The organism is Pantoea sp. X-Soil-ISGK-421, from assembly GCF_059730785.1.
The window spans coordinates 1,778,787-1,835,820 of record NZ_AP035979.1 but is presented as its reverse complement, the minus strand read 5'-3'; the positions used below and the strand labels follow the sequence as shown (position 1 = coordinate 1,835,820).

Annotated in this window: 55 protein-coding genes, 3 tRNA genes and 1 other RNA gene (2 of these 59 only partly in view); 35 read left to right on the top strand and 24 right to left on the bottom strand. The window is 53.7% G+C overall.

Translation table 11 applies throughout. The features are described from left to right. The 8 genes in view from rsxA to AC6I8K_RS08565 are tightly spaced (at most 2 nt apart) and all read left to right on the top strand, a layout consistent with a single transcriptional unit that may run on beyond the window. Positions 1-38: the end of an electron transport complex subunit RsxA gene (gene rsxA / locus AC6I8K_RS08600; RefSeq protein ID WP_007893776.1), read on the top strand. 544 nt of this gene lie to the left of the window's left edge; 38 of the gene's 582 nt are visible here — the last part of the coding sequence; its start codon lies beyond the left edge, outside the window; its stop codon occupies positions 36-38. Next, on the top strand, positions 38-616 hold the full coding sequence (gene rsxB, locus AC6I8K_RS08595; RefSeq protein WP_064741075.1) for an electron transport complex subunit RsxB: 579 nt from the start codon (positions 38-40) through the stop codon (positions 614-616). Before rsxA ends, rsxB begins: the two co-directional genes overlap by 1 nt. Next, the gene (gene rsxC, locus AC6I8K_RS08590) at positions 609-2,942 is read left to right on the top strand and encodes an electron transport complex subunit RsxC (protein WP_497826524.1); all 2,334 of its coding nucleotides are present in this window, start codon (positions 609-611) and stop codon (positions 2,940-2,942) included. Before rsxB ends, rsxC begins: the two co-directional genes overlap by 8 nt. Then, positions 2,943-4,001: an electron transport complex subunit RsxD gene (rsxD, locus tag AC6I8K_RS08585; RefSeq protein ID WP_497826523.1), complete on the top strand. Its 1,059-nt coding sequence runs from the start codon at positions 2,943-2,945 to the stop codon at positions 3,999-4,001. Between the two features lie 2 nt (positions 4,002-4,003). After that, a complete protein-coding gene (gene rsxG, locus AC6I8K_RS08580; RefSeq protein ID WP_064741073.1) occupies positions 4,004-4,639 on the top strand; it encodes an electron transport complex subunit RsxG in 636 nt (211 codons plus the stop codon). Further along, a complete protein-coding gene (locus tag AC6I8K_RS08575; protein WP_064741072.1) occupies positions 4,632-5,333 on the top strand; it encodes an electron transport complex subunit E in 702 nt (233 codons plus the stop codon). The genes rsxG and AC6I8K_RS08575 overlap by 8 nt, the downstream gene beginning before the upstream one ends. Continuing rightward, entirely contained in the window at positions 5,330-5,965 is a 636-nt protein-coding gene (nth, locus tag AC6I8K_RS08570; RefSeq protein ID WP_483817281.1) for an endonuclease III, read from the top strand. Before AC6I8K_RS08575 ends, nth begins: the two co-directional genes overlap by 4 nt. After that, positions 5,937-6,920 carry a zinc-dependent alcohol dehydrogenase family protein gene (locus tag AC6I8K_RS08565; RefSeq protein ID WP_497826522.1) on the top strand — a complete coding sequence of 328 codons (984 nt, stop codon included), beginning with the start codon at positions 5,937-5,939 and terminating at the stop codon, positions 6,918-6,920. The genes nth and AC6I8K_RS08565 overlap by 29 nt, the downstream gene beginning before the upstream one ends. Positions 6,921-7,393: 473 nt before the next feature. Here AC6I8K_RS08565 and AC6I8K_RS08560 read toward each other — a convergent pair whose 3' ends face one another. Then, positions 7,394-8,086 (bottom strand): CTP synthase C-terminal region-related (seleno)protein, encoded by a 693-nt coding sequence (locus AC6I8K_RS08560; protein WP_064741070.1) that lies wholly within the window; start codon positions 8,084-8,086, stop codon positions 7,394-7,396. 652 nt (positions 8,087-8,738) lie between these two features. Between AC6I8K_RS08560 and dtpA the strand changes: the two genes are divergently transcribed. The 3 genes from dtpA (at position 8,739) to gstA (ending at position 11,978) form a co-directional block, all read left to right on the top strand. Next, the gene (gene dtpA / locus AC6I8K_RS08555; protein WP_483817279.1) at positions 8,739-10,244 is read left to right on the top strand and encodes a dipeptide/tripeptide permease DtpA; all 1,506 of its coding nucleotides are present in this window, start codon (positions 8,739-8,741) and stop codon (positions 10,242-10,244) included. Positions 10,245-10,391: 147 nt separating this feature from the next. After that, on the top strand, positions 10,392-11,273 hold the full coding sequence (locus AC6I8K_RS08550) for a LysR family transcriptional regulator (protein ID WP_497826521.1): 882 nt from the start codon (positions 10,392-10,394) through the stop codon (positions 11,271-11,273). 99 nt (positions 11,274-11,372) lie between these two features. Next, entirely contained in the window at positions 11,373-11,978 is a 606-nt protein-coding gene (gene gstA, locus AC6I8K_RS08545) for a glutathione transferase GstA (RefSeq protein WP_497827232.1), read from the top strand. Between the two features lie 39 nt (positions 11,979-12,017). On the opposite strand, the gene pdxY is transcribed toward gstA, so the two are convergent. From pdxY to anmK, 5 genes are all read right to left on the bottom strand, one after another. After that, entirely contained in the window at positions 12,018-12,878 is an 861-nt protein-coding gene (pdxY, locus tag AC6I8K_RS08540) for a pyridoxal kinase PdxY (protein WP_497826520.1), read from the bottom strand. Positions 12,879-12,934: 56 nt separating this feature from the next. Beyond that, the gene (gene tyrS, locus AC6I8K_RS08535; RefSeq protein ID WP_064741064.1) at positions 12,935-14,209 is read right to left on the bottom strand and encodes a tyrosine--tRNA ligase; all 1,275 of its coding nucleotides are present in this window, start codon (positions 14,207-14,209) and stop codon (positions 12,935-12,937) included. Between the two features lie 139 nt (positions 14,210-14,348). After that, positions 14,349-15,005 carry a pyridoxamine 5'-phosphate oxidase gene (pdxH, locus tag AC6I8K_RS08530; protein WP_064741063.1) on the bottom strand — a complete coding sequence of 219 codons (657 nt, stop codon included), beginning with the start codon at positions 15,003-15,005 and terminating at the stop codon, positions 14,349-14,351. A 22-nt stretch (positions 15,006-15,027) separates the two neighbouring features. Next, on the bottom strand, positions 15,028-15,357 hold the full coding sequence (locus AC6I8K_RS08525) for an MliC family protein (protein WP_483817277.1): 330 nt from the start codon (positions 15,355-15,357) through the stop codon (positions 15,028-15,030). 9 nt (positions 15,358-15,366) lie between these two features. Continuing rightward, positions 15,367-16,488 (bottom strand): anhydro-N-acetylmuramic acid kinase, encoded by a 1,122-nt coding sequence (anmK, locus tag AC6I8K_RS08520; protein ID WP_497826519.1) that lies wholly within the window; start codon positions 16,486-16,488, stop codon positions 15,367-15,369. 275 nt (positions 16,489-16,763) lie between these two features. On the opposite strand from anmK, the gene slyB reads away from it, so the two are divergent. Beyond that, positions 16,764-17,231, top strand: coding sequence for an outer membrane lipoprotein SlyB (slyB, locus tag AC6I8K_RS08515; protein WP_007892784.1), 468 nt, complete (start codon positions 16,764-16,766; stop codon positions 17,229-17,231). A gap of 40 nt (positions 17,232-17,271) precedes the next feature. Here the strand turns inward: slyB and slyA are convergent, their stop codons facing one another. Further along, on the bottom strand, positions 17,272-17,709 hold the full coding sequence (gene slyA / locus AC6I8K_RS08510) for a transcriptional regulator SlyA (protein WP_007892783.1): 438 nt from the start codon (positions 17,707-17,709) through the stop codon (positions 17,272-17,274). A 150-nt stretch (positions 17,710-17,859) separates the two neighbouring features. Here slyA and AC6I8K_RS08505 point away from each other — a divergent pair, with 150 nt between their 5' ends. Genes AC6I8K_RS08505 through AC6I8K_RS08495 form a run of 3 tightly spaced genes read left to right on the top strand, consistent with a single transcriptional unit; the run spans position 17,860 to position 20,968 of the window. Next, positions 17,860-18,096, top strand: a complete 237-nt coding sequence (locus AC6I8K_RS08505; RefSeq protein WP_064741060.1) for a DUF1656 domain-containing protein — start codon at positions 17,860-17,862, stop codon at positions 18,094-18,096. 6 nt (positions 18,097-18,102) lie between these two features. Next, a complete protein-coding gene (locus AC6I8K_RS08500) occupies positions 18,103-18,960 on the top strand; it encodes an efflux RND transporter periplasmic adaptor subunit (protein ID WP_064741059.1) in 858 nt (285 codons plus the stop codon). Between the two features lie 7 nt (positions 18,961-18,967). Beyond that, positions 18,968-20,968 carry an FUSC family protein gene (locus AC6I8K_RS08495; protein ID WP_064741058.1) on the top strand — a complete coding sequence of 667 codons (2,001 nt, stop codon included), beginning with the start codon at positions 18,968-18,970 and terminating at the stop codon, positions 20,966-20,968. Here AC6I8K_RS08495 and AC6I8K_RS08490 read toward each other — a convergent pair whose 3' ends face one another. From AC6I8K_RS08490 to AC6I8K_RS08475, 4 genes are all read right to left on the bottom strand, one after another. After that, positions 20,969-21,436: a hypothetical protein gene (locus AC6I8K_RS08490; RefSeq protein ID WP_483817274.1), complete on the bottom strand. Its 468-nt coding sequence runs from the start codon at positions 21,434-21,436 to the stop codon at positions 20,969-20,971. 129 nt (positions 21,437-21,565) lie between these two features. Continuing rightward, positions 21,566-22,084: a superoxide dismutase [Cu-Zn] SodC gene (gene sodC, locus AC6I8K_RS08485; RefSeq protein ID WP_483817273.1), complete on the bottom strand. Its 519-nt coding sequence runs from the start codon at positions 22,082-22,084 to the stop codon at positions 21,566-21,568. Between the two features lie 80 nt (positions 22,085-22,164). After that, complete coding sequence (locus AC6I8K_RS08480) at positions 22,165-23,061, bottom strand: aldo/keto reductase (protein WP_497826518.1); 897 nt, start codon at positions 23,059-23,061, stop codon at positions 22,165-22,167. A 72-nt stretch (positions 23,062-23,133) separates the two neighbouring features. Further along, entirely contained in the window at positions 23,134-23,373 is a 240-nt protein-coding gene (locus AC6I8K_RS08475) for a DUF1289 domain-containing protein (RefSeq protein ID WP_008110296.1), read from the bottom strand. Between the two features lie 228 nt (positions 23,374-23,601). Here AC6I8K_RS08475 and eptA point away from each other — a divergent pair, with 228 nt between their 5' ends. The 5 genes from eptA (at position 23,602) to rnt (ending at position 28,308) form a co-directional block, all read left to right on the top strand. After that, positions 23,602-25,239 (top strand): phosphoethanolamine transferase EptA, encoded by a 1,638-nt coding sequence (gene eptA, locus AC6I8K_RS08470; protein WP_497826517.1) that lies wholly within the window; start codon positions 23,602-23,604, stop codon positions 25,237-25,239. Positions 25,240-25,278: 39 nt separating this feature from the next. Next, positions 25,279-25,875 carry a TetR/AcrR family transcriptional regulator gene (locus AC6I8K_RS08465; RefSeq protein WP_483817270.1) on the top strand — a complete coding sequence of 199 codons (597 nt, stop codon included), beginning with the start codon at positions 25,279-25,281 and terminating at the stop codon, positions 25,873-25,875. 50 nt (positions 25,876-25,925) lie between these two features. Continuing rightward, on the top strand, positions 25,926-27,023 hold the full coding sequence (locus AC6I8K_RS08460; RefSeq protein ID WP_497826516.1) for an alkene reductase: 1,098 nt from the start codon (positions 25,926-25,928) through the stop codon (positions 27,021-27,023). A gap of 101 nt (positions 27,024-27,124) precedes the next feature. After that, the gene (gene gloA / locus AC6I8K_RS08455; protein WP_007892766.1) at positions 27,125-27,532 is read left to right on the top strand and encodes a lactoylglutathione lyase; all 408 of its coding nucleotides are present in this window, start codon (positions 27,125-27,127) and stop codon (positions 27,530-27,532) included. 107 nt (positions 27,533-27,639) lie between these two features. Then, entirely contained in the window at positions 27,640-28,308 is a 669-nt protein-coding gene (gene rnt, locus AC6I8K_RS08450) for a ribonuclease T (RefSeq protein ID WP_008110303.1), read from the top strand. A 35-nt stretch (positions 28,309-28,343) separates the two neighbouring features. Here the strand turns inward: rnt and AC6I8K_RS08445 are convergent, their stop codons facing one another. Further along, a complete protein-coding gene (locus AC6I8K_RS08445) occupies positions 28,344-28,679 on the bottom strand; it encodes a Grx4 family monothiol glutaredoxin (protein ID WP_175501675.1) in 336 nt (111 codons plus the stop codon). 364 nt (positions 28,680-29,043) lie between these two features. Between AC6I8K_RS08445 and AC6I8K_RS08440 the strand changes: the two genes are divergently transcribed. Then, a complete protein-coding gene (locus AC6I8K_RS08440; RefSeq protein ID WP_064741050.1) occupies positions 29,044-29,835 on the top strand; it encodes a C40 family peptidase in 792 nt (263 codons plus the stop codon). 56 nt (positions 29,836-29,891) lie between these two features. Here the strand turns inward: AC6I8K_RS08440 and cydH are convergent, their stop codons facing one another. Then, positions 29,892-29,981: a cytochrome bd-I oxidase subunit CydH gene (gene cydH / locus AC6I8K_RS08435; protein WP_007892756.1), complete on the bottom strand. Its 90-nt coding sequence runs from the start codon at positions 29,979-29,981 to the stop codon at positions 29,892-29,894. Positions 29,982-30,254: 273 nt separating this feature from the next. Between cydH and purR the strand changes: the two genes are divergently transcribed. Beyond that, positions 30,255-31,280 (top strand): HTH-type transcriptional repressor PurR, encoded by a 1,026-nt coding sequence (gene purR / locus AC6I8K_RS08430; RefSeq protein WP_064741049.1) that lies wholly within the window; start codon positions 30,255-30,257, stop codon positions 31,278-31,280. On the opposite strand, the gene punR is transcribed toward purR, so the two are convergent. Beyond that, positions 31,277-32,188 carry a DNA-binding transcriptional activator PunR gene (gene punR, locus AC6I8K_RS08425; protein ID WP_064741048.1) on the bottom strand — a complete coding sequence of 304 codons (912 nt, stop codon included), beginning with the start codon at positions 32,186-32,188 and terminating at the stop codon, positions 31,277-31,279. The genes purR and punR overlap by 4 nt on opposite strands. A 110-nt stretch (positions 32,189-32,298) precedes the next feature. Between punR and punC the strand changes: the two genes are divergently transcribed. Continuing rightward, positions 32,299-33,501, top strand: a complete 1,203-nt coding sequence (gene punC, locus AC6I8K_RS08420) for a purine nucleoside transporter PunC (protein ID WP_497826515.1) — start codon at positions 32,299-32,301, stop codon at positions 33,499-33,501. 302 nt (positions 33,502-33,803) lie between these two features. Next, positions 33,804-34,952, top strand: coding sequence for a cyclopropane fatty acyl phospholipid synthase (gene cfa, locus AC6I8K_RS08415; RefSeq protein WP_497827231.1), 1,149 nt, complete (start codon positions 33,804-33,806; stop codon positions 34,950-34,952). Positions 34,953-35,003: 51 nt separating this feature from the next. Here cfa and AC6I8K_RS08410 read toward each other — a convergent pair whose 3' ends face one another. Continuing rightward, positions 35,004-35,648, bottom strand: a complete 645-nt coding sequence (locus tag AC6I8K_RS08410; protein WP_483817268.1) for a riboflavin synthase subunit alpha — start codon at positions 35,646-35,648, stop codon at positions 35,004-35,006. Between the two features lie 198 nt (positions 35,649-35,846). Here AC6I8K_RS08410 and AC6I8K_RS08405 point away from each other — a divergent pair, with 198 nt between their 5' ends. The 6 genes from AC6I8K_RS08405 (at position 35,847) to AC6I8K_RS08380 (ending at position 39,922) form a co-directional block, all read left to right on the top strand. Next, positions 35,847-37,220, top strand: a complete 1,374-nt coding sequence (locus AC6I8K_RS08405) for an MATE family efflux transporter (protein ID WP_064741044.1) — start codon at positions 35,847-35,849, stop codon at positions 37,218-37,220. 153 nt (positions 37,221-37,373) lie between these two features. Further along, a tRNA-Val gene (locus AC6I8K_RS08400) sits at positions 37,374-37,450 on the top strand. A 3-nt stretch (positions 37,451-37,453) separates the two neighbouring features. Beyond that, a tRNA-Val gene (locus tag AC6I8K_RS08395) sits at positions 37,454-37,530 on the top strand. A 19-nt stretch (positions 37,531-37,549) separates the two neighbouring features. After that, positions 37,550-37,626 (top strand) — tRNA-Val (locus AC6I8K_RS08390). A 342-nt stretch (positions 37,627-37,968) separates the two neighbouring features. Beyond that, entirely contained in the window at positions 37,969-39,381 is a 1,413-nt protein-coding gene (gene pykF / locus AC6I8K_RS08385; protein ID WP_061716691.1) for a pyruvate kinase PykF, read from the top strand. A 304-nt stretch (positions 39,382-39,685) separates the two neighbouring features. After that, positions 39,686-39,922, top strand: coding sequence for a major outer membrane lipoprotein (locus AC6I8K_RS08380; RefSeq protein WP_064741043.1), 237 nt, complete (start codon positions 39,686-39,688; stop codon positions 39,920-39,922). Between the two features lie 75 nt (positions 39,923-39,997). On the opposite strand, the gene AC6I8K_RS08375 is transcribed toward AC6I8K_RS08380, so the two are convergent. The 7 genes from AC6I8K_RS08375 to sufA form a co-directional block, all read right to left on the bottom strand. Beyond that, positions 39,998-40,996, bottom strand: a complete 999-nt coding sequence (locus tag AC6I8K_RS08375) for a L,D-transpeptidase family protein (RefSeq protein WP_497826514.1) — start codon at positions 40,994-40,996, stop codon at positions 39,998-40,000. A 61-nt stretch (positions 40,997-41,057) separates the two neighbouring features. Further along, positions 41,058-41,474, bottom strand: coding sequence for a cysteine desulfuration protein SufE (gene sufE / locus AC6I8K_RS08370; RefSeq protein ID WP_007892732.1), 417 nt, complete (start codon positions 41,472-41,474; stop codon positions 41,058-41,060). Between the two features lie 20 nt (positions 41,475-41,494). Further along, positions 41,495-42,718 carry a cysteine desulfurase SufS gene (sufS, locus tag AC6I8K_RS08365; RefSeq protein WP_497826513.1) on the bottom strand — a complete coding sequence of 408 codons (1,224 nt, stop codon included), beginning with the start codon at positions 42,716-42,718 and terminating at the stop codon, positions 41,495-41,497. After that, a complete protein-coding gene (gene sufD, locus AC6I8K_RS08360) occupies positions 42,715-43,992 on the bottom strand; it encodes a Fe-S cluster assembly protein SufD (protein WP_497826512.1) in 1,278 nt (425 codons plus the stop codon). Before sufD ends, sufS begins: the two co-directional genes overlap by 4 nt. Beyond that, a complete protein-coding gene (sufC, locus tag AC6I8K_RS08355; RefSeq protein ID WP_008102973.1) occupies positions 43,967-44,713 on the bottom strand; it encodes a Fe-S cluster assembly ATPase SufC in 747 nt (248 codons plus the stop codon). The genes sufD and sufC overlap by 26 nt, the downstream gene beginning before the upstream one ends. 34 nt (positions 44,714-44,747) lie before the next feature. Next, positions 44,748-46,241, bottom strand: a complete 1,494-nt coding sequence (gene sufB / locus AC6I8K_RS08350; protein WP_064741039.1) for a Fe-S cluster assembly protein SufB — start codon at positions 46,239-46,241, stop codon at positions 44,748-44,750. A 7-nt stretch (positions 46,242-46,248) separates the two neighbouring features. Next, positions 46,249-46,623 (bottom strand): Fe-S cluster assembly scaffold SufA, encoded by a 375-nt coding sequence (gene sufA, locus AC6I8K_RS08345; RefSeq protein WP_064741038.1) that lies wholly within the window; start codon positions 46,621-46,623, stop codon positions 46,249-46,251. A 389-nt stretch (positions 46,624-47,012) separates the two neighbouring features. On the opposite strand from sufA, the gene AC6I8K_RS08340 reads away from it, so the two are divergent. Beyond that, positions 47,013-47,417 carry a hypothetical protein gene (locus AC6I8K_RS08340; protein ID WP_007892715.1) on the top strand — a complete coding sequence of 135 codons (405 nt, stop codon included), beginning with the start codon at positions 47,013-47,015 and terminating at the stop codon, positions 47,415-47,417. 30 nt (positions 47,418-47,447) lie between these two features. On the opposite strand, the gene ydiJ is transcribed toward AC6I8K_RS08340, so the two are convergent. Beyond that, positions 47,448-50,501: a D-2-hydroxyglutarate dehydrogenase YdiJ gene (ydiJ, locus tag AC6I8K_RS08335; RefSeq protein WP_064741037.1), complete on the bottom strand. Its 3,054-nt coding sequence runs from the start codon at positions 50,499-50,501 to the stop codon at positions 47,448-47,450. A gap of 205 nt (positions 50,502-50,706) precedes the next feature. Between ydiJ and ydiK the strand changes: the two genes are divergently transcribed. Both ydiK and rprA read left to right on the top strand, forming a co-directional pair. After that, positions 50,707-51,819, top strand: a complete 1,113-nt coding sequence (gene ydiK / locus AC6I8K_RS08330) for an AI-2E family transporter YdiK (protein WP_483817263.1) — start codon at positions 50,707-50,709, stop codon at positions 51,817-51,819. A gap of 329 nt (positions 51,820-52,148) precedes the next feature. Next, an RNA gene (gene rprA, locus AC6I8K_RS08325) (antisense sRNA RprA) lies at positions 52,149-52,256 on the top strand. Between the two features lie 98 nt (positions 52,257-52,354). On the opposite strand, the gene ppsA is transcribed toward rprA, so the two are convergent. Continuing rightward, positions 52,355-54,742 carry a phosphoenolpyruvate synthase gene (gene ppsA, locus AC6I8K_RS08320; protein ID WP_497826511.1) on the bottom strand — a complete coding sequence of 796 codons (2,388 nt, stop codon included), beginning with the start codon at positions 54,740-54,742 and terminating at the stop codon, positions 52,355-52,357. A 450-nt stretch (positions 54,743-55,192) separates the two neighbouring features. Between ppsA and ppsR the strand changes: the two genes are divergently transcribed. Both ppsR and AC6I8K_RS08310 read left to right on the top strand, forming a co-directional pair. Next, positions 55,193-56,020: a posphoenolpyruvate synthetase regulatory kinase/phosphorylase PpsR gene (gene ppsR, locus AC6I8K_RS08315; RefSeq protein ID WP_064741034.1), complete on the top strand. Its 828-nt coding sequence runs from the start codon at positions 55,193-55,195 to the stop codon at positions 56,018-56,020. 228 nt (positions 56,021-56,248) lie between these two features. Further along, a protein-coding gene (locus AC6I8K_RS08310) for a 3-deoxy-7-phosphoheptulonate synthase (RefSeq protein ID WP_064741033.1) crosses the window boundary here: on the top strand, positions 56,249-57,034 show its 5' portion. Its footprint extends 261 nt past the window's final position; only the first 786 of its 1,047 coding nucleotides appear in the window; the start codon lies at positions 56,249-56,251; its stop codon lies off the right edge, out of view.

The following is a 57,034-nucleotide window of genomic DNA, read 5'->3' as shown; positions in this document are numbered from 1 at the left end:
TGGCCTTTATGGGCTTCACCGGGCTGGTGAAATTCTAATGACCGCGATTTGGATTGCTATTGCAGTACTGGCTGCGCTAAGCCTGGTGTTCGGCGCCCTGCTCGGTTACGCCTCGCGTCGCTTCGAGGTGGAAGAAGATCCGATTGTTGAACAAATCGATGAGATTTTGCCGCAGAGCCAATGTGGCCAGTGCGGCTATCCTGGCTGCCGCCCGTATGCCGATGCGGTGGGCAACAACGGTGAAGCCATCAATAAGTGCGCGCCCGGCGGCGAGCAGACCATGCTCAAGTTGGCCGCGCTGCTCAACGTGGAACCGCAGCCGCTCGACGGCGGCGAAGAAGTGTTGGAACCGATACGCACCGTGGCGTGGATTGATGAAGCGAACTGCATTGGCTGCACCAAGTGTATTCAAGCTTGCCCGGTTGACGCCATCGTCGGCGCCACCCGCGCCATGCATACCGTGCTCAGCGATGTCTGCACCGGTTGCGATCTCTGTGTCGCGCCTTGCCCGACTGACTGCATTGAGATGCGCCCAGTTGCCACGACTACGGCCAACTGGAAATGGAATCTCGACACCATTCCTGTACGGGTAATCCCGGTAGAAACCCATGCTTAATCTGTTTAACCTGTTCCGCAAAGAGAAGCTGTGGGATTTTCAGGGCGGCATTCATCCGCCGGAAATGAAAACACAGTCCAACGGTACGCCGCTAAGCCAGTTACCGCTGCCTGAGCGCTTTATCATCCCGTTAAAACAGCACATCGGCCACGAAGGCGAGATTTGCGTGTCGCCTGGCGACAAAGTGCTGCGCGGTCAACCGCTGACCTTTGGCGGCGGACGCATGTTGCCGGTACACGCGCCGACTTCCGGCACCATCGAAGAGATTGCACCGCACATGACGGCGCACCCGTCGGGCTTATCGGAGCTGTGCATTTTCCTGCGCGCCGACGGCGAAGATCGCTGGACCACACTCCATCCGCAGCCCGATTACCGCGCGCTTACGCGAGAAGAAACAGTAAAACGTATTCACGATGCGGGCATCGCCGGTTTGGGTGGCGCGGGTTTCCCTACCGCGACCAAACTGCGCGGCGGCCTGCGCGGCGTGAAAACGCTGATTATCAACGCCGCCGAGTGCGAACCTTACATCACCGCCGATGACCGCTTAATGCAGGATTGTGCCGCCGAAGTGCTGGAAGGCTGCCGCATTCTCGCGTGGGTGTTGCAGGCTGAACGCGTGCTGATTGGTGTTGAAGATAACAAACCCGAAGCAATTGCCGCGTTGAAGCAGGCATTGGGTGGCGATCGTGAACTGCAGATTCGCGTCATCCCTACCAAGTATCCTTCTGGCGGCGCGAAACAGCTGACTCAGATTCTCACCGGCCTCGAAGTGCCACACGGCGGACGTTCCACCGATATTGGTGTGCTGATGCAGAACGTCGGAACCGCGTGGGCGGTGAAACGCGCCATCGTTGACGGCGAACCGATCACCGAACGCGTGGTGACCTTAACCGGCGAAGCGCTGGCACGCCCGCGCAACGTTTGGGGACGTCTCGGCACACCCGTGAGCCATCTGCTGCAGCACGCCGGTTTTACCCCAGGATCGCGCCAGATGGTGATTATGGGCGGTCCGTTGATGGGCTTTACCCTGCCGTCACTTAACGTGCCGCTGGTTAAAATCTCCAACTGCATTCTGGCCCCTTCCGCGAGCGAAATGGGCAACGATCAGGAAGAACAATCCTGCATCCGCTGCAGCGCCTGCGCCGATGCCTGCCCGGCTAAACTGCTGCCGCAGCAGCTGTTCTGGTATAGCCAGGGCGGCGATCACGAAAAAGCACGCGCGCATAATATTGATGACTGCATTGAGTGTGGTGCCTGCGCCTACGTGTGCCCGAGTAACATTCCGCTGGTGCAATATTATCGCCAGGAGAAGGCGGAACTGCGCGCCATCGATCTCGAAGCGAAACGCACCGCCGAAGCGAAAGCGCGATTTGAAGCACGCCTGGCGCGGCTGGAACGCGAAAAACAGGCGCGTGAAATGCGTCATGAACAGGCTAAACAACGCGCAGCGCGCAGCGATCAGGGTGAACTTGACGCCGCCGTAGCTCGCGTGAAAGCGCGTCAGGAAAAGACTCCGGAGCAAGATGCGGCCGAGCGCGAAGCACGTCATGCGCAAGCCTTAGCGCAGCAGGCTGAGAAGCAAGCCGAAACCCAGGCGCTCAGTCGACAGTACGGCGATCCGCGTAAAGCGGCGGTGGAAGCAGCAATTGCCCGTGCTAAAGCCAGGAAAGCGGGCGCACCGGCCGCTGAAATAGCGCCTGCGGAACCAGAAGTGGACGCGCCAACTGCTGAAGTCGATCCGCGTAAAGCCGCCGTTGAAGCCGCCATTGCCCGTGCCAAAGCGAAAAAAGCCGCCGCTGCCGCGCAAGCCGTTGAACCGGCACCTGCCGAGCCGGAAGCCGTCGCGCCAGCGGCAGACGTCGATCCGCGTAAAGCCGCCGTTGAAGCCGCCATTGCCCGCGCCAAAGCGAAAAAAGCCGCCGCTGCCGCGCAAGCCGTTGAACCGGCACCTGCCGAGCCGGCAGCCGTCGCGCCTGCGGCAGCCGTTGATCCGCGTAAAGCCGCGGTTGAAGCCGCCATTGCCCGCGCCAAAGCGAAAAAAGCCAACGCTGCCGCGCAAGCCGTTGAACCGGCACCTGCCGAGCCGGAAGCCGTCGCGCCTGCGGCAGCCGTCGATCCGCGTAAAGCCGCGGTTGAAGCCGCCATTGCCCGCGCCAAAGCGAAAAAAGCCGCCGCTGCCGCGCAGCAGACTGAAGCAACATCTCCTGAAGTGGAGGCTGCTGCCTCTCCTGACTCCGCCGACCCACGCAAAGCGGCCATTGCCGCTGCGGTCGCCCGTGCCAAAGCGCGTAAAGCGCAGCAGCAGCCTTCGAATACTGAGGATTAAATGGCTTTTCGTCTCGCAAGTTCGCCCTATACCCACAACCGCCGTAGCACCGGCAATATTATGCTGCTGGTGGTGCTGGCCGCGCTGCCTGGCATGGCCGCGCAGTGGTATTTCTTTGGCGTTGGTTTTTTAATTCAGGTTTTGCTGGCGACCGCCACCGCATGGGCCACTGAAGGGGCGATTCTGCGTCTGCGCAAAACGCCGGTGGTGCCGACACTCTCTGACAACTCGGCCCTGCTCACCGCGTTGCTGCTTGGCATCAGCCTGCCGCCGCTTGCACCGTGGTGGTTGGTGGTGCTGGGAACGATTTTCGCCATCGTGATTGCCAAACAGCTGTACGGCGGTTTGGGGCAAAACCCGTTTAACCCGGCGATGGTGGGTTACGTGGTACTGCTGATCTCCTTCCCGGTACAAATGACCAGTTGGCTGCCACCCGACAGCTTACAGGCGATCAAACCGGGCTTGCTGGATTCGCTTAGCATGATCTTCACCCACCACACGCTGGCCGGTGAAACCATGCAGCAGCTGCAACTCGGCGTTGATGGCGTCAGCCAGGCAACGCCGCTGGATACGTTTAAAACCGGGCTGCGCGCTGGACACAGCGCAGATCAGTTGCTGGCTGAGCCGATTTACAGCGGCGTGTTAGCCGGGTTGGGTTGGCAATGGGTTAACCTCGGTTATTTGCTTGGCGGCGTGCTGCTGCTGGCGAAAAATGCCATTCGCTGGCACATTCCGGTCAGTTTCCTCGTCTCGCTAGCGTTCTGCGCCACGCTGGGCTGGGTGTTTTCACCGGAGTCGCTTAACTCGCCGCTGATTCACCTGTTCTCCGGTGCCACCATGCTCGGCGCGTTCTTTATCGCGACCGATCCGGTGACCGCATCGACCACCAATCGCGGACGCCTGGTTTACGGTGCGCTAATTGGTTTGCTGATCTGGCTAATTCGTAGCTTTGGCGGCTATCCGGATGGCGTCGCCTTCGCGGTATTGCTGGCGAACATTTGTGTGCCGCTGATTGATTACTACACCCAGCCGCGCGTTTACGGCCATCGCAAGGATTGAAGATGATCGAAGCTATTCGTAAAAATGCGGTGACGCTGGCAGCCTTTGCGGTGATCACCACCGGCGTGACGGCGGTGGTCAACTATGTCACCAAGCCGACGGTGGAGCATCAGACGGCGCTACAGCAGAAAAATTTGTTAGATCAGGTCGTACCGACCGATCTGTATGACAATCACATCCAGCAAGAGTGTTTTCTGGTGACCGATGCGCTGGCGCTAGGCAATGATCGTCCGCACCATCTCTATGTCGCACGCAAGGGCGACCAGCCGGTGGCGGCCGCGCTTGAGACCACTGCGCCAGACGGCTATTCTGGTGCGATTCAGATGTTGGTCGGCGCCGATTTCCACGGCAAAGTGCTGGGCGTACGCGTGGTTGAGCATCATGAAACGCCGGGCCTCGGCGATAAAATCGAACTGCGTATTTCAGACTGGATCAACAGCTTCAATGGCAAAGTGATCCATGGCGCTGATGACAAAAATTTTGCAGTGAAAAAAGACGGCGGTGAATTCGACCAATTTACCGGCGCAACCATTACGCCTCGCGCGGTGGTGAATGCCACCAAGCGCACCGCGCTGCTGATTGAAACACTGCCTGCGAAGCTCGCTTCGCTGCCTGAATGTGGAGATGCAAATGAGTGAAGCGAAGAATTTACTGGTCGGCGGCCTGTGGAAAAATAACTCCGCGCTGGTGCAGCTGCTCGGCCTGTGTCCGCTGCTGGCGGTGACCTCTACCGCCACCAACGCCCTCGGTTTAGGTCTGGCGACCACGCTGGTGCTGACCATCACCAACAGTTCGATTTCTGCCTCGCGTCGTTGGGTGCCGGCCGAAATCCGTATTCCGATTTACGTGATGATTATCGCCTCGGTGGTGAGCTGCGTGCAGATGCTGATCAACGCCTACGCCTACGGCTTATATCAATCACTCGGCATCTTTATCCCGCTGATCGTCACCAACTGCATCGTGGTGGGCCGCGCCGAAGCAGTCGCCTCAAAGAGCAGCATTCCCCTCTCCGCGCTGGACGGGTTTGCCATCGGCATGGGCGCAACCTGCGCGATGGTGACACTGGGATCGATTCGTGAACTGATTGGCAGCGGTACGCTTTTCAACGGTGCGGACCAATTGCTCGGTCCATGGGCGAAAGCGCTGCGTATTGAAGTGGTGCATTTTGATTCACCGATGCTACTGGCGATGCTGCCACCGGGTGCCTTTATTGGCCTTGGCATGCTGCTGGCGGGCAAGTACCTTATCGACCAGAAGATGAAACAGCGCGCTGCCACTCGTGCGGCGGCGCCTGAAGCTGAGCCGCAAGGCGCAACCGGGAAAGCGGTGTGAATAAAGAGAAACGCGCGCAGATCCTTACGCGCCTGCGTGATGAAAATCCGCATCCGACTACCGAACTGAACTTCACCTCACCGTTTGAGTTGCTGATTGCGGTGTTGCTTTCCGCTCAGGCCACCGACGTGAGCGTCAATAAAGCCACCGCGAAGCTCTATCCGGTGGCGAATACGCCGGCAACGATTCTGGCGCTGGGCGTGGATGGCGTGAAGGAGTACATCAAAACCATCGGCCTGTTTAACAGCAAGGCGGAGAACGTCATCAAGACCTGTCGCATTCTGCTGGAGCAGCACGGCGGCGAAGTGCCGGAAGATCGTGCGGCGCTGGAAGCGCTACCGGGCGTCGGGCGTAAAACCGCCAATGTGGTGCTCAATACCGCTTTCGGCTGGCCTACTATCGCCGTCGACACCCATATTTTCCGCGTCAGCAATCGCACCCGCTTTGCGCCGGGTAAGAACGTGGAAGAAGTGGAAGATAAACTTCTTAAGGTAGTGCCCGCGGCGTTCAAGGTTGATTGTCATCACTGGCTAATTCTGCATGGTCGCTATACCTGCGTGGCGCGTAAACCGCGCTGCGGATCCTGTCTGATCGAAGATCTGTGTGAATTCGACGCCAAAACCGAATGGTGAAACAGCGCCGATAAGCAATCTTGCCCTCGCTTATCGGCAGTTTGGCGATCCTGCCAGCGTACTTACGCTGGAACCTTTCCCTTTATCGCCCTGCGCTGCTGGCCTGCTGCGCGTGGCCATGCAGTTTGCCCCCATCAATGCTTCTGACCTGATTCCGATTACCGGCGCTTATCGCCATCGCGTTACGCCACCATTGACTGCCGGCTATGAAGGCGTCGGCACGGTGATTGCGGCACCGCCTGCTTACCATCATTTGCTCGGTCAGCGTGTGCTGCCTTTGCGCAGTGCCGGCACCTGGCAACGCTATGTCGATTGCGATCCGCAGATTGCGGTGCCGGTTCCGTCCGACATCAGCACCTTGCTTGCGGCACGCGCGTATATCAATCCGCTGGCGGCGCTGCTGATGCTGAAGCAGTGGTCGCCAGCCGGTAAACGCGTCCTGATCACCGCAGGCGGTTCCGCTTGTGCCTTGTTACTCGCGCAGTGGGCGCGGCACATGGGCGCGACCGCTATCACCGTAGTGCATCGTGCGCCGCAACATCGCGCGCGCCTGCAAAAAATGGGTATTGCTGCGCTGATGGAAACGCAGCGTGACGAGATTGCCGCTGCCGCGCAGCGGTGCGATCGGGTGTTTGATGCGGTGGGCGGTGAAATCGGTCAGTTGATTTGGCAATCGTTGCCCGCTGAGGCACAGTTTGTGGCTTACGGCGTGCTGAGCGGTAAGCCGGTGCAGGTGAATGCGTCACGTCCAGCGCTGCACTGGTTCCACATTCGGCATACGCTGGAAGATTTAGCGCATCAGGATTGGCAACATCTTTTCATTCAACTCTGGCCGCTATTGCGTGCAAGTGATTGTGGCGAAGTGGCTCTTTTTCCATTGGCAAACTGGCGAGAGGCTATTCACTGTTATCACCAATCGGGGCGCGACCGTAAGCCATTGTTGCAACTTAATTAAGTACAGCATCCCATCATCGTAGCATTCCGTAGCGGCGCGATTTATCGCGCAATAAAGTGCGTAATGCTCGTCAGTTAAGCAGCGCACTGGCTCGGGGAGGGGTTACCTGGTCGCCATGAATGGCGCCCCTACAGGCGTTACAGCAATAGTGATTAAGAAACAGGCATTGATGCTGAAGCGCGGGTGTGGAGGCGACATCCCAACCCGCTGAGCGAATGAGGGATTTCAGGGCGAGCCGCAGGGATGCGGCGAGAGGCGGCGCTGAGCAGGAGCGAATCGCCGCCGGTCCGTCAGGAATCGTGAATGAGTGAAGGCACCGCGAAGCGGCGGGATGGGCTGGCGCAGGGCCCGGGAGTGCAGAGGGCGCGGCCAGGCGTCCTCTGCTCGGTCGCCGCACGGCATAGCTGAAACTGCCCCAGCCGATGGCGAACGAAAGTGGCTTGGCGCTTAACTGATCGGCATTACCTCACCCTTCACGTCGCTGCGGCTGCCTGCAGCCAGGCAACCACCAGCGGCGATAGGCGATTTTGCAGCGCAGCCCGCTCGGACTGGAACAAGGTGGCGACAAAGAATGGGTGATCGATTAATTCAATGCCGCGCACATCGCCTGCCAAATCCCATGAGGTGATCGTTAAATTCTTCGTTGCCAGCGCCTCGCTGAATTCGGCGTTGACGCCAAAGTTGCAGTGATAGCCCTCATCGCTCTGCAACGCGCCATACGCCTGCGCGACACGTGAACCCGGCTGGAAAGTGACGGTTCCACGCTGTTCCACCAGCGAACACGCCAGCGGCGCAATTACCCAGCGGCCAGTGGGATCGGTTTCCGCATGCGCAGCATCTTCCCAACCCAACACATTGCGCGCGTACTCAACGATGGCGTATTGAAATCCGCCACACGAACCCAAAAAGGGCTTCCCGTTTTCACGCGCCCAGCGAATGGTGGCAAATACGCCATCGTCATTGAGATAAGGACTTCCCGGCACCAGCCAAATCGCATGGTAATCGGTGAGGGGGTGCTGATCGAGCTCTGGCGTCGCGATCCAGTCAGCGCTGACATTAAGAGAGAGCGTTTTTGCGGCCAGTTGTACGGCGGGAGGGATGGCCTGATGCGCAACAGCATTAGCACGGTAATCGCCAATCAGGGCGACACGAATCATCTTCGTCATGACTACGTCCTTTCAGGGAAAAAAGGAGGTTACAGCAAAGTTATCCTGCTGTCTAAGCGGCTAAAACCTGTGTTTGTGCTGTTTTCATTTAAACGCATTGCGCGTAGTGCTGCATTTTTATCTGGCAAAGAGTGCGCCCTATCGCTGTTTTATTCGTCAGATGCCAGCTGCGCAAACGTTTACTTCTTTTACTCTTTTAATTAATTCGCAGTTTTGTGCGCAGGATCAACAAATTAGCGTTCTGGAATCTTTCGACTGCTTATTACGCTCACCAATCAACCTGTTGTGCTTATATTTTGCGCAATAACAATTCTATTGTCTGTATAATTTATGAACATTAGCGATATATTCTGGCAAAGCTTCTCCGAGCAGTTTATATCAGGAAAATGATCCTCCGGCTCTGCATTTTACGTCTTTGTCCTGATATAATGCCCATCAGCGACATTTAACACTGATTTACAACTTTGTATAGCGGCATTAACCCTACCTATTGCACGTATTTCAGCGCGTAAAAAATGCTTGCCCTGATGGACTGATTCAGCCAAATTAGTCGCCGTTTTTCCTTTCTAATAACAATGTTGCGCGGGATTACCCAGCCCGACGCAGACTTAATTCCTGTCGCAAAACAGGCTATGTTAAAACTGAGGTACAAGTGTCAACTGCAAACAAACACACTGATGAGGCACCAAGCCTCAATGCTTTTAAGCAACCCAAAGCGTTTTATCTGATCTTCTCCATCGAACTGTGGGAACGTTTTGGTTACTACGGTCTGCAAGCCATTATGGCGGTTTACCTGGTGAAACAGTTGGGCATGTCCGAAGCGGACTCCATTACGCTGTTCACCTCGTTTAGCGCACTGGTGTATGGCCTGGTCGCCATCGGTGGCTGGCTCGGCGATAAAGTACTCGGCACCAAACGTGTCATTGTTCTCGGCGTGATTGTGTTGGCGCTGGGTTATGCGCTGATTGCCTTCTCCGGCCATGACACCTCAATGGTGTATATCGGCATGGCGACCATCGCCGTCGGTAGCGGTTTGTTTAAAGCCAACCCCTCTTCCCTGCTCTCGACCTGTTATGAGAAAGATGACGCGCGCCTCGACGGTGCCTTCACCATGTTCTACATGTCGATCAACATCGGTTCACTGTTCTCAATGATGCTGACACCGTGGCTGGCCGCCAAATATGGCTGGGGCGCAGCATTCTCGCTTTCGGTTGTCGGTTTGGTCATCACGTTACTTAACTTCCTGTTCTGCCAGCGTATGGTGAAAAACTACGGTTCTAAACCCGATTTCGCCCCGCTGCAGATGGGTAAACTGCTGATGACGCTGGTTGGCGTGGTCGCACTGGTTGCACTGGCGACCTGGTTGCTGCATCACCAGAGCATTGCGCGTATGACGCTGGGCGTAATCGCGGCGGGTATCGTGTTGATCTTCGCTAAAGAAGCCTTTGCCCTGAAAGGTGCGGCACGTCGCAAGATGATCGTGGCTTTCCTGCTGATGGTAGAAGCGATTGTGTTCTTTGTGCTCTACATGCAGATGCCAACCTCACTCAACTTCTTCGCAATCCGCAACGTTGAGCACGCAATTCTCGGCATCACCTTTGAGCCAGAACAGTTCCAGGCGCTTAACCCGTTCTGGATTATGCTGGCAAGCCCGATTCTGGCGGCGGTGTATAACAAGCTCGGCGATAAAATGCCGATGCCACATAAATTCGCCTTCGGGATGGTGCTGTGTTCAGCGGCATTCCTGGTATTGCCGTTTGGCGCTAAATTTGCCAACGAAGCCGGTATCGTCTCGGTTAACTGGCTAATCCTCAGCTATGCACTGCAAAGTATCGGTGAGTTGATGATTTCCGGTCTGGGCTTAGCGATGGTGGCGCAATTGGTACCTCAACGTCTGATGGGCTTCATCATGGGATCCTGGTTCCTGACCACCGCGGGTGCGGCCATGATTGCCGGTAAAGTCGCGAATCTGATGGCGGTGCCAAGCGATGTCACCGATCCGCACACTTCACTGGCAGTTTACAGCCATGTGTTCCAGCAGATTGGTATTGCGACCGGTGTGATTGCCCTTCTGATGTTGATCACCGCGCCACTGTTGAACCGCATGACACAGGACGACAGTCAAACTCAACTGAAACGCGCTAACGCGAACCAGTAACTGAAAAGCCGGGCTTGTCCCGGTTTTTTTCTACCCGCCATTTCTCCATCATTCACATTTCCTTTAATGATTTCTGCTCATCACACTTCGCTTTTTACTCACTTAACTTCATGATGTCCGCTCACTGTGAATCAGAGTGGAAAAATCATGGACAGGTTTGATGAGCTAGAGGTGTTTGTCACGGTCATCCAACAAGGCAGTTTGGCCAGCGCGGCGCGCTTGTTACAACGCTCGCCACCGGTTATTACCCGCACGCTCAACACCCTCGAAGCGCGTCTCGCTACCACCCTGATTGAACGCACCACACGCCAGCTGGCGCCGACCGAGGCCGGCTGGCAGCTGTTTGAGCAGGCGCAACGCGTGCTCAGCGATTATCAGCGTGCCATCGACAGCGCTCACCACAGCGGCCTGCATGGCCTGCTGCGTTTAACAGCGCCGGTGCAGTTTGGCCGTCGCCACGTGATGCCGCTGGTGAGCGCCTTCCTGCAGCAGCATACTGAGATGCAGATTGAAGTGGTGCTAAGCGACAGCTATCAGGACCTGATCGAAAACGGCCTGGATATTGCGCTGCGCATTGGAGAATTGCAGGACTCTTCAATGGTGGCACGTCAGGTTGGCAATGTACGTCCGACGCTGGTGGCCAGCCCTGACTATCTGCAACGTGCTGGCACGCCCTCTCATCCCGCTGAATTGTCTCAACATGCCTTAGTGGCGAGTCTGCGTCATACGCGCGAGTGGCGTTTTGCCCAGGATTTGCGCGTGAGAATCACGCCGCGTCTGCGCGTTAACGATGTGGAGAGCCAGTTGGAAGCGCTGCGCAACGCGCACGGCATCGGACGACTGTTGTCGTATCAGGTTCTCGACGATATCCATAACGGAAAACTGATGCAGTTACTGCCTGAATGGGAACCGGCGCCGCTGCCGGTGCAGTTAGTGACGCAGCGCGTAAAGAATATGACGCCAAAAGTGAGGCGATTTTGGGATTTTGCGCTTGAAAAGCTGCCGTTGCTGCCATGCTTTGCGCAATAAACCTGAACGGTGACCGCAATTCCTGATCACCGTCACGGGTAAAAATGACGGGCAGACTTATGCTGCTTCGTTGACCACCACACTCAAGGAGAAGCCATGATGAAACTCTATTGCAAGCCCGGTGCCTGTTCGCTATCACCGCATATTGTCGCGCTTGAATGCGGACTGGACTTTACACAGGTGAACGTTGACCTGCAGAAGAAAGTGACCGAGCAAGGAGAGGATTACTGGCAGATTAACCCGAAAGGACAAGTGCCGGCGCTGCAGTTTGATGATGGCAGCATCCTGACCGAAGGCGTGGCGATTGTGCAGTATCTGGCGGATCTTAAGCCGGATCGCAATCTGCTGGCGCCCACCGGTAGCCTGACGCGCTACCACACACTGGAGTGGTTGAGTTTCGTCAGCAGCGAGCTGCATAAAACCTTCAGCCCGCTGTTTCGTCCGGATACGCCGGAAGAGTACAAGACCATTGTGCGTGCGCAGCTGGAGAAGAAGTATCAGGCGGTGAACGAAGCGTTGCAGGATAAACAGTGGCTGCTGGGATTACGTTTCACCGTCGCTGATGTGTATCTGTTTGTGGTGACGCGCTGGGCCAAAGCTATCAAGCTGGATTTAAGTGGTTTGGATGCGTTAGAAGCCTGGTTTAATCGTGTTGCTGAGCGTCCGGCGGTGCAGGCAGCATTGAAAGCGGAAGGTTTGGTTTAACAGAAAGGGCCGGTGTTAAAACCCGGCCTCTTTTTGCTATTACAGCTTTTCTGCCGCGAAGTGCTGCGTCGGTTTGGCAATCGCATCCTGTGCCGCCACCAACTGCAATTCATACTCACCCATTTCATGGGTTTTTAGCATCACTTCATATACCGCAGCAGTGATGTGTTCTAGCGCATCCTGCAGCGATTTGCCGTGCAGCAGATCAACCAGCAGCAGCCCGCTGGTCAGATCGCCCACACCCACCGGCTGACGCACGCCAAAGTCCACCAGCGGGCGGCTAATGTGCCAACACGCTTCGGCGGTCACCAGCAGCATCTCAAAGCGATCACTGCGACGTCCGGCGCGCGCCAGATGCTTCACCAGCACCACTTTCGGGCCTTTGCTAATCAGTTCACGCGCGGCAATCACCGCCTGTTCGACGTTAGCAACCTCATGGCCACTGAGCATCTCCAGCTCCAGCAGATTCGGCGCGATGATATCGCTGGCGGGCAACGCCATTTTGCAGTGGAATTCCGCCACACCCGGCGCCACGATGCAGCCTTTTTCCGGATGGCCCATTACCGGGTCACAGAAGAACCACGCGTTTGGGTTGGCCTCTTTCACCAGACGAACGATCTCCAGAATCTGTTCGCCCTGCTCTGCCGACCCTAAATAGCCACTCAGCACCGCATCACAGGTCTTCAGGCGATCAACCGCCGCAATGCCTTTAACGATGTCGGTCAAATGCGTGGCGGGCATCACGGTGCCGGTCCAGTGACCATACTGCGTGTGATTAGAAAATTGCACGGTATTCAGCGGCCAAACGTTTGCGCCCATGCGGCGCATCGGGAATTCGGCAGCGCTGTTACCGGCATGTCCGTAAACAACGTGAGATTGAATTGCGAGAATATTTTTCATTTTGCCCTGTACTGCTGTCTTGCCATAAAAAAGGGCCGGAAGCCGGCCCTCAACGCTTACTGCCAGTTAATCAGGCAGTAATGTTTTTTACCGCGACGCAACAACGTGAAACGTCCAAACAGTTTATCGCTATCGCTGAAACGGTACTCGGCGTCTGACTGTTTTTCACCATTTAGCGAGACCGCATTTGAACCGATCATGGTGCGCGCCTGGCCACGCGATGGCACCAGCTCCGCCGCCACCAGCGCCTGTTGCAGATCGTCTTCTGCCGTCAGCGTGATGGTTGGCATACCGTCCTGCGCCAGCTGCTCAAAATCCGCTTCGGTCATGGCACTCAGGCTGCCGGAGAACAGGCTCTCGGTGATGCGTTTCGCCGCGGTTAGGCCGCTTTCGCCGTGCACCAGACGCGTCACCAGCTCAGCCAGCACGTACTGCGCACGTGGCGCTTTGCCGCTGTTTTTGTCTTCTTCTTCCAGCGCATTGATCTCTTCTATGCTCATGAAGGTGAAGAATTTCAGGAAGCGATAGACATCCGCATCTGCGGTATTAATCCAGAACTGGTAGAACTTGTACGGACTGGTTTTCTTCGCGTCCAGCCACACCGCGCCACCTTCGGTTTTACCGAATTTGGTGCCATCGGATTTGGTGATCAACGGTACGGTTAATCCCCACGCCTGCTGCTGATGCAGGCGACGCGTCAGGTCGATACCGGAGGTGATGTTGCCCCACTGATCGGAACCGCCAATCTGCAGCACCACATCGTGACGCTTGTTCAGTTCGGCAAAGTCATACCCCTGCAGCAGGTTGTAGGAGAACTCGGTGTAGGAGATGCCCTGATCTTCGCGGTTCAGACGCTGTTTCACCGCTTCGCGGTTGATCATCTGATTCACCGAGAAGTGTTTACCGATGTCACGCAGGAAGGTCAGCACGTTCATGCCGCCAAACCAGTCGTAGTTGTTGGCGGCGATGGCGCTGTTGTCGCCGCAATCAAAGCTCAGGAAAGGCGCAACCTGGTTGCGGATCTTGTCCACCCACTCGCCGACGGTTTCAGCGGTGTTAAGTTTACGTTCTGCTGCTTTAAAGCTGGGATCGCCAATCAGACCGGTGGCACCACCCACCAGCGCGACCGGCTTGTGTCCGGCATCCTGAAAACGTTTCAGGCAGAGCAGCGGCACCAGATGGCCCAAATGCAAGCTATCAGCGGTAGGATCGAAGCCGCAATAGAGTGCAATTGGCCCTTGCGCCAGTCGCTCTGCTAACGCTTCTTCATCCGTTACCTGGGCGACTAAGCCCCTTTCTTGCAATTGTTGTATCAGGTTACTGCTGGTCATCACTGACTCCAAATTGATCAGACTGCACCTAGGCTGGTACACAGCTTTCCGCTGACGTGCGGAGACGAAAAAAAAGAGGGCTATAGCATAAAGCGCTGACGCCAACTGCGCCAGCGTTGAAAGGGGATAAAACGCAGTTTTACGGGGCTAAACGGTCAATCGACCAGCCATTGTCATTACGCTGGTAGAGGAAGCGATCGTGCAGGCGATGTTCGCCGCCCTGCCAGAACTCCACGGTGTGGAATTTGACGCGGTAACCGCCCCAGAAACTGGGCAGCGGCACGTCGCCTTGCTGGAATTTCTGTTTGAGTTCGAGGAACTTGCCCTCCAGCACGCCGCGGGCAGAGATGCGGCTCGACTGCTTAGACACCCACGCACCAATCTGGCTATCACGCGGACGGCTACTGAAGTACTTCAACACTTCCAGCGGCGACAGCTTTTCCACTTCACCGAGCACCATGACCTGACGCTCAAGGAAGTGCCACGGGAAGTGCAGCGAAATACGCGGATTCTCTGCCAGCTGCAGCGCCTTACGGCTGCCGAGGTTGGTGTAGAACACCATACCTTGCTCATCGTAATGCTTCAGCAGCACGATGCGCTGATATGGCTGGCCGCTGCTGTCTACGGTGGCGACCGTCATCGCCGTCGGATCGGGCAACTGGGCGATGCAGGCCTGCTGTAGCCACTGCTCAAACAGCGCCAGAGGATTATCGGGCAAATCTTTACGTCGCAGCCCGCCGCGGGTGTATTCACGACGCAGATGGGCAATATTTTGCAAGCTGTCACTGTCGCTCATGCTGTTTCTCTTTTTCTCACGTTTACTGAACGGCGTTATCCGCGTTCTGCAATTCACAATCATTAATCACGATTTTGTTATTACGTTCAACAAAAGCGCCATTGCCTTTTGACCAGAAGACGTAAGTGCCGTCGCTGTAACGCGCACCGGAGGCCGAGACCGTTTGTGCCAATGTCAGTGGCTTGCCATCCAGGATAAAGCTCACCTGCTGCTTCGCATTATCCTGCGTCACCGTCAGCGGCAGCGTGCCGCACTGGTAGCGCAACTGTTGCGGCGCTGGCTCCTGATTATGCACCATGCCGCAACCACTCAATATCGCAATACTACTCAGCACCACTATGCTTTTTTTCATCTTCACCTCTTAACGAAGGGGGCGGGGATTGGCCGGATAAATCGCGCCCAATACACTCATATCACGCGCACCGGTGACCGCGGGCAAGTTGCCCGGTAATCCGTTTAGTGTGCGAAACGCCAGCCAGGCAAAGGCCAGCGCTTCCATATCATCACCACTGATGCCCGCTTCGTCGGTGGTACCGACTTCGGTACCCGACAGATGCGTAGCCAGGCGCGCCATTAGCAGCGGATTTCGGCTACCTCCGCCGCAGACCAACAGACGATCGCAACCGTGGTTGAGCTGTACCTGCTGGGCGATGGTCAGCGCCGTCAGTTCGGTTAGCGTGGCCTGGACATCCTGCGGTGCCAGCGCCGGGAAACGCTGCAACTGTTGCTCAATCCAGCTGAGATTGAAATATTCGCGCCCGGTGCTTTTCGGCGGCGGCAGCGCGAACCAGGGATCGCTTAACATCAATTCCAATAGCGCCGGGACCACCTGACCGCTGCGCGCCCAGGCAGCCTCTTTGTCGTACGGTAAGCTTTTATTCCGCCAAATCCACGCATCAATCAGCATATTGCCTGGGCCGGTGTCAAAACCGCGTACGGCCTGGCCCGGGATCAACAGTGAGAGATTAGCAATGCCACCAATGTTCAACACCATGCGGCGCTCCACGCTGTCCATTAACAGCGCCTGATGGAAAGCGGGAACCAGCGGCGCGCCCTGCCCACCGAGCGCCATATCACGACGACGGAAATCACCGATCACCGTTACGCCGGTTGCCGCCGCAATCTGGTTGTTATCACCGATTTGCAGCGTATTGGGTGCATCACTTTGCGGCTCGTGCCACACCGTTTGCCCGTGACAGCCTATCGCCATAATATCGCTGGCTTCCAGCGACTGCTGGTGCATCAAGGTCAATACCGCTTCGGCGAACAGCTTGCCAAGACGCGTATCCAGTTGCCCGAGCTGCGATAGCGTTAATGTTTGTCCCTGGCAAATGGCCAGCACCTGCTGACGTAGTTCCTGTGGAATGGGATGACAATAGCTGGCCTGCTGCGCCACCATATGTCCATCAATCGCCGCCAGCACTACGTCTACGCCGTCAAGGCTGGTGCCAGACATCACGCCAATATAGCGTCCTGATTTCATAGCGGTTCACTCCCTTAATATCATCTGGCTTAAGCCTGGCAAATTACCGAGGCTAATTCTATGATAAAATTCCGCTTTTCAGCGTCACTGCGCAGTGCATTCCAGCTAAGAAATATATTCGTCACGTAATTGAATTTTTGTTGAGGGAGGATGGTCTATGCTTCGCCCCAGCCGCGTTTTATACGGACTTAGAGTCAATTGCCGGTTTTCTGTCTTATACTCTGTGCAGTACAGGATGAGAAATATGGCGTTATTTTGCATTAAGGAGCGTTCTGATGATTAAGCGTTTTGTAGCCGTGGCGTTAACCGGCTTAACTCTGGCAGGTTGTGCCAATGACAGCACCCTTTCCGGTGACGTTTACAGCGCCAACGAAGCTAAACAAGTACAAAGTGTTTCCTACGGCACGCTGGTATCGGTTCGTCCGGTGAAAATCCAGGGCGGCGATGAAAACAACGTGATTGGCGCGATTGGTGGTGCCGTGCTGGGTGGTTTCCTCGGTAATACCATCGGCGGCGGTAGCGGCCGCAGTCTGGCCACTGCGGGCGGTGCGGTACTCGGTGGCGTAGCCGGTCAGGGCGTTCAGGGTGCGGTCAACAAATCTGACGGTGTCGAGCTGGAAATCCGCAAGGATGATGGCAACACCATCATGGTGGTGCAGAAACAAGCGGCCACTCGCTACTCGGTTGGTCAGCGCGTAGTAATGGCGTCAAACGGCAGCCAGGTTACCGTTTCGCCACGTTAAGCGTACAGATAAAAAAAACCGACGCCTTGCGTCGGTTTTTTTATTTCTCGCGGTTGTGAAATTCGAGAATGTTTTTTTCCAGCCGCGCAATCAGCGTCACCATCTGATTAATCTCTTCCAGGCTGATGCCGGAAAGAATGTCGTCACGCGTCGCATCAATCACATTTTCAACCTGTTCAATGATTGGCTCCGCCTGCTTCGTCAGCTTAATGCGCTTGGCGCGGCGATCGTTGGCGCAGGTGGCGCGGGTGATCAATCCCTTCTCTTCCAGCTGATCCAGCGTGCGCACCAGAGAAGGTTGCTCAATGCCGATCGCTTTAGCCAGCTGAATCTGTGACTGCTCTGGCGGGAGTTGATGAATATTGTGTAACGTCACCCAGTGTGTTTGAGTCAACTCAAGCGGTTTCAAACGCTGATCGATCAAAGCGCGCCAAATGCGCACCAGGCGAGACAGATCGGTTCCCAAGGGCGTATCCATTGCATCTCCTTATAATTAGCTTGCTAGCTATTAAGCCAGATTTTACACTATTCTGCGAGTTTACCTGGCAAATTACAAATACCAGGCCAGTGCATACGCTGGCTGTCTAAACTCTATTGAGATGATTCCCGGTCAAAAGGATGATGACACGTGTCCCTAACCGCTTTTTCCCCCAGCGCCCCGCTTACCGACCTGGTTTTCGGTGCGTCGCTGTTTTTCCCTCCGCTTTTTAAAGCGGTGTTGCTCGGTTTCTTTTTCTGGCTAATGATTCACCCGCTGATTCGCGGCTGGATCTACTCCGGCGATGTCTGGCATCCCACCTTAATGGATCTTTCCCTGTTTGTACTGTGCGTCGCTGGCGCATTGTGGTTACTGAGCCTCGGATAAATCACCATGAAATTCAACCCTTTTAAGTATTTTTCCACGGTAGTGCTCTTTGCGCTGGCCCTGCTTGCCGGCTGGTGGATGTGGAATTACTACATGCAATCGCCGTGGACGCGTGACGGCAAAGTGCGCGCCGAACTGGTGGATATCACGCCGGACGTGTCGGGACGCATCATCGCTCTGGCGGTACGTGACAATCAGTTCGTGCATAAAGGTGACGTATTGCTCAAGCTCGATCCGGTGCCGTGGCAAATTGCGCAGGCCAACGCCGAAGCGCAGTTAGGCAAAGCGCAGGCCGATCTGGCTAAAGCGCAGCATGAAGCCAATCGCCGTGCCAGCCTGCCGCGTAACGTCATTTCGGCGGAAGATATGGATGCCGCGCGTTTGACCGCCAACGCCGCCACAGCGAGCGCTAAAGCCGCGCAGGCGAGCCTTGATCAGGCGCGCTGGAACCTCGATCAAACCACTCTTACCGCGCCTACCGATGGCTGGATCAGCAACCTGACGCTGCGCACCGGCAACTATGCCAGTGCGGGTACGCCACTGTTTGCGCTGGTGGACAGCCACTCTTATTACGTAATGGGTTATTTCGAAGAGACCAAGCTGCGCCATATTCAACCCGGCGCTGCGGCGCAGATTGTGCTGTACAGCAACGGCGCTCGCTTGCAGGGTAAAGTGGAGAGCATCGGACGCGCCATTTATGACCAAAGTGTCGCCAGCGATGGCGGATTGGTCCCGGATATTAAGCCCAACGTGCCTTGGGTCCGTCTGGCACAACGCGTGCCAGTGCGTATTCATCTGGATGCGTTGCCGGATGGCGTAACGCTGGTGGCGGGCACCACCTGTACTATTTCTATCGCCCACTGAGGTCATGATGAACGTTCAGTGGCTGGCCTGGCAAAATTTGCCGTGGATAAAAGCAAGTTGGGCCGAGTGGCGCTACGCGCTGCGTAATGGCATCGCGATGTGTCTCGCATTAACCATCGCCTATGCGCTGCAACTCGATGAACCTTATTGGGCTATGACCTCGGCGGCGGTGGTCAGTTTCCCCACCGTCGGCGGTGCCATCAGTAAAAGTCTGGGCCGAATCGTCGGCAGTTTGCTCGGCGCTACCGCCGCGCTGGTGATTGCCGGACATACGTTAAACGAGCCCTGGCTGTTTGCCTTCTTCATGGCCGGTTGGCTGGCGTTCTGCACCTGGATCGCCAATCACTACCAAAACAACGTGGCCTACGCGTTTTCGCTGGCGGGGTATACCGCCGCCATCATTGCCTTTAGCAGTGTCAACATCACCGATGTTACTCAGTTGTGGGATATCGCTCAGGCGCGTGTTTGTGAAGTGATCTCCGGCATCCTGTGTGCCGGATTGATGATGATGATTCTGCCCAGCACCTCTGATGGCAACGCACTGATGAGTTCGCTGCGTCAGATGCATGCGCGTTTGCTGGATCATGCGGTGTTATTACTGCAGCAAGGCAGCACCGATAACGTGCGTACCGCGCATGAGAACGTTATCAGCCAAATTCTCACCATGAACCTGCTGCGCATTCAGGCATTTTGGAGCCACTATCGCTTCCGTCGCCAGAATAACGTGCTGAACTATGTGCTGCATCAGCAATTGCGTCTGACCAGCGTGCTCTCCAGCCTGCGCCGCATGTTGCTGAATTGGCCTGACGCGCCACCCGAACTTTACGACGCTATTGCCAAACTGCTGCAGGAACTGGCGCAGCCGCAGTGTGACAAATATCGTTTGGCGCTAATTTTGCGCGGCATTACGCCAGCGGCAACCGGTGATTACCGGCAGCGCGCTTTCGTCCAGCGACTGCGCTATTTCTGTTGGGTCTACCTCAACGTCAATCGCTGGATTCGCCTGATTGAACGCGCCGATGCCGACACGCGTTTTCAGCCGCCTTATGCGCCTTCACTGGCGCGCGAGAGCGACAGTGCGGAAGCCGGCTGGAGTGCACTGCGCACCTTCAGCGTGATTATGCTGGGCTGCGCCTTTTGGATCACCACGCAGTGGGATTCCGGTGCCGCGGCCCTGACGCTGACCGCCATCGCCTGTGTGCTTTACTCTTCCGCCCCTTCGCCCAGTGGCAGCGTAACGCTACTGCTAAAAACCTTGCTGTGGCTGTCGCTGTTTAGTTTTGTGCTGCAGTTCGGTTTGATGGTGCAAATCAGCGCGCTGTGGCAGTTTTTGTTGGTGCTGTTCCCGCTGCTACTCACCTTGCAGTTGTTTAAACTGCAGCAGAAGAAACGTGCGGGGATGTGGGGGCAATTCATTGTTTTTATGGGATCGTTTATTGCCGTCACCAATCCGCCAGACTGGGATTATCAAAGTTTCCTGAATGACAATCTCGCGAAGGTGTGTGGCGTACTGCTGGCGTGGCTGGCGTTTCAGGTGCTGCGTCCCAGTTCCGATGCGCGTCGCAGTCGCCGGCATATTCGCGCCCTGCGGCATGCGTTTCTCGATCAATTGCGTCGCCATCCGCGTCAAAGCGAAAGCCACTTTGAATCGCAGATTTATCATCATATCAGTCAGTTAAGTAACAGTCGCGACGAGCAAGCGCGCGTCTGGCTGCTGCGCTGGGGCGTGGTGCTGCTCAACTGTTCGCATATTGTCTGGCAACTGCGTGAATGGCAGCCCACTTCCGCTACGCTGGGACGGATGCGCGACAGCAGCCTGCAAAATTTACAAAGGATTATCAGCCTGCGCGGCGTGCATCACACCGCGTTGCAAGCCACGCTGGATGAGCTGGAGACCATGATTAACCAATTGCAGCAGCAGCCCGAGCGCGAAGCCAATATGCTGGCTGGCATTTTGTGGCGATTGCGCTGCTCACTCGCGCAGCTTGCGCAGGCGGTGCCGGATTGATCACTGACAATATTGCGTGGTCTGGCGATTAAAGTCTTCCTGCAGTTGCAGCAGCGATTTGTGTCCTTCAAAACGGGTTTTATCCTGATCGGACATCGGTTCGATCACCAACGCCTTCTCTTCTGAGGAGTAGATAAAACGCCGACTCAAAGTGGTGCCGGTGAAACTTTTGCCCTGAATACCGCCGCAAACCACCGTCATCGCATGTCGATAGGTTTCACTGTGCAAAAAATTGGTTTCGGTCGCGCTGCGTAATACGTTTTGACAGCCCTGGGCTTCGAGACGCTGCAGTGTGTGCTGTGTCAGCCATTCACGGCCACGGGCAATCTTCTCACAGGTTACGCGCAGTGGATTGGTATCGATAGTGCGTTGTAATTGTCGACTGGCATCCAAACGTAACTGCGTATCATTCGGTTGATCGCAACCCACCAACAACAAACATAATAGCATTATCCCACGCGTTTTCATTCCTGCCCCTGAGCATTTATTCCTGAATCAATATCATAGGACGGAAAAACCGCTGAGAGTAGTAAGAAAATGGGTCAACTTTTTTCAGGGAGGGTGAAAAAGGGCGACAAAAAGTTGCCGCCCTCAGCGTTAAATTACGCCGCAGGCAAAACGCGCGCCGCCGCCGCCAAGCGGTTGCGGATGATCGGCATGATTATCGCCGCCGACATGCACCATTAAGGCTTTACCTTTGATTTCACTCAGGGATTTAATGCGCGGCGCGACGACCGGATAATTCGCCTTGCCATCTTCTGTCACGAACAGTGCAGGTAAGTCACCAAGGTGTCCGTCGGCATACGGGCCAAGATGTTTGCCGCTGTTTTGCGGATCGAGATGTCCACCTGCCGCTCCCGCTGCCACGGTTTTCCCATCGGATTGACCGGGTTCACAACTGCCTTTGGCATGCACATGGAAGCCATGAATGCCGGGTTTGAGTCCGGTTAACGCGGGTGTAAATTGCACTCCGTACGGCGTTTCGCTGAGAGTGACTTTGCCAATCACCGCCCCGATACCTTGTGCCGTGGTTTCATGCAGCGTGACCTCTTCCGACGCAGCCTGCGCGCCAGCGGCGCAAGCCACAGCCAGCATAACAATGAGGGTTTTCTTCATAACGTCTCCTTACGGTTAGATTCCCTTTAAGCCTGGACTGCTTTCATCCAGGCTGCCGTAATTTGACGCAGCTTTACGCTTTAGGGCACATCATAACCGATGGCGGCTTTGCGAATGCGGAACCACTGCTGGCGATCAAGCGTTAACTGGCACGCCCCGACCGCTTCTTTAACACGTTCGATTTTGCCTGACCCAATAATGGGCAGCGGACGACTTGGCAACTTCATTACCCATGCATAGACCACTTGCTCGATATTGCTGGCGCCAATCTCTTGTTTCACCTGCTCCAGCTCATCACGCAGGGGTTGATAATGCGAATCGTTAAACAGTCGGCCGCCGCCGAGGCAAGACCATGCCATCGGACGAATGCGATTCTGCTGACACTGATCGAGCGAGCCATCCAACAGCGAAGTTTGCTCCAGCGGAGAGATTTCCAGCTGGTTAGTGACCAGACTGAACGGCAAACGCGATTGCAGCAGCGTGAACTGTGACGCGGTGAAGTTGGAAACACCGAAGTGGCGCACTTTGCCGCTCTGATGCAGCGCCATAAAGGCTTCCGCAATCTCATCTGCGTCCATCAATGGATCCGGACGATGAATCAGCATGAGATCGAGGTAATCGGTATTGAAATGACGCAGGGAATTTTCAGCGCTGTGCAGAATGTGACTGGCTTCAGTGATGTAGTGGCCGATGCGGTGTTCAGGTTTTGCACGCGTGGCAATGCCACATTTGGTGACGATTTGCAGCTTCTCACGCAAGCCTGGAGCCAGGCGCAGCGCGTCACCGAAGGCGGCTTCACATTGGTAATCGCCGTAAATGTCGGCGTGATCGACGGTGGTGATGCCCAGCGCCAAATGGTGCTCGATAAACGCCACCACTTGCTGCGGCGTCATGCCCCACTCCATTAAACGCCAGTAGCCAGCAATCAGCGGTGAAAAAGACGGTCCCTGCGGTGCAATAGCCTGCGGTTGTAACATGGTTAAACTCCCTCAAACACGGATCCAGATGACGAAAGCGGGAGTATAACGGAAAGGCAAATCATCGTTTTCTTAAAACAGTTCCGGTTGTTGTGGATCATGATCTTCATCCACTTTCTGCTGCCGCTGCAGGCGCAAAAAGCGTTGCCGGCACAAGCGCAGCACATCGCGCTTTTGCGCATCGCTGAATTTCATCCAGTTAAAGCGCTCTTCCCGGCTGCGTAAACACCCACGGCAATAGCCACGCGCGTCACTCTGGCAAATGCCGCGACACGGACTGGGAACGGGGAAGAACTCCAGTTGCTCGGCCACATCAACTCCGCAATTAACATCTGACTTAACATTGATAACAGCTTAGTGACATTGTGCAAAGAGTAAACGTGAATTGCTCATTATGCCCCCACGGCCACCTCTGGTTACGACTGTTTACCAAATAGCCAGCGTTTACAGAATTTAGAGTGCGCATGTTTAATCTTCGTTAAGGTTTTCCTCATCTTGTCTTCATAGGATTGTCGCATTACTCCTCAGCGTCGAATTTTCATGAGATTTCCGAACACATTTCAGTGCAGTAGCAGTGGATTTAACCTTATTGCTGCGCTGTTCTTCACCTTGATATTGAATGCCCTTTTCTTGCTGCGCGCATGGGAAATGATCCCTTACGATCATCCCCACGATTATCTGTTCGCTGCCAGTATCCCTGTAGTACTAGCCTCGGCTTTCTATTTTATTTTCTCGCTTGCTGCGTTGCCTTATATCCGCAAGCCGTTGCTGATTGTGCTGGTCGTCGTTAGCGCGGCCGCCAACTACTTCATGCACAGTTTTGGTACGGTGATCGACACCAATATGATCCAAAACGTATTTGAATCCGACCCGCAAGAGGCCGGTGCGTTGATCAGTAGCCGCTATGTAATATGGATGTTGTTGATGGGGATTGTGCCGGTAGCGCTGATTTGCGGCGTGCGTTTTCATCAGGGACAACGATGGTGGTGGAACTTACTGCAACGCTTAACGGGCGCATTGGGAGCAATATTAGTGATATTGCTAATGGCAGCGCTGTTCTACAAAGATTACGCCTCGCTGATACGCAATAATAAAAACCTGATCAAGATGATTACCCCGGCCAATATCGTTAGCGGTACCGGCCATTATGTCGATCAACGTTATCTGCAAGGTAGCCAGGCGCTGGTGAAACTCGGTGAAGATGCACATAAAGGTCCGTTAATCTCCGCAGCAACCAAAAAAACGCTGGTGGTGCTAGTCGTAGGGGAAACGGCGCGCGCCGGGAATTTCTCGTTGGGCGGTTACGCGCGAGATACCAATCCAGAACTGAAAAAACAACAGGTAATTTATTATCGCAACGCCAGTTCCTGCGGCACAGAAACCGCCATATCGGTGCCCTGTATGTTCTCCAATATGCCACGCGCGCATTACGACGCTAATCTGGCGCACCATCAGGAAGGCATGCTCGACATCCTTGCCCATGCGGGCGTGAGCGTGCTGTGGCGCGAGAACGATGGCGGCTGTAAAGGCGCCTGTGACCGCGTGCCACACACCGATATGACACAGTGGAAACTGCCACAATATTGCCATGACGGATTTTGCCAGGACGATGTGTTGCTGCATCGTATTGATAACTATGTTGATAGCCTGCACAACGACAGCATTATTGTACTACACCAAATGGGCAGCCACGGTCCGGCCTATTATCAGCGCTATCCAGCTGAATTCCGCCGCTTTACGCCCACCTGTGACAGTAAGCAGATTCAGGATTGCGATCATCAGGCGCTGGTCAATACCTATGACAACACCTTGCTGTATTCCGACGCGATGCTGAGCCACACCATTGATAAGCTGAAAGTCCTGAGCGATCGCTTCAATGTAGCCTTGGTCTACCTCTCCGATCACGGTGAATCTCTTGGCGAGCGCGGAATGTATCTGCACGGTGCGCCTTATCTGTTTGCCCCTACGCAGCAGACACACATTCCTCTGCTGTTGTGGATGTCACCGGGTTACGCGGTGGCCAATCACATTAATGAAGCCTGTTTACGCCAGCAAGCAGCCGACGAAAACGTATCGCAAGATAATCTTTTCCATACGGTTTTAGGCATGTTCAATGTCCAGACCCAGCAATATCAGCCGCAGCTGGACATGATCAGATCGTGCCAAACGGCTGCCTGAAGGTTGCGTTAGACTGACTGGTCTAATAACCTGCAACCCATGAATAAGACTCAGCCACGCAACGATACCCGTGAACACCTGCTCGCCATTGGCGAGCAGGTTTGTTTACAGCGCGGTTTTACCGGCATGGGATTGATCGAGATGCTGGCGCTGGCGGACGTCACCAAAGGCTCGTTTTATCACTATTTCGGTTCGAAAGAAGCCTTTGGCGTGGCGCTGATTGAGCGCTACTTCACCCACTTTCAGCAACAGATCGATCAGCAACTGAATCTGCCAGGCCTCACGCCGACTGAACGCCTGTTAGCGCATTTTCGATATGGCGAAAGGCTGTTTATCGAGCAGGGCCATATTGTTGGCTGCCTTGGCGTGAAGTTATCAGCGGAAGTGTGCGATCTCTCTGAACCGATGCGCGATGCGCTGCAACAGGGTGCGAATGCCATCATCGCAGCCTACACACGCTGTTTAACCGATGTGGCGGCTGAGCAGGCATTGCCCTATGACCAAACTCCGCAGCAGCTGGCGCATCGTTGCTACTTGTTGTGGCTTGGGGCCAGTTTGCAGAGCAAGATTTCCCGAGAATCAGGTCCGATTAGCCTGGCGCTCGACACCATCGAACAGTGGCTGATGAGTCACTGACTTTTAAAAATCCGCGTTACTAGACGACCGGTCTTCCTGGAGCAATCATTATGGCGAGTAAGCAGCTGTTCTCACCACTCAAAGTGGGCGCGATTACCGTACCGAACCGCATTTTCATGGCCCCGTTGACGCGTCTGCGCAGCATTGAGCCGGGCGATATCCCAACGCCGTTGATGGCGGAATATTATCAACAGCGCGCAAACGCCGGTTTAATCATCACCGAAGCCACTCAGATCTCTTTCCAGGCGAAAGGTTACGCCGGCGCACCGGGTCTGCACACACAGCAGCAAATTGCCGCGTGGAAAATGATTAACGAAGGCATTCATGCTGCTAAAGGTCACAGCGCCGTCCAGCTGTGGCATACCGGCCGCATTTCGCATAACAGCGTGCAGCCAGAAGGCAAAGCGCCTGTCGCACCCACCGCGCTGGCGGCGGGTACGCGTACTTCCCTACGCGCCGAGGATGGTTCTGTCTATCGTGAAGACACCTCAGTACCGCGCGAGCTGTCAGTGGCGGAAATTCAGCAAATCGTAAAAGATTTTGGTCAGGCCGCCGCCAATGCGCGCGATGCCGACTTCGACCTGCTGGAGCTGCATTCTGCGCACGGTTATCTGATGCACCAGTTCCTTGCACCTGACTCAAACCAGCGTACCGATGAGTATGGCGGTTCGATTGAGAAACGTGGCCGTTTCGCGCTGGAAGTGGTGGATGCAGCAATTGCCAACTGGTCTGCCGACCGCATTGGGATTCGCGTTTCGCCAATCGGTGCCTTCCAGAATCTGGAAAATGGCCCGGACGAAGAAAAAGCGGCGCTGTGGTATATCGCCGAGCTGGGCAAACGCGGCATCGCCTATCTGCACCTATCTGAGCCAGACTGGGCGGGTGGACAGCCTTACAGCGATGCCTTCCGCGAGAAAGTGCGTGCGCTGTTCCCTGGCGTCATCATCGGTGCGGGTGCCTACACCGTTGAGAAAGCCGATGATCTGATTGCTCGCGGCCTGATTGATGCGGTGGCGTTTGGCCGCGACTTTATCGCTAACCCGGATCTGGTGGCGCGTCTGCAGCAAGATGCTCCTCTCAACCCGCAACGTCCGGAAAGCTTCTACGGCGGCGGTGCGGAAGGGTATACCGATTACCCCACCCTGTAAGAAAATGGCTGCCGCCGTGGATTGGCGGCAGCGTTGTTTCATCAGTGTGTATACTAAGTTGTCTTGTCATTCACTGATGACGTTTTAAAAAAGAGGATGTTATGCGTTTACTTCACACCATGTTACGCGTTGGCGATTTGCAACGTTCCATCGACTTTTACACCCGCGTGCTTGGCATGCGCGTGCTGCGTCAGAGCGAAAACACCGAGTACAAATACACGCTGGCGTTTGTTGGCTATACCGAAGAGAGCGAAGGCGCGGTGATTGAGCTGACATACAACTGGGGCGTGGATAAATACGATCTCGGCAACGCCTACGGCCATATCGCGCTGGGCGTGGACAATGTGGCCGATACCTGCGAACGCATTCGCAGCGCCGGCGGCAACGTGACGCGTGAAGCGGGTCCGGTGAAAGGCGGTTCTACCATTATTGCGTTTGTTGAAGATCCAGACGGTTACAAAATCGAGCTGATTGAAAATAAACATGCCGGTCACGGCTTAGGCAACTAATGTTGCTCGTCAGCCTGCTAATTGCAGGCTGACTTCCCTCTCCTGCTGCACCCTCCTGCGATTTTTGCCATAATGCGCGCTGCCCTATTTATTGCCATGAGATCCTGATGTCTGAATCGAACGCTTTAAACGCTCTCCACCAACGCTTCCGCGGTTTTTATCCTGTCGTGATCGATGTTGAAACCGCTGGTTTCAATGCACAAACCGATGCACTGCTGGAAATTGCAGCCACAACGCTGAAAATGGATGAAGACGGCTGGTTGCATCGCGATGAAACGCTGCACTTCCATGTGGAACCGTTTGAAGGCGCCATTCTCAATCCTGCGGCGCTGGCGTTTACCGGTATCGATCCCACCAATCCGCTGCGCGGTGCGGTAAGCGAATACGAAGCGCTGCATGCGATTTTTAAAATGGTACGCAAAGGCACCAAAGACAGCGGCTGTAATCGCGCCATTATTGTGGCGCACAATGCCACTTTCGATCTTAACTTTGTCATGGCGGCCGCAGAACGCGCCAGCCTGAAACGCAATCCGTTCCACCCTTTCGCCACGTTTGATACTGCGGCATTAAGCGGATTAGTGTTGGGGCAAACCGTATTGGCGAAAGCCTGCAAAGCAGCGGGAATGGAGTTTGATAGTACGCAAGCGCATTCGGCGCTGTATGACACCGAGCAAACCGCGACGCTGTTCTGTGAGCTGGTGAATCGCTGGAAACGCCTTGGTGGCTGGCCATTGGCTTTCAGTGAAGAACCCGCTGACGACGCGTCCGTCGAATAGCCAAAGAAAAGGCCGACATGTGTCGGCCTTCTGCATTATTCCGCTTCTTTATATTTCTCAGCGGTCTCTTTCAGCAGCGGCTGAAGTTCGCCGCGCTGGAACATTTCCACGATGATGTCGCAGCCGCCGACCAGCTCACCATCAACCCACAGCTGCGGGAAGGTTGGCCAGTTCGCGTATTTTGGCATTTCAGCACGGATATCCGGGTTCTGCAGAATGTCCACATAGGCGAAACGCTCGCCGCATGCGGAAAGCGCCTGCACGGCCTGCGCCGAGAAACCGCAGCTTGGCAGCTTCGGGGAACCTTTCATGTACAGCAGAATCGGGTTTTCTGCGATCTGACGCTGAATTTTTTCAACAGTACTCATTATTGCCTTCCTTAATCCTTCACTTCGTGTTTGTTTATTGTAGCGATTTCGCTCCCGTACTGAAAACGGGATTTTGTGTTTGCGCCTGCTAATCGCCATGTTTGTTAAGTCAATTCATGACAAATAACATTTTCATATCATTAATTGGCATTAATAAATTAATAATTAGCAATAGTTTCGCTGGGTTAACCAGCTGAAATCGCTCATTTTTGCTACAGAATCAATCTGGTAACATATTAATGGAAAAAGGCCTTACCTTTTGGAAAAAAAGTGGATTAGAATTGCCTCGGCGCTGGTCACTTGATCAGATTTCTCTCACTTTGCCGCAGTCTGTGTTCATTCAGCCTGCTTAACCTGTAACCGGATTATGCGTCTACTAATTACGCTTTTCATACTGGCTTTAGCCCAACTGTTCTTTAATGTGGCTGCTGCATCTCCGCATGCACCCGTTAATGCCAGCTCGCTCAAAGCAGAGAAAAAGAGCGCACGTGAAGACGAGCGCCGCAAACGACGTCCGGTGAAAACCACCACAAAAAAATCGCGCCTGACTGCTGTCCAAAAATTCAAACTAAAAAAACAGACCAAAACTGAAACCGCGCTGCACAAAACCACCAGCAAAAAATCCCCGCTGAAACTTACCGCTAAGAAATACGGTCATCAACGCCTGGTGAAGAAATCTCCCGAAGTGGTGGTTGATGACGAAGCGGTTGCGCTTACCGGCATCAAAATGAGTAAGTCGCACCGCCAGCGTTATCAAAAAGCGCGTGAAACGGCGATGACCAAATTAATGGGCCAACTCGGTAAACCTTATCAATGGGGCGGCACCTCGCCACATACCGGTTTCGACTGCAGTGGATTGGTCTGGTACGCCTATAAAGATCTGGTGAAATTCAAATTTCCGCGCACCGCCAATGAGATGTATCACTTGCGTGATGCTTCCCCGATCAAACGTGAAATGCTGGAGAAAGGGGATCTGGTGTTCTTCCGCATTAACAATCGCGGCACCGCTGATCATGTTGGTGTTTATCTCGGCAACGGCAAATTCATTCAGTCGCCGCGTACCGGCAAAGATATTCAGATTAGCGCTTTGGGAGAGGATTACTGGCAGAAACACTATGTGGGCGCGCGTCGTATGATGACGCCAAAAACCATTCGCTAATTGTTGCGCAACAAACAGAAAAAAGCCGGATGCTGCACACAGCTCCGGCTTTTTTGTTAATGCATGATCGCGGTAAAACTGAAGGCGATAATCATCAACAGTGCGCCAACAGTGGTCATTAGCGCCAGCTTCAGGTCAGTATTCATCACAACTCCTTAGTCACACAATTAATAGGGTTAACGCGATTTTCGCACAGCAATCGGCAAAAATCTCGTGTTATCCGCGCGGGCTTGTTAGAATCGCCGCCTTTCGTTGCGCAACAGATTTTGCGCGTGCTGTATTTTCAGCATAATGAAGTGATTTCGTCTGCTATAACACCCCGTTTTGCCCGCCTTTTGAGCTGTAAAAGCGTTAGCAGACGCAAACGTTTAACAATATACTTATCAGTAAGTTGCGATAAGACCAGGAGTACCATTTTCATGGCAACAATTAAAGATGTCGCAAAACGCGCAGGTGTCTCAACCACCACGGTTTCGCATGTCATCAACAAAACGCGTTTCGTTGCGGAAGAAACGCGTAACGCCGTATGGGAAGCGATCAAACAATTACACTACTCGCCAAGTGCCGTGGCGCGTAGTCTCAAAGTGAATCACACCAAAACCTTAGGTCTGCTGGCAACGTCCAGTGAAGCGCCCTATTTTGCTGAAATTATCGAAGCGGTGGAGAATCGTTGTTTCGAACGCGGCTATACGTTGATTCTCGGCAATGCGCACAACGATCTGCAAAAACAGCGCGCCTATCTGTCGATGATGGCGCAAAAGCGCGTCGATGGTTTGCTGGTGATGTGTTCTGAGTATCCGGACGATTTACTGCAAATGCTGGAAGAGAACCGCAATATCCCGATGGTCGTCATGGATTGGGGTGCTTCGCGCGGTGATTTTACCGATACGGTGCAGGACAACGCGTTTCAAGGCGGCTATCTCGCCGGGCGTTATCTGATTGAACGTGGCCATCGCGATATTGGTGCCATCCCTGGCCAGATGGAGCGCAACACCGGCGGCGGACGTCACGCAGGATTTCTGCAGGCGATGAACGAAGCAGGCATTACAGTGCGTCCAGAATGGGTGGTTCAGGGCGACTTTGAACCTGAATCCGGTTATCAGGCCATGCAGCAGATTCTTAACCAGAAACAGCGCCCAACCGCCGTGTTCTGCGGCGGCGATATTATGGCGATGGGCGCAATTTGTGCCGCCGATGAGATGGGTTTGCGTGTACCGCAAGATATCTCGGTGATTGGTTACGATAACGTGCGCAACGCGCGCTATTTCACGCCCGCGCTGACCACCGTACACCAGCCTAAAGCCGAACTGGGTGAAAAAGCGCTGGAAATGCTGTTGGATCGCATCACCAGCAAACGTGAAGATCCACAAACCATCGAGGTTCAGCCTACGCTGATTGAACGTCGTTCAGTGGCGTACGGCCCATTCCGCGATTATCGCCGCTAAGCTGACACTTCGCTGAGCCATTCGTGGTTCAGCGTTTCAGCATCCCCCAGATAAGCCAGTAACCACTCAAGCGCCGGCGACGTGCGTTGTTCTGCCCAGCTGACGCAGCACGGACTATCAGGAAAGGCTTGCGGCAGCGACAGTTCGACCAATTTATGACTGTCCAGCAGTGGACGCGCCAAATGGCCCGGCACCATTCCAACACACAATCCTGCCAGCAAACACGCCATCCCGGTTTCCCATTCTGGCACCACCAGCCGCCGCTGATTATCTAGCGTCCAGGTCATACGGCGCGGCAATGCACGCGACGTATCTTCCAGCACCAGAGATGGCCACGCTCGCAACGTTTCATCATCCAGTTCCGTGCTGTTAACCAGCGGATGATCCGGGCTGACCACACAACGCCAATTCAGCGCGCCCATATCCTGAAACGCAAAACGTCCACCGACGGGAATTGCCTGCGTGGCGCCAATCGCGACATCTACCCGGCCATCGGCTAATGCATCCCACACTCCGTTAAACACTTCGTAGCTGATAATCAACTCCATATCGGGAAAATGACGATAGAAGTCCTTCACTAATTGCCGCGTGCGCTGCGGTTTTACAATGCAGTCAACCGCGATACTCAATTCACCGCGCCAACCATTCGCCAGTTGTTGACACTGCCTACGCGTTGCCAGCATTTTTTTGATAACAGATCGCCCTTCACGAACGAAGTGCTCGCCGGCTGGTGTCATGACCACTTCGCGATGCTGGCGCTCAAACAACGGTACCGCCAACCAGGTTTCCAGCTGACGCACGGTATAGCTGACGGCAGAAGGCACGCGATGCAGCTCCTGCGCGGCCGCGCTAAAACTGCCGGTGCGCGCCACGGCATCCACCACTTCAAGCGCATATTCTGACCACATATTTTTGCCTTCAAAAAATTTAACAGCACCATGCAAATATTAGCGTTTCACAAAGCGCGTTGCATCCTTTTACACTCCCCGGCGTTCAACCTGCCCAAAAGAGAATCAACATGTTGTCGTCTAAAGCATTTATGCCTTATCTCGCCGTGCTCAGCATGCTCGGCTTTCTTGCCACGGATATGTATTTACCCGCCTTTGGCGATATGCAGCGTGATTTTGCTAGCGCACCCGGCACTATCAGCGCCAGCTTAAGTCTGTTTCTCGGCGGTTTTGCCTGTGCACAGGTATTTTGGGGGCCGCTGTCGGATCGTTATGGACGTAAACCGATTTTACTGGCGGGTTTAGCCATCTTCGCCCTCGGCTGCCTGGGTATGCTTTGGGTAACCGACGTACGCCTGATGTTGGCGCTGCGCTTTGTGCAGGCCATTGGCGTGTGTGCTGCAGCCGTGAGCTGGCAGGCGTTGGTGGTAGATCACTATCCAAAAGCCAAAGCGAATAAAGTGTTTGCAACGATTATGCCGCTGGTTGCGCTGTCTCCTGCGCTGGCACCACTGCTTGGCGCCTGGCTTATCAGCCACTTCCACTGGCGCAGCATCTTTATCACGCTGACATTGGTCGCGGTGGTACTGCTGATCGGTACGCTGCAGTTAACGTCGCCTAAGCGCGAAAAAGTGGCCGGTGGTATCCAACCTGGCTGGTTAACCTTAATGGGCACGCGCGTCTATAGCGGTAACGTTTTGATCTATTCTGCTTGCTCGGCGAGTTTCTTCGCCTGGCTGACGGGATCACCTTTCATTCTCGCCGCTGCTGGCCTGACACCGGGCGATATTGGCCTGAGTTATATTCCGCAGACTATTGCGTTTTTAATTGGCGGTTTTGGCTGTCGCACGCTGTTAAATCGTTATCAAGGTGCACAACTGTTGCCATGGTTGCTGGTGCTGTATAGCCTGAGCATCCTGAGCCTGTTTGTTATCGCCTTAATGCCTTCAGCGCCGCTGTTCGTATTACTCATGCCATTCTGCGGCATGGCGCTGGCCAATGGCGCGATCTATCCGATTGTGGTTGCCAGCGCATTAGCGCCCTTCCCGCACGCCACCGGCAAAGCGGCCGGATTACAGAACTTGTTCCAGTTAGGATCGTGCTTTGTCGCCAGCCTGTTGGTCTCTGCTGGCCTTGAGCAAGCGCTGTTTAACACGACTTTAGTGATGGTGGCCACCGTGGTACTGGCGTGGGCGGGGTTTGTCTGCCAGCGAGCAGTAAACGCACAAAGTGATATTGCCCACACTTCCCGTCCCTGCGAAGATAATCATTAAGGCAACGGTTTTCGTTAGCAAACTAACGATCACCCGTTGAATATTGACCCACGTGAGCATATACTCAGTGGGTCAGTAATTCTGTATTAAATCAATAATATAAATGTAATACCTTTAGCGACCCTGTCGCGGGATGGCGTCTGCACGATACTCCAGTGTTACGTCCAACTTTTCTATTCAAATTCATACCTCTGTAAAACGTCGGATTTTTGGCGCACGGGTTTTCCGTGAGTTCTCTCACAGGTCTTGGGAAATTGGCTATTCTTTTTCTCAGGTTCAGATCGGAAGGTGATGGAGAAGCTATGAGTTCATCTGTTATAGAAGAAGTGAGCCTTGAAGAAAACCACTGGTATCGGATCGTCAATGAACTGCTAGAGCGCGCAGATATTGCAGTTAATGGCACTCGTCCCTGGGATATTCAGGTAAAGCATCCAGATTTTTTTAAACGCGTTCTTGAGGAAGGTTCTCTCGGCTTGGGTGAAAGTTACATGGACGGTTGGTGGGAGTGTGAACAACTCGATATGTTCTTCCATCGCGTATTAAAACATCATCTGGACCAACAATTACCGCGGCATTTTAAAGATACGTTGCGCATTGCAGCTGCGCGTCTCACTAATTTGCAATCAAAAAAACGTGCCTGGATTGTCGGTAAAGAACATTACGATCTCGGTAATGATCTTTTCTCATTAATGCTTGACCCTTATATGCAATATTCCTGCGGCTACTGGAAAGATGCAGAAACATTGGAAAATGCGCAGCAGGCAAAACTGGATCTGATTTGCCGCAAGTTACAACTGGAACCGGGCATGACGCTGTTGGATATCGGTTGTGGCTGGGGCGGGCTGGCAGAATATGCGGCGCGCCACTATGGCGTAAAGGTGCATGGCGTGACGATTTCAGCCGAACAGCAAAAAATGGCTCAACAACGCTGTGAAGGTTTAGATGTCACTATTTTGCTGCAGGATTATCGCGATCTTAATAATCAATATGATCGCATCGTCTCCGTCGGTATGTTTGAGCATGTCGGGCCGAAAAACTATGCCACTTATTTTGATGTTGCTGACCGCAATCTCAAGCCAGACGGCATATTTTTGCTGCACACCATTGGTGCCCTCACGACAGATATGAATGTCGATCCGTGGATTGATAAATATATCTTCCCGAACGGTTGTTTGCCGTCGGTTCGACAAATCGCGGACGCCAGTGAGCCACATTTCGTTATGGAAGACTGGCATAATTTTGGCACGGATTACGATACAACGTTAATGGCGTGGTACGACCGTTTTCAGGCTGCCTGGCCGCAACTGGCCGAGAAATATGGCGAACGTTTTAAACGGATGTTCGATTATTATCTCAATGCCTGCGCCGGTGCGTTTCGTGCCCGTGATATTCAGCTGTGGCAGGTGGTGTTTAGTCGTGGCAAGGATGGCGGATTACGCGTTGCGCGTTAATGCGCATCTGGAAATGAATCAAGGCGCCGCATGGCGCCTTTTTAAACCGCATTATTCTGCGCTATCAAGCTGCGCCAGTGCGGCGGCTTCACGCTGCGCTAAAACGCGTTCAACCGTTTCCACAATCGCTTGAGTATGAGGATCAATCTCAATATTGACCTTATGACCAAACTTCTTCGCGCCTAGCGTGGTGCGCTCCAGCGTTTCTGGAATCAGATGCACACAGAATTTGCTTTTCGTCACGTCGCCCACGGTTAAACTGATTCCATCGATGCCGACGAAACCTTTATGCAGAATATATTTTATCTGCGTGGCGTCCTGTAATTTAAACCAGATTTCGCGGTTGTTTTCTGACTGGATGATTTTGCAGATTTCCGCCGTGGTCATAATATGGCCAGACATTAAGTGACCGCCAATTTCATCGCTAAACTTCGCTGCACGCTCAATATTCACAACATCACCCACCTTTAATTCACCCAGGTTGGTAATGCGCAATGTTTCTTTAATCAGATCGAAGCTAACCAGATCGCCGTTAATCTCGGTCACGGTCAGACAGCAACCGTTATGTGCCACCGATGCGCCCAGCGCCAGTCCCGGTAACAGATCGTCCGGTAAGCGCACAATATGGGTACGAAACAGATCTTTCTCTTCAATGCCGACAATTTCTGCCGTGCCTTGCACAATTCCAGTAAACATAATCTCAGCCTCTGCAAAGTTTGCGTCAGTTTATCACAGCTTGTCGGCGGCAGCTTAATTTGGCGGGGTTCAAACTTTACACAACTTGCTAAACAAAATGCGATCAATGTTTGGCGGAAGCTAACACTGCCGCTACACTATGCCGCGCATTCTTTGGGGATTTCGCCCCACTCTCTTCTTTAATTAAGCAGGTGTTACGTGCAGAAGTATTTTACAGAAGCGCGTCAATTGCTGGCCCTCGCGATTCCGGTCATCCTTGCTCAGGTAGCCCAGACTGCGATGGGATTTGTAGATACTGTTATGGCCGGTGCGGTAAGCGCCACGGATATGGCCGCCGTTGCTGTCGGCACCTCTATCTGGCTTCCCGCCATTCTGTTTGGCCATGGTCTTCTACTGGCTTTGACGCCTACCGTTGCGCAACTCAACGGTTCAGGACGACGCGAACGTATCGCGGAACAAGTGCGCCAGGGTTACTGGATGGCAATGGCTGTCGCGCTGTTGATTATGGTCGTGCTGTGGAACGCCGGTTATCTGATTAACACCATGCATGACATTGATCCCGAATTGGCCGCCAAAGCTGAAGGATACCTCCATGCATTATTGTGGGGTGCGCCGGGTTATCTGCTGTTCCAGGTGATGCGCAACCAATGTGAAGGTTTGTCGAAAACCAAACCGGCGATGCTGCTCGGCTTTCTCGGCCTGATGGTGAACATTCCGCTTAACTATGTCTTTATTTACGGCCATTTTGGTATGCCGGCCCTGGGCGGCGTAGGCTGCGGCGTGGCGACAGCATCGGTCTATTGGGTGATGTTTTTGGTGATGCGCTTCTGGGTGAAACGCATGGCAAGTATGCGCGACATTCGTATGAAAACGCGCTGGTCCGCACCATCACGCGCCATTTTGTCACGTCTGTTCACGCTGGGTTTGCCGGTGGCATTAGCGCTGTTCTTTGAGGTCACGCTATTTGCTGTGGTCGCGCTGCTGGTATCACCGCTCGGCATCGTGAAAGTGGCTGGCCACCAAATCGCGCTTAACTTCAGTTCATTGATGTTCGTATTGCCCCTTTCACTTGGCGTGGCGACCACCATTCGTGTTGGCTATCGGCTCGGACAAGGTTCGGCCGAACAAGCGCGCGTCGCCGCCTGGACCGGACAAGGCGTGGGCATCAGCATGGCAGGTCTCACCGCGCTGTTTACCGTGATTTTCCGTCATGATATCGCCGCACTTTATACCACCAATCCGGAAGTGATTACCCTTGCCGCGCAGTTGATGCTGCTGGCGGCGATCTATCAATTCTCAGATTCGATTCAGGTGATTGGCAGCGGTATTTTGCGCGGGTATAAAGATACGCGCTCGATCTTCTTTATTACCTTTATTGCTTATTGGGTGCTGGGATTACCGGTAGGTTATGTGCTGGCGATGACGGACTGGGTATTACCGAAATTAGGCCCAGCCGGTTTCTGGTGCGGCTTTATTATCGGCCTGACTTCAGCGGCAGTGATGATGATTTGGCGTATCCGTCGTTTGCAGCGCTTACCTGCACAGGTCATCCTCGCGCGTGCTGCACGCTAAGTGGCTGAAGGCACATAAATTGACGGGTAATGGCGAAAAAAACGACGCATAGCACAGTTGCTGGTCAGTCGTGGGGGAAAAACACTTTTTCCCCTTGCCAGCATCACGACCTGCCGTTAATATTCGTCCCCGCTGTCGCCCTGACAGCGTGTTGCGCTCTTAGCTCAGTTGGTTAGAGCACCACCTTGACATGGTGGGGGTCGATGGTTCGAGTCCATTAGAGCGCACCAAGTGCGTCCGTAGCTCAGTTGGTTAGAGCACCACCTTGACATGGTGGGGGTCGGTGGTTCGAGTCCACTCGGACGCACCAATTATTGAATTTCCTGAATGCGCTCTTAGCTCAGTTGGTTAGAGCACCACCTTGACATGGTGGGGGTCGATGGTTCGAGTCCATTAGAGCGCACCACTCTGGTTTTATCTCCTTGCGCAACACCCTTTTCTTGATCTGCATCGTCTTTCTTACGCCGCTTTTATATTGGTTTTCGCATACTTAGCGACTATACTATGCCGCGTTGTTCCACCTGAAAGGTTTCAGCGCTAACGTGCCTATGCAAACAACTCCAATGATTTGCGCAACACTGATGACTCAGTTCCCTCGCGTACTGCATAACTTCTCTGCACGCTTTGCTTTCGTCTCCTATTCTTATTTCTGTGAAATCCGTTCCAACACCATAACTATTCTCACTTCGGTGCCATGCGCATCGAATTCCGACCTTTATCATCCATCACAACTTATAGAAAACCTGACATGAAAAAGACCAAAATCGTTTGTACTATCGGTCCAAAAACCGAATCTGAAGAGATGCTGACCCAACTGCTGGAAGCAGGCATGAACGTGATGCGCCTGAACTTCTCACATGGGGATTACGCTGAACATGGTCAACGCATCACCAACATGCGTGCCGTAATGGAAAAAACCGGTCGTCAGGCCGCTATTTTGCTGGACACCAAAGGTCCGGAAATTCGCACCATGAAACTGGAAGGCGGCAACGATGTGTCGTTGAAAGCTGGCCAGACCTTCACCTTCACCACCGATCAGTCGGTGATTGGTAACAGCGAACGTGTTGCCGTGACCTACGCCGGTTTCACCGAAGATTTGAAAATTGGCAACACCGTGCTAGTCGACGATGGGTTGATCGGTATGCAGGTCACTGAAGTCACTGAAAACTCGGTGGTGTGTAATGTTCTGAACAATGGCGATCTGGGTGAAAACAAAGGCGTGAACCTGCCGGGCGTTTCCATTCAGCTGCCTGCACTGGCGGAGAAAGATAAGCGCGACCTGATCTTCGGTTGCGAGCAAAACGTTGATTTCGTCGCCGCTTCGTTTATCCGTAAGCGTTCTGACGTGCTGGAAATCCGTGAGCACCTGAAAGCGCATGGCGGCGAGCACATTCAGATCATCTCGAAAATCGAGAATCAGGAAGGCCTGAACAACTTCGACGAGATCCTCGAAGCGTCAGACGGCATCATGGTTGCCCGTGGTGACCTCGGCGTAGAAATCCCGGTTGAAGAAGTGATCTTCGCGCAGAAGATGATGATCAAGAAGTGTAATAAAGCACGCAAAGTGGTGATCACCGCTACACAGATGCTGGATTCAATGATCAAGAACCCACGTCCTACTCGCGCGGAAGCTGGCGACGTCGCTAACGCCATCCTTGATGGGACTGATGCCGTGATGCTGTCGGGTGAGAGTGCGAAAGGCCGCTATCCGCTGGAGTCGGTCACCATCATGGCGACCATCTGTGAGCGTACCGATCGCGTGATGAAATCCCGCATCGATTCGCTGCAAGACTCACGTAAGCTGCGCATCACCGAAGCGGTTTGCCGCGGTGCGGTTGAGACGGCAGAGAAGCTGGAAGCACCACTTATTGTTGTAGCCACCGAAGGCGGTAAATCAGCCAAAGCCATCCGTAAGTATTTCCCGGATGCCACCATTTTGGCGCTCACCACCAATGAAACCACCGCGCGCCAGCTGATACTGAGCAAAGGTATCGAAACGCATCTGGTAACTGAAATTGCCTCAACTGATGATTTCTACCGCATTGGTAAAGAAATGGCGCTGGAAAGCGGATATGCGCAGAAAGGCGATGTTGTGGTGATGGTTTCAGGTGCATTAGTACCAAGCGGAACGACAAATACCGCTTCCGTACATGTAATCTGATTAGCAACTGAATTTTTATTAAAAAGCGCCTTTTGCAGGCGCTTTTTTTATTGCTGTCGTAATACAAAAGCCAGAAATTTCCAATCGAAATTAACTATTCAAAATCTCGTATGATTAAGGTTAGTCCGATTAAATCTCTCTGTTTTAGCTAATTATTTTCATCATCTTCTGTTAAATGCTGTTTCTTTGAGCGAACGATCAAATTTAAGCATGTTCTCATCAAAAATTTATTCTCAACTCAAAAAGCTTTGTGTAATACTTGTAACGCTACATGGAGATTAACTCAATCTAGAGGGTATAAAGAATGAATCGTACTAAACTGGTACTGGGCGCGGTAGTCCTGGCTTCAACTATGCTGGCTGGTTGCTCAAGCAACGCTAAAATCGACCAACTGTCTTCAGACGTTCAGACTCTGAACGCTAAAGTTGATCAGCTGAGCAACGACGTGAACGCAATCCGTTCTGACGTTCAGGCTGCTAAAGATGACGCAGCTCGTGCTAACCAGCGTCTGGACAACCAGGCTCACTCTTACCGTAAGTAAGAGTTCTGGTTTGAAAAATGGTGCCCATGTGGCACCATTTTTTTTGTCCTGATTCTGCGTTTCTCTGGTCCGGAATCAGGGTTGCGCTTCCGCCACACCTTTCGCTTCAGCACCCTTCTCCGTCGGCACCGCGCTCTCATCTGTTACCGGCTCACCACTGCTTACCAGCACTGGCATGCCTGAACGTCGTGCTATCACTTCCTTAATCAACGCCGTATCGCTCTTGTCGCTCTTTGAGAAGGCTTTCAGCTGCGCAGACTGCGCAATTGGCATGGTTTGCGGATCGTCCTTATCATTGCGTGATAAAGGCTGATGCACTTCAACGTAGCGCTTACCGTCGGGCTCAATCGCATACTTGATTGGCTGATTGATGACCTGCACGCGCGTGCCTTTCGGCACGCTGTTGAACAACGCTTCAATATCATCAGGACGCAGGCGAATGCAGCCAGAACTCACGCGCATGCCAATACCAAAGTCGGCATTGGTGCCGTGAATCAAATATTGACCAGTACCGCGCGCCAGACGCATGGCAAACAGCCCCATTGGATTATCTGGCCCTGCAGGCACCACGCCTGGCAAGGTGATGCCCTCTTTGGCATAGCGCTTACGGATATTGGTGGTCGGCGTCCAGGTAGGATTAGGGATTTTCTGGCTGATACTGGTGACCATGGTTGGCGTCATGGCGCCCAACTGGCCAATACCAATCGGATAGACCACAACGCGATCTTCACCTTTCGGATAATAGTAAAGCCGCAGTTCTGCGAGGTTGATGACAATGCCTTCGCGTGGCACATCGGGCAGCAGCATCTGCAGCGGCACGGTTAATTGTGTGCCGGCCTTTGGCAGCCAGGGATCAACGCCTGGATTCGCTTCCAGCATGCCCAGCATGCCTATCTTATAACGCGCTGCAATGCTTTCTAACGGTCGTTTGTCATCCGGCACAGTGGTAAGCGTATTCTCGCCAATTAAACGGCTGTTATCGGCTGGTAGGGGATAAACGGTTGCAAATGCAGGTGCAGAGAGTCCGCAACAGGACAACAGCAATGCACCGGCTAATCCTAAGGCTGGTTTCATGCAATTTTCTCTTTGTCGGATAGAACAGACCCCGGTCAAGCCGGGGTCTGGGGAGTGTAACTTAGCTGAGGGTCTGAGCGTTATGCCGGATCGCGCGGATCATCGCTTCAAGCCCCTGCGAACGCGAGGGAGTGAGATGTGAGGTCAGCGCCAATTCGCCGAACCAATGACGCACATCGAGATCGAGAATCTCTGGCGCCTTAAGCCCTTGATACAGGCTAAATACCACTGCAATCAATCCCTTAACGATGGCGGCATCACTGTCACCTTCTAAGGCGATGGTGCCATCAGCCTGCGGGGTCATGCGGATCCACACCTGGCTTTGACAACCTGAAATCACGTGTTCTGGCTGCTGCAAGCTTTCGGAGGATTCTGGTAATTTCCCACCGAGTTCAATGATGTAGAGGTACTTCTCTTCCCAGTTAGCGCAACGGTTAAAGTTACGTACCAGTCTCTCTTTATCTGGCAAATTCGCCATGGATCACTCCTGAAATCTGCTCAACCGCCCAGCAGACGATGAATACGGGTCAAACCTGCGGCCAGGCGATCGGCTTCTTCTTCGGTGTTATACAGCGCGAAGGAGGCTCGACACATTGCCGGCACCGCATAATGACGCATCAGCGGCATCGCGCAGTGATGGCCAGTGCGGATGGCAATACCGTATTGATCAAGGAAACTGCCGACATCAAACGCGTGATGCTTGCCAAGGTTAAAGGCCACCACACCGCTGCGACTGTCTGGACCGTAAATCACCAGATCCGGCACCGAAGCCAGTTTATCCAGCGCATAACGCATCAGCATCGATTCGCGCTGATGAATCACATCCAGGCCCAGCTCAGTAATCCACGTTAACGCCGCCCCCAAACCAATGATGCCACCGGTATTCGGCGTACCCGCTTCAAAACGCCAAGGCGCAGTATTCCAGGTGGTGCCAGTGGGCAGCACTACCTCAGAAATCATTGAACCACCACCTTCCCACGGCGGCATGATCTCCTGCAGCGCTTTACGCGCGTACAGCACACCAATGCCGGTCGGGCCATAGATTTTATGGCCGGAGAACGCGTAGAAATCGCAATCGATATCCTGCACATCCACCGCGTGATGCATCACCGCCTGCGCACCATCCACCAGCGTAATCACACCAGCGGCTTTCGCTTGTGCAACGATCGCTTTCACCGGGTTAACGGTGCCGAGCACGTTAGAAACGTGTGTCACTGCCAGCAAACGCGTACGACTGTCGATCAAGCCGCTCAACTGCTCCAGCGCCAGTTCACCCTGCGTATTCAGCGGCAGTACGCGAATTTCTGCGCCAGTACGCTGCGCCACCATCTGCCATGGCACGATATTAGCGTGATGCTCCATCTCAGTGATGATGATGTTATCGCCCGGCTGCAGCTGACTGCCGCCCCAACTGTTCGCCACCAGATTGATGGCTTCCGTGGTGCCTTTGACGAAGATGATCTCTTCGGGCGATGCAGCATTGAGAAAACGCGCTGCCTGATGACGCACGTTCTCCATGTCGGTGGTCGCCTGGGCGCTCAACGAATGGATACCGCGGTGCACGGCCGCATAGCCGTGCTGGTAGAAATAACTTTCCGCATTGATGACCGCGAGCGGGCGCTGTGCGCTGGCCGCGCTATCAAGGTAGGCCAGCGGATGTCCGTTGACCTCACGTTTCAGAATCGGAAATTCCGCTCTGATGCGTTCGAGATCGAAACTCATGACTCAACTCCCGGAATACGCGCGGCAATGCGCTGCAGCACCACCTGACGCAGTACCGGATTCTCCAGCGTTTCGGTGAGTTCAGCGGCAAATGCATGGATGATCATACGCTGTGCGGCAGTCTCATCGATGCCGCGCGAGCGCAGATAGAACATCTGCTCTTCATCAATTCGACCAATGGTCGCACCGTGACTGCACTTCACGTCATCAGCATAGATTTCCAGCTGCGGCTTGGTGTCCACTTCAGCCAGGCGGCCCAGCAACAAGTTGTTGTTGGTCATCTGTCCATCGGTTTTCAGCGCATGCGGTGCCACTTTAATCATGCCGTTGAACACCGCACGGCCTTTATCGCGCGCGATGACTTTGTGCATCTGACGGCTAATGCAGTGGCCTTTATTGTGCTCCAGATAGCTGCGGGTATCGCACACTTCCTGATTCACCGGCAACGACAAGCTGTTGATCGCCAGATTGGTATTTTCGCCGTTCAGCTGTGCACTGGTGTTGTGGCGCGATAAGCCTGCACCCAGCAGGAAGCTGGTGGTGCTTACATTCGCGTCACGTCCCATCACCACATCATTGTGCGCGAAGTGGTAAGCCTTCTCACTCTCAAATGACAGTTTGATGTGCTGCAGTTTGGCATTATCCGCGACGTCAAAAGTGAAACGCGCGCCGGTGAAGTGCGCCACATCATTCAGCGTCACATAGTGCTCAATCACTTCCGCTTCTGCGCTGGCTTCCAGCTGCAGATGGTGGCGATGGTGCACGGTATTGATGCCCGCATCCTGGCCGCTGGTGATGTGCAGCAAATAAAGCGGTTTCGCCGCCGATTTGCCACGCGCCAGACGAATGGTGGTGGCTTCTTCCGCCAGGCTTTCAGTCAGATGCAGGAACACTTCCGGCTGAATCGGTGCCGGCAGCGGACGACGCTCAGAGGCTTGCGCATGCTGAATCTCAAACAGGCCAGTATCGCGGCTGCTTAATTCGGCCTGAAAACGTCCGTCAACAAATACCAGACGCACCGCATCAATTGGCAACGCCAGCGCATCAACTTGCTCAGCGCTGATTTCTTGCGGCTGAGGCAGGACAAACTGCTGCGCCAGCAGGCCATCAAGCGGCGTATATTTCCAGTTCTCGTGCTTACGCGTCGGCAAGCCGACACGCATCAGTTGCTGCCAGTGCTGCTGCGCCTGTAAAGAGCGCACGTCGCCGCGCGATTCAAACAGGTGATGCCACTGCTGCAGGGCGTTATCACTCTTGGTCGGTAAGCCAGCCATAGCCTTGCTCCTCCAACTGTTTCACCAGTGAGAAATCGCCAGATTTAACGATCTTGCCCTGATACAGCACGTGCACGTGATCCGGTTTGATGTAATCCAGAATACGCTGGTAGTGCGTGACGATGATGAAAGAGCGCTTACCGTCGCGCAGGCTGTTGACGCCTTCTGCCACGATTTTCAACGCATCAATATCCAGACCGGAGTCGGTTTCATCAAGGATGCACAGCTCAGGTTCCAGCGCCGCCATCTGCAGGATGTCGTTACGCTTCTTCTCACCGCCGGAGAAGCCGACGTTCACTGAACGGGTCAGCAAATCTTCCGGCATTTTCAGCAGCTGGATTTTATCTTCGATAAAATCCTGGAAATCGAAACGATCCAGTGGCTCCTGCTCACGGTATTTACGTACCGCGTTGACTGAAGTCTGCAGGAAGAACTGGTTGCTGACGCCCGGGATTTCTACCGGATATTGGAACGCCATGAAGATGCCTTCGCCGGCACGCTCTTCTGGCTCAAGTTCCAGCAGATCTTTGCCTTTAAAGGTAACCGAACCGCCAGTGACTTCGTAATCTTCACGACCAGCCAGCGTTGCAGACAGGGTACTTTTACCTGAACCGTTTGGTCCCATAATCGCGTGGACTTCGCCCGGTTTTACTTCAAGGTTCAGACCGCGCAAAATCTCTTTGTCTTCAACGCTAACCTGCAAATCTTTAATGCTTAACATACTCTTTCCTTCACATTGCTTCCGGCAACGGGCATCAGCCCACACTGTGCTCAAGGCTGATCGCTAACAATTTTTGCGCTTCCACGGCAAATTCCAGTGGTAGCTCGGAGAAAACGTCTTTGCAGAAGCCGTTAACGATCATGGAGATCGCATCTTCTTCGCTGATGCCACGCTGCAGGCAGTAGAACATCTGATCTTCACCGATGCGCGAGGTGGTGGCTTCGTGCTCCAGATGGGCGGTGTTGTTGCGCGTTTCCACATACGGGAAGGTATGCGCGCCACACTCAGCACCAATCAGCATCGAATCACACTGCGTAAAGTTACGCGCGTTGGTGGCGGTTGGCATGATTTTCACCAAGCCGCGATAGGTGTTCTGGCTCTTACCGGCAGAAATACCTTTCGAGATGATGGTTGACTTGGTGTTTTTACCAATGTGAATCATCTTGGTACCGGTATCTGCCTGCTGGCGGCCTGCGGTCAGTGCGACGGAATAGAATTCACCAATCGAATAGTCACCGCGCAGAATGCAGCTTGGGTATTTCCAGGTGATCGCCGAACCGGTCTCAGACTGTGTCCAGGACATCTTGCTGTGATCGCCTTCGCACAGCGCACGTTTGGTCACGAAGTTGAGGATACCGCCCTCACCTTCACCGCCCGGGAACCAGTTCTGTACGGTTGAATATTTCACTTCCGCATTTTTGTGAATGATCACTTCTACCACTGCGGCGTGCAGCTGATAGGTGTCACGCACCGGTGCAGAGCAACCTTCGATGTAGCTGACGTAGCTGTCTTCATCGGCGATCAAAATGGTGCGCTCGAACTGACCGGTTTTTGCCGCATTAATACGGAAATAGGTCGACAGCTCCATCGGGCAACGTACCCCTTTCGGGATGTAAACGAAGGTGCCGTCAGAGGCCACAGCGGAGTTCAGCGCGGCAAAGAAGTTATCGTTTGGCGGCACCACAGTACCGAGATACTTCTGTACCAGCTCTGGATGATCGTGAATCGCTTCGCCGAATGAGCAGAAAATAATGCCCTGCTTCGCCAGCTTATCGCGATAGGTGGTTGAAACGGAGACGGAGTCGAAAATCGCATCCACCGCCACTTCACGACCTTCACGCACCGGAACGCCTAACTGATTAAACGCCTCTTCCACTTCCTGCGTCAGGTATTCGCTCGACGCAACGCTGCCAGAAGTTTGAGTGGCGCCGGGTTCAGAAGCACAGCTGTCATCGCAGTTGCCGCAGGACGGCGCGGAGTAGTAGCTGTAATCCTGATAATCCAGTTTTTCGTAATGCGCTTTCAGCCAGTGCGGCTCTTCCATTTGTTCCCAGGCGCGGAACGCCTTAAGACGGAATTCAAGCATCCATTCAGGTTCGTTACGTTTGGCCGAAATGGCACGCACCACATCTTCATTGATGCCGTGGGCAAATTCGTCGGTTTGTAACTGGGTAAAGAAGCCCTCTTTATAATTGAGCTTACCTTCCCACATTTGTACATCGTCAGATGCTTCGCTGTGTCGTGACATATTTCACTTACTCGACGCCAAAGCTTTCACCGCACCCGCAGGCGTGTTGAGCTTTAGGGTTGTTGAATTTAAAAATCTGGTTAAGACCTTCGCGGACATAATCCAGCTCGGTACCGTCAACAAACGGCATCGCCTGAAGTGGCACAAAGAGTTTTGCGCCGAATTGCTCAAACTGCAGGTCGTCATCGGCCGGATCTTTTACCAGATCCATAACGTACCCAAAACCGGCACAGCCGGACGTTTTCACACCCAGTTTCAATCCCTTGACTTCAGGGTCTTGATCTACCAGGTTAAGAATCTGTTTTGCTGCCGATTCGGTCAGCGTGAGCCCTTTCCAGACGAAATCTTCGGGTGAAAAAGAGTCGGCATTTACTGATGACATTGTGCTACCTCGTATGTCTGGGCCTTTTCAGGCTATCCCCCTATGGTAGTGATATCAGATATCACTTCAACCTCTTGTTTTGCAGGGATAATCATCTCGTGCTGTTTTTTACAGCTGCTTTATTAAGCATAGTCGCTTAAAAGCAGATTGAGGAAGGCATTCCCGTGCGCACCTCCCTCTCGTAACCTATTAAACTGCCGAAAAATTTCTTAAATCAATTTTACGTTTCAATCACTATTGATAGGTTACGCCTTTCCACCATGTAAAGAAATTGTTATTGCCGATTTTAGTAACAGGTAGAGGAAATCAATAAAATTTCACAGCGGGAATTGCATTCCTGACGCGGTTGAATATGATAATGATTATCATTAACCAATTTAGGTGGCGATATGACGCTTACCGTCTCAGCCTGGTTACAACATAAAATCGACGAATATAAGTTTTCGGTACGCGACATCACCGTTGACTTCTACATGGCTCAGGCAAAGCTCAATCGCACCGATTGCACCCTCGAACAACTGCGTCGCTTTAACGACACCTGTCTCGATATGGCAGAAATCTGCGAACTGAATGGCGACGATCACAGCTTTTTACATGCCATGGGTAAGCTCCATCACCGCTTAGTGCAGGAGATGGGCAACGCCGACCGTGATCGTTTGTTTCGTATTCAAGCCTACCAACTGGCGCGCCTGTCGTTAACACGCTTGTGTCATCAACTGGCACTCAGCGGCGAATGGGATCAAGCCACCCGCCTGCAGAGCGACTTCGTCCGCCATGCAGGCTGGATATTCTAATCCAGCTTTGTGACGTCTCCTACAATTTGTTTACATCATTTCCAGCAAGGCTTGCAGTGGATGACGCATGCCATTGCCTTCTGCGCGTTTCACCTGGCTGCGACAGGAAAAACCGGTCGCCAGGCAGCGTTGACGCGGCAGCTTTTGCAGCTGCGGATGCCAGGAAAGCTCATAAATCCCCAGCGAATTCTCCAGGTTTACGCTTTCATGGCCATAAGTCCCCGCCATGCCGCAACAGCCCACATTGACGTTTTCCAGCTTCGCGCCAAAGCGTGCAAAGATGTTTTGCCACTGAGTCGGCGTGGACGGTAGCGCGGTCACTTCGGTGCAGTGCGCAAACAAATACCAGGCTTCGCCGCTGGCGGTTTGCTCCGCGCGTTCCGCCAATGCGCTTTGCAGCCACTCATGCACCAACTGCACGTTGAACTCTCCACGCTGCTCGCCCAACACCTGAAGGTACTCATCGCGATAACAGAGCACGGTCGCCGGATCGACGCCGACCATCGGCATACCCAATTTCGCCACGCGGTTGAGTAAATCGGCGGTTTTGCTGGCGGTACGCGCAAAGCGCTGCAGGAAGCCTTTCACATGTTGCGCCTTGCCATTTGGTGAGAAAGGCAACAGTACCGGGCGATAACCGAGCTTTTCAATCAGCTTGATGAAATCGGTCACCAGCTGCGCTTCGTAATAGCTGGTAAAAGGATCCTGCACCACCAGCACGCAGTTTTCACGCTGCGTAGAATCGAGCGCTTCTAACTGTTCCAGCGTCAGGTTCATCGCCGGGTGACCGCTTAATTGCTGCTTAAGACTCGGCGACGACAGCAGCGGCAAATCCACCATACCGATGTGCGTTTTACTCAGTTCACGCACCCACGGCTGTTTGAGGAAGAAGTTAAACATCTTCGGCGCTTTGGCCATCAGCGGTGCATAACTCTCCACGGAAGCCACCAGATGATCGCTCATCGGACGCAGATAGCGGGTGTGATAAAGCTGTAAAAATCGTGAACGGAAATTCGGCACATCGATTTTGATTGGGCATTGTGTCGAGCAGGCTTTACACGCCAGACAGCCCGACATCGCCTCTTTCACTTCGTGCGAGAAATCATATTCGCCCTGATTCGCGTGCCAGGTATTACGCGTGCGCTGAATCAACGTACGCAAGCTGGCGCCCTGTTTTGGCAACGCCTGCTCCAGCTGCGTCGGATCCACGCCCTGCTCAGAGAGCAAGCGCAACCATTCACGCGTCAACGTCGCGCGCCCTTTCGGGGAATGGATGCGGTTGCGGGTAATTTTCATGGACGGGCACATCGGGCTGCGCGCATCGAAGTTAAAGCACAAACCGTTGCCGTTACACTCCATTGCGCCGCGCCATTCATTACGCACGGTGACGGGAATCTGCCGATCGTAAGTGCCGCGTTTTACCGCATCAACCTGCATCATCGGCTCGTCGCTGCCGAGCGGCGTACAGATTTTGCCGGGGTTCATACGGTTGGCGGGATCGAACGCTGCTTTGATGCGGCGCAGCTCATTGAACAGCGTTTCGCCAAAGAATTCAGGGCTGTATTGCGCGCGGAAACCTTTGCCGTGCTCGCCCCACAATAAACCACCGTAGCGCGCGGTCAGCGCCACTACTTCATCGGAGATCTGCTTCATCAGCAGTTCCTGCTGCGGATCGCACATATCCAGCGCCGGACGCACATGCAGCACGCCGGCGTCAACGTGGCCAAACATGCCGTAGCTCAGGCCGTGGCTGTCGAGCAACGCGCGGAAATCGACAATATAATCAGCCAGCTGCTCTGGCGGCACCGCGGTATCTTCAACAAAGGGGATTGGCTTGGCGCGCCCTTTGGCATTACCCAGCAGGCCAACCGCTTTTTTGCGCATGTTATAGATACGCTCAATGCCGCCCAAATCGTTACACAGTTGATAGCCGATAACGCCGCCTAACTGCTGCACCATCAGTTCATCTAAGCGCTGGCACAGCGTGCCGATCTGCTGCTCAATCAATTCACCATCATCACCGGCAAACTCCACGATATTGAGGCCAAGCATCTCCTTGTCTGGCACATCGGTTATCAATTCATTCACCGAATGCCAGACAATATCTTCGCGCGCCAGATTAAGCACTTTCGAATCGACGGTTTCCACGGACAGCGCTTTGGCTTCCACCATAAAAGGCGCGTTGCGCAGTGCCGAGTCGAAAGAATCGTATTTGATGTTCACCAGGCGGCGTACTTTCGGGATCGGCGTGATATCCAGCCGCGCTTCGGTGATAAACGCTAACGTACCTTCTGCACCGCACAGCAGACGCGTCAGATCAAACGTCTGCATATCGTCACTGAACACATGACGCAGGTCGTAACCGGTTAGAAAGCGATTGAGCTTGGGGAATTTTTCTAAAATCAGATCGCGCTGTTCACGACAGCGGCTTAACACCTGCTGATAAATGCGGCCTTCCGCCGTTGGCGTATTCGCCAGCTGTTCCGCCAGCGCAGTCGGCATAGCACGCGTATCGAGAATATCGCCGCCCAGCAGCACCGCCCGCAGACCTTCCACATGATCGGAGGTTTTCCCATATACCAGCGAACCTTGTCCCGATGCGTCGGTGTTGATCATGCCGCCTAACGTGGCGCGATTGCTGGTGGAGAGCTCCGGCGAGAAGAAGAAGCCATACGGCTTCAGCCATGCATTGAGTTGATCCTTTACCACGCCCGCCTCAACACGCACCCAACCTTGCTCGGTGTTGATTTCCAGGATGCGGTTCATGTAGCGCGACATATCCACCACGATGCCCTGGTTCAACGACTGACCGTTGGTGCCCGTACCGCCACCGCGCGGCGTAAACACCAGGCTGGTAAAGCGAGTTTCCCCCGCAAGGCGTGCAATTAACGCCACATCCGCCGTGGAGCGCGGGAACAACGCCGCATCAGGCAGCAGCTGATAAATGCTGTTGTCGGTGGAAAGCGAGAGACGATCGGCATAGCTGGTGGCGGTATCACCGGTGAAGCCTTGCTCTTTTAAGGACTGCAGGAATGTCAGCACCAGTTGAACGAGGCCCGGAGCCTGAGAAATCTGTGGGATCATTATTGAGTGACCGAGATGTTGTAAACGTTTGCGTCGTAATTTTTTTCAGCCCTTGGTTTTATCATACTTTTCTGCTGCCTGCTGTTTTTTCAGGAAAGCGCACCGCTGTCGCTGCTTTTCCTGTTTAATTTTCAGGAAATAGATCATCATTAATCAGGGCTGTTCAGCCCCACTCTGAAGGATTCAATCGAGGTTAACCGTTGTGATGAAAAACCTGCAACGCGGTATGGATTTACCGCAAATGCTGTTTTCACTGATGTTCATTCTGATCATGATCATCGCCTGTCTGTGGGTGGTGCAGCCCTTTATTTTGGGCTTCGCCTGGGCAAGTATGGTGGTCATTGCCACCTGGCCGATGATGATTCGTCTGCAACAGCTTTTATGGGGGCGACGCTCACTGGCGGTCATCGCCATGACCATTTTGCTGTTACTGCTGTTTATTATTCCTATCGCTCTGCTGGTGAGCAGCCTGATTGATAATAGCGCGCCCGTGATCGCCTGGGCGACACAGCGCCATTTGCTGATGCCCGATTTAGCCTGGCTACGTGAGATCCCCTATGTCGGCAGAAAACTCTACTCCAGCTACCACAAATTAGTCGATGGCGGCGGTGCCGCAATGCTGAACCAGGTGCAGCCTTATATTGGTCGGACTACGGGCTTTTTCGTGGCGCAGGCCGGACATTTTGGCCGCTTTATGATGCATCTCATCGTCATGCTGCTGTTTAGCGTGCTGCTCTACTGGCGGGGCGAACAGGTGGGTCACGGCATTCGTCATTTTGCTTATCGCATGAGCGGACGGCGTGGCGATGCCGCGGTATTGCTGGCCGGTCAGGCCATTCGTGCCGTGGCGCTGGGCGTGGTTGTCACCGCGCTGGTTCAAGGAGTGCTCGGCGGTATTGGTCTGGCGATTTCCGGTATTCCCTATGCCACGCTGTTAACCGTGCTGATGATTCTGACCTGTTTAGTGCAGCTCGGGCCGCTAGTGGTATTGGTGCCAGCCATTATCTGGCTTTACTGGAGCGGCGATACCACCTGGGGCACGGTGCTGCTGGTGTGGAGCTGCGTGGTGGGCACGCTGGACAGCGTATTGCGTCCGGTGTTGATTCGCATGGGCGCCGATTTGCCGATGATCCTCATTCTCTCCGGCGTTATTGGCGGGTTGATTGCCTTCGGGATGATCGGACTGTTTATCGGCCCGGTGGTATTGGCGGTCTCTTATCGACTGGTCACAGTGTGGATGCATGAAGCGCCCGAACCGGATGACGATATGCAAACCGCCATCGAAGCGCTCGCCGATCATGAAGAAGAACAACCCTAAGCGCAAACAGGCCGCAGAGGCGAATGCAGAGTGGGCGTAGGAATACGCCTCACTTTACCCACTGCACTTTCACCGTTTTAGACTGGCCTTACTTTAACCGCCCTAATGCGACCGTAACTTTCATCGTGACAATAAATTTTTTCCATTAGCAATTTTTAAGAAAAAACGCAGTTTTAAGCCATTTAGGCGGGATTCACTAATGGAATGATTATTTTTACAGCTGAAAGCGGGGTTAAAAGTGAGAAAAAACACCTCAAAAGGTTATCAGCTTTAAACTAATAAGAGGATTCTTAAAGACGTCGACCAGCCTGATCAATAACATGTTTCCTATGTTTGGAATCAAGCTACTGATTTTTAAACAACCTTATTCCCCTGAGTAAAGTAAAGAATTGCTGTGTGTAGTCTTTGCCCATCCCCTGTGATGGGCTTTTTTTTGCCTTTAAAACAGGCAAAAAAAAGGCCAGCAGAGCTGGCCTTAATGAATTCAGCGCGGACACATTAGAATCAAGCCTAATGCCTGCACATCGCCGTTGGGTTAATGTTTCGCAGCATTCAGTTCTGCTAAACCCAGCCAGGTTTCGACCACGGTATCCGGATTGAGCGACAAACTATCAATGCCCTGCTCCATCAGCCATGCCGCAAAGTCCTGATGATCCGACGGGCCCTGCCCACAAATGCCGACGTATTTACCCTGCTTCTTCGCCGCTTTGATCGCCATCGACAACAGCGCTTTTACGGCATCATTACGCTCATCAAACAGCGCGGACACCACGCCCGAGTCACGATCAAGGCCCAACGCTAGCTGCGTCATGTCATTAGAACCAATTGAGAAGCCATCGAAGTGCTCGAGGAACTGCTCAGCCAGCAAGGCGTTAGAAGGGATCTCACACATCATGATCACTTTCAAACCGTTTTCGCCACGCTTCAGGCCATTTTTCGCTAATTCGGCTACCACCGCTTCGGCTTGATCGACGGTACGCACGAACGGAATCATGATCTCAACGTTGGTCAGTCCCATCTCATTACGCACCCGTTTCACTGCTTCACACTCCAGCTTGAAGCAGTCGCGGAAGTTGTCAGCGACATAACGACCCGCGCCACGGAAACCAAGCATCGGATTCTCTTCTTCCGGCTCATAACGCTCGCCGCCGACCAGATTGGCGTATTCATTAGTTTTGAAATCCGAGAGACGCACAATCACACGCTTCGGCGCAAACGCGGCGCCCAGCGTGGCGATCCCTTCAGTCAAACGGCCGATGTAAAACTCAATCGGGTCATCAAAGCCTTTCATCATTTGACGAATCTGTTGCTGCAACTCTGGCGTTTGCTGATCAAATTCCAGCAGCGCTTTCGGATGCACGCCAATCATGCGGTTAATGATGAACTCAAGACGCGCCAAACCCACGCCTTCGTTTGGCAAGCAGGCGAAATCGAAAGCACGATCCGGATTACCGATGTTCATCATAATTTTCAGCGGCAGATCCGGCATGGTATCGACCTGCGAACTGGTGACGTCAAAGTCCAGCAGTTCATCATAGACATAACCGGTATCGCCTTCGGCGCAGGAAACCGTCACTTTGTGGCCATCCTTCAGGTGATCGGTCGCATCGCCACAACCCACCACCGCTGGAATGCCCAGTTCACGCGCGATGATCGCCGCATGGCAGGTACGACCGCCGCGATTGGTTACGATTGCCGAGGCTTTCTTCATGATCGGTTCCCAGTCAGGATCGGTCATGTCGGTCACCAGCACATCGCCTTTTTCAATGCGGTGCATTTCACTGATGTCATGGATGACTTTGACTTCACCGGCTCCGATGCGATGACCAATGGCCCGGCCCTCGACCACCACTTTCCCTTTACCCTGCAGCGTGTAGCGTTCCATCACCTGACCATTGGAACGCACCGTTTCCGGACGCGCCTGCACGATAAACAGTTTGCCGGTGTGGCCATCTTTCGCCCACTCAATGTCCATCGGGCGTTTGTAGTGCTGTTCAATCAGCACCGCTTGTCGCGCCAGCGCTTGTACTTCGTCATCGGTTAAACTGAAGCGATCGCGCTGTTCCTGCTCGACATCTTCAATCCGCACCTGCTCGCCATGTTCTTGCGAATCCGCGTAAACCATGCGCAGCTTTTTCGAGCCCATGGTGCGGCGCACAATCGCCGGACGATTGGCTGCCAGCGTGGGTTTATGCACGTAAAATTCGTCGGGGTTGACCGCGCCCTGCACCACCATTTCACCCAAACCGAAGGCTGAGGTGATAAACACCACTTGATCAAAGCCCGATTCCGTATCAATGGTAAACATCACGCCTGACGAAGCGAGATCCGAGCGCACCATGCGCTGAATACCGGCCGAGAGCGCGACGCCGCGATGATCGTAGCCCTGATGCACCCGGTAAGAGATGGCACGATCGTTAAATAAGGATGCATAAACGTGCTTCACCGCGATGATCACCGCGTTATAGCCCTGCACGTTCAGGAAAGTCTCCTGCTGACCCGCAAACGAGGCATCGGGCATATCCTCGGCGGTCGCTGACGATCGCACCGCAAAGGAGGCCTCATCATCATCAGCAGAGAGTTGTTCGTAAGCGCTGCGAATCGCCGCTTCCAGCTCAGGCTGGAAAGGCGTATCGATCACCCATTGACGAATTTGTTTGCCCGCTTGCGCGAGTTCTGCAACATCATCAACATCCGTTTTATCCAGCAAATCATAAATACGCTGGTTCAGTCCGCTTTGATCGAGAAACAGATTAAATGCGTAAGATGTGGTCGCATACCCGTTTGGAACGGAAACGCCCAGCGACGACAAATTAGTAATCATTTCTCCGAGGGAAGCATTCTTGCCTCCCACCCGATCAACATCATGCATGCCAAGCTGGTTGTACCAGAGCACTAGCGACTGTTGGTCTTGATTGGACATTGAGATTATCCTTTTAAATGATGTGAATACACATGGAACATTTTGCTGTTCGCCAAACCAGCCTGGCACAACCCATTAATAAAGACTAAGTGTTGAATCGTTAAAGCAGGAAAAGAATGACAAAATAGGATTAGTACTTAGAATTAATTGAGTTGCGCAACCGCGTTATTTCACGCTAATGGATTGCCACAACGATATTTTTCCCTTTTTCAGAGGGTTAGCGATTGATTTTTGTTGCGCAACGCCTTCAAACTTTATTTCATGCGCGAAAAGGAAAATGCGCGAAAATATCGCTTTTCGAAACAGCATTTCATATTAAATTGTTTATTCGCTGATTCAGCTTTGTGAGCACAATAGCAGACAATATGGATATTTCATTTTACTATTATTTAAAATGAAATATTGTTATCGATTATTTGGGCATTGGTACGCAAGAGGATATTTCGCACTATGAACACTGAACGAAGCGTATTCTATATTTCTGATGGCACCGCGATTACCGCCGAAGTGCTCGGGCATGCGGTACTGTCGCAGTTTCCCGTGATGATCCATAGCGTGACGCTGCCGTTTGTAGAAAATGTGCAGCGTGCCCAAGCCGTTAAGGCACAGATTAACGCGTTGTATCAGCAGAGCGGCGTACGCCCAGTGGTGTTTTTTTCCATCGTCACGCCCGATGTCCGCGAAATTATTTTGGAGAGTGAAGGCTTTTGTCAGGACATCGTACAGGCGCTGGTGGCACCGTTGCAGAGTGAGTTGGGTGTGGCCTCGATGCCGGTGGCACACCGCACGCACGGTTTAACCGCCAGCAACCTCGGCAAATATGACGCGCGTATTGCGGCCATCGATTACACCTTAGCGCATGACGACGGCATTTCCCTGCGCGGCCTGGAAGATGCGCAGGTGATTTTGCTCGGCGTATCCCGCTGCGGTAAAACGCCCACCAGCCTCTACCTGGCGATGCAGTTTGGCGTACGTGCCGCCAACTATCCCTTCATCGCCGATGATATGGATAACCTAAAGCTCCCGCCGGCGCTGCGTGCGCATCAACATAAACTTTTTGGTCTAACCATCGATCCGGAACGTTTGGCTGCAATTCGTCAGGAGCGTGCCGAAAATACCCGCTATGCCTCGCTGCGCCAGTGCCGACTTGAAGTGGGCGAAGTGGAAGCACTGTTCCGTACTAACCAGATTCGTTACCTCAACAGTACCAATTATTCAGTAGAAGAGATCGCCACTAAAATTCTCGATATCATGGGCCTGAGTCGTAGCATGTATTGATCTCACATTCTGTAGCGGCGCGATTATCGCGCAATACATTGCGCCGCTACTATGCATACGCGGTTTGACGGCCCTTTTTGCACCTATATCACGATCGTAAAGCCTGGCTTCCGTCTGCTGTGATGACCTTTGTTTTTAGCAGGTTGAATTCGCAGGCTATTAGTTTATTGTGACCACCATCACTTCCCGGTATTTCACCGTTGCGAAGAACAAATTTTGAGAATCCCAATGAACAAGACTGATGAACTGCGTACTGCGCGCATCGGTAGCCTGCTGACTCCGGCTACGCTGGCTCATGAACACCCTATTTCGGCAGAGATTGCTGCTAACGTCACCGCTTCTCGCCAACGCATTGCGCGCATCCTGACCGGTGAGGATCCGCGTCTACTGGTGATTATTGGCCCTTGCTCGCTGCACGACCCAAAAGCCGCCATTGACTATGCTGAACGTCTGAACGTACTGCGTGAGCGCCATAAAGATCGTCTGGAAATCGTGATGCGCGCCTATTTCGAAAAACCGCGCACCGTGATTGGCTGGAAAGGCCTGATCTCCGATCCCGATCTGGATGGCAGCTACGATGTGAACCGCGGTATCGCTATCGCCCGAAAATTGTTGCTCGATATCAACGCGCTGGGCATGCCAACGGCCACCGAATTCCTCGATATGGTGATCGGCCAGTTTATTGCCGACCTGATCAGCTGGGGCGCGATTGGTGCGCGCACCACCGAAAGCCAGATTCACCGTGAAATGGCTTCCGCGCTCTCCTGCCCGGTCGGTTTTAAAAACGGCACCGACGGTAATGTGCAGATCGCCGTGGATGCGATTCGCGCCGCACGCGCCAGTCACATGTTCCTGTCACCGGATAAAAACGGCCAAATGACCATTTATCAAACCAGCGGCAATCCGCATGGTCACGTGATCCTGCGCGGCGGCCGTCAACCGAACTATCACGCCTCAGATGTGGCGGCAGCCGCCGCCAATTTACGTGACTTTAATTTGCCTGAGCAGTTGGTG

Coding starts and splice junctions, on each gene's coding strand:
- sufB (WP_064741039.1), bottom strand. CDS start 46,241: ATGTCACGACACAGCGAAGCATCTGACGATGTACAAATGTGGGAAGGT.
- AC6I8K_RS08375 (WP_497826514.1), bottom strand. CDS start 40,996: ATGAAACCAGCCTTAGGATTAGCCGGTGCATTGCTGTTGTCCTGTTGC.
- AC6I8K_RS08525 (WP_483817277.1), bottom strand. CDS start 15,357: ATGAAAAAAAGCATAGTGGTGCTGAGTAGTATTGCGATATTGAGTGGT.
- AC6I8K_RS08380 (WP_064741043.1), top strand. CDS start 39,686: ATGAATCGTACTAAACTGGTACTGGGCGCGGTAGTCCTGGCTTCAACT.
- ppsR (WP_064741034.1), top strand. CDS start 55,193: ATGAACACTGAACGAAGCGTATTCTATATTTCTGATGGCACCGCGATT.
- sufE (WP_007892732.1), bottom strand. CDS start 41,474: ATGGCGAATTTGCCAGATAAAGAGAGACTGGTACGTAACTTTAACCGT.
- rsxC (WP_497826524.1), top strand. CDS start 609: ATGCTTAATCTGTTTAACCTGTTCCGCAAAGAGAAGCTGTGGGATTTT.
- ydiJ (WP_064741037.1), bottom strand. CDS start 50,501: ATGATCCCACAGATTTCTCAGGCTCCGGGCCTCGTTCAACTGGTGCTG.
- purR (WP_064741049.1), top strand. CDS start 30,255: ATGGCAACAATTAAAGATGTCGCAAAACGCGCAGGTGTCTCAACCACC.
- punC (WP_497826515.1), top strand. CDS start 32,299: ATGTTGTCGTCTAAAGCATTTATGCCTTATCTCGCCGTGCTCAGCATG.
- tyrS (WP_064741064.1), bottom strand. CDS start 14,209: ATGACCAGCAGTAACCTGATACAACAATTGCAAGAAAGGGGCTTAGTC.
- sufD (WP_497826512.1), bottom strand. CDS start 43,992: ATGGCTGGCTTACCGACCAAGAGTGATAACGCCCTGCAGCAGTGGCAT.
- rnt (WP_008110303.1), top strand. CDS start 27,640: ATGTCTGAATCGAACGCTTTAAACGCTCTCCACCAACGCTTCCGCGGT.
- AC6I8K_RS08500 (WP_064741059.1), top strand. CDS start 18,103: ATGAAATTCAACCCTTTTAAGTATTTTTCCACGGTAGTGCTCTTTGCG.
- pdxH (WP_064741063.1), bottom strand. CDS start 15,005: ATGAGCGACAGTGACAGCTTGCAAAATATTGCCCATCTGCGTCGTGAA.
- AC6I8K_RS08440 (WP_064741050.1), top strand. CDS start 29,044: ATGCGTCTACTAATTACGCTTTTCATACTGGCTTTAGCCCAACTGTTC.
- slyB (WP_007892784.1), top strand. CDS start 16,764: ATGATTAAGCGTTTTGTAGCCGTGGCGTTAACCGGCTTAACTCTGGCA.
- sufA (WP_064741038.1), bottom strand. CDS start 46,623: ATGTCATCAGTAAATGCCGACTCTTTTTCACCCGAAGATTTCGTCTGG.
- sufC (WP_008102973.1), bottom strand. CDS start 44,713: ATGTTAAGCATTAAAGATTTGCAGGTTAGCGTTGAAGACAAAGAGATT.
- sufS (WP_497826513.1), bottom strand. CDS start 42,718: ATGAGTTTCGATCTCGAACGCATCAGAGCGGAATTTCCGATTCTGAAA.
- cfa (WP_497827231.1), top strand. CDS start 33,804: ATGAGTTCATCTGTTATAGAAGAAGTGAGCCTTGAAGAAAACCACTGG.
- AC6I8K_RS08340 (WP_007892715.1), top strand. CDS start 47,013: ATGACGCTTACCGTCTCAGCCTGGTTACAACATAAAATCGACGAATAT.
- cydH (WP_007892756.1), bottom strand. CDS start 29,981: ATGAATACTGACCTGAAGCTGGCGCTAATGACCACTGTTGGCGCACTG.
- AC6I8K_RS08495 (WP_064741058.1), top strand. CDS start 18,968: ATGAACGTTCAGTGGCTGGCCTGGCAAAATTTGCCGTGGATAAAAGCA.
- pdxY (WP_497826520.1), bottom strand. CDS start 12,878: ATGAAAAATATTCTCGCAATTCAATCTCACGTTGTTTACGGACATGCC.
- AC6I8K_RS08480 (WP_497826518.1), bottom strand. CDS start 23,061: ATGTTACAACCGCAGGCTATTGCACCGCAGGGACCGTCTTTTTCACCG.
- slyA (WP_007892783.1), bottom strand. CDS start 17,709: ATGGATACGCCCTTGGGAACCGATCTGTCTCGCCTGGTGCGCATTTGG.
- gloA (WP_007892766.1), top strand. CDS start 27,125: ATGCGTTTACTTCACACCATGTTACGCGTTGGCGATTTGCAACGTTCC.
- AC6I8K_RS08550 (WP_497826521.1), top strand. CDS start 10,392: ATGGACAGGTTTGATGAGCTAGAGGTGTTTGTCACGGTCATCCAACAA.
- rsxB (WP_064741075.1), top strand. CDS start 38: ATGACCGCGATTTGGATTGCTATTGCAGTACTGGCTGCGCTAAGCCTG.
- AC6I8K_RS08460 (WP_497826516.1), top strand. CDS start 25,926: ATGGCGAGTAAGCAGCTGTTCTCACCACTCAAAGTGGGCGCGATTACC.
- rsxG (WP_064741073.1), top strand. CDS start 4,004: ATGATCGAAGCTATTCGTAAAAATGCGGTGACGCTGGCAGCCTTTGCG.
- AC6I8K_RS08465 (WP_483817270.1), top strand. CDS start 25,279: ATGAATAAGACTCAGCCACGCAACGATACCCGTGAACACCTGCTCGCC.
- punR (WP_064741048.1), bottom strand. CDS start 32,188: ATGTGGTCAGAATATGCGCTTGAAGTGGTGGATGCCGTGGCGCGCACC.
- AC6I8K_RS08410 (WP_483817268.1), bottom strand. CDS start 35,648: ATGTTTACTGGAATTGTGCAAGGCACGGCAGAAATTGTCGGCATTGAA.
- sodC (WP_483817273.1), bottom strand. CDS start 22,084: ATGAAGAAAACCCTCATTGTTATGCTGGCTGTGGCTTGCGCCGCTGGC.
- ppsA (WP_497826511.1), bottom strand. CDS start 54,742: ATGTCCAATCAAGACCAACAGTCGCTAGTGCTCTGGTACAACCAGCTT.
- ydiK (WP_483817263.1), top strand. CDS start 50,707: ATGAAAAACCTGCAACGCGGTATGGATTTACCGCAAATGCTGTTTTCA.
- pykF (WP_061716691.1), top strand. CDS start 37,969: ATGAAAAAGACCAAAATCGTTTGTACTATCGGTCCAAAAACCGAATCT.
- eptA (WP_497826517.1), top strand. CDS start 23,602: ATGAGATTTCCGAACACATTTCAGTGCAGTAGCAGTGGATTTAACCTT.
- anmK (WP_497826519.1), bottom strand. CDS start 16,488: ATGAAATCAGGACGCTATATTGGCGTGATGTCTGGCACCAGCCTTGAC.
- AC6I8K_RS08490 (WP_483817274.1), bottom strand. CDS start 21,436: ATGAAAACGCGTGGGATAATGCTATTATGTTTGTTGTTGGTGGGTTGC.
- rsxD (WP_497826523.1), top strand. CDS start 2,943: ATGGCTTTTCGTCTCGCAAGTTCGCCCTATACCCACAACCGCCGTAGC.
- AC6I8K_RS08560 (WP_064741070.1), bottom strand. CDS start 8,086: ATGACGAAGATGATTCGTGTCGCCCTGATTGGCGATTACCGTGCTAAT.
- AC6I8K_RS08575 (WP_064741072.1), top strand. CDS start 4,632: ATGAGTGAAGCGAAGAATTTACTGGTCGGCGGCCTGTGGAAAAATAAC.
- gstA (WP_497827232.1), top strand. CDS start 11,373: ATGAAACTCTATTGCAAGCCCGGTGCCTGTTCGCTATCACCGCATATT.